Source organism: Nonomuraea marmarensis, from assembly GCF_043197025.1.
Lineage (GTDB): Bacteria > Actinomycetota > Actinomycetes > Streptosporangiales > Streptosporangiaceae > Nonomuraea > Nonomuraea marmarensis.
In genome coordinates, this window is record NZ_JBICRM010000005.1 from 339,260 (window position 1) to 395,544 (window position 56,285).

55 protein-coding genes (2 of these 55 running past the window's edge) are annotated in these 56,285 nt (G+C 70.0%); 32 read left to right on the forward strand and 23 right to left on the reverse strand.

Annotated elements, in window-relative coordinates; genetic code table 11:
• The 3 genes in view from ACFLIM_RS10865 to ACFLIM_RS10875 are tightly spaced (at most 52 nt apart) and all read right to left on the reverse strand, a layout consistent with a single transcriptional unit that may run on beyond the window.
• A protein-coding gene (locus ACFLIM_RS10865) for an ATP-binding protein (protein WP_393164354.1) crosses the window boundary here: on the reverse strand, positions 1 to 1,304 show its 5' portion. Its footprint begins 175 nt before the window's first position; only the first 1,304 of its 1,479 coding nucleotides appear in the window; its start codon is at positions 1,302 to 1,304; its stop codon lies beyond the left edge, outside the window.
• 52 nt (positions 1,305 to 1,356) lie between these two features.
• Entirely contained in the window at positions 1,357 to 2,004 is a 648-nt protein-coding gene (locus tag ACFLIM_RS10870) for a response regulator transcription factor (protein WP_393164356.1), read from the reverse strand.
• Complete coding sequence (locus ACFLIM_RS10875) at positions 2,001 to 3,107, reverse strand: sensor histidine kinase (protein WP_393164358.1); 1,107 nt, start codon at positions 3,105 to 3,107, stop codon at positions 2,001 to 2,003. Before ACFLIM_RS10875 ends, ACFLIM_RS10870 begins: the two co-directional genes overlap by 4 nt.
• A 95-nt stretch (positions 3,108 to 3,202) precedes the next feature.
• Between ACFLIM_RS10875 and ACFLIM_RS10880 the strand changes: the two genes are divergently transcribed.
• Positions 3,203 to 4,930, forward strand: coding sequence for a gamma-glutamyltransferase family protein (locus tag ACFLIM_RS10880; RefSeq protein WP_393164359.1), 1,728 nt, complete (start codon positions 3,203 to 3,205; stop codon positions 4,928 to 4,930).
• On the opposite strand, the gene ACFLIM_RS10885 is transcribed toward ACFLIM_RS10880, so the two are convergent.
• Both ACFLIM_RS10885 and ACFLIM_RS10890 read right to left on the reverse strand, forming a co-directional pair.
• Positions 4,920 to 6,365: a flavin-containing monooxygenase gene (locus tag ACFLIM_RS10885; RefSeq protein ID WP_393164361.1), complete on the reverse strand. Its 1,446-nt coding sequence runs from the start codon at positions 6,363 to 6,365 to the stop codon at positions 4,920 to 4,922. The two genes, ACFLIM_RS10880 and ACFLIM_RS10885, sit on opposite strands and share 11 nt — an antisense overlap.
• A gap of 137 nt (positions 6,366 to 6,502) precedes the next feature.
• Positions 6,503 to 6,676, reverse strand: a complete 174-nt coding sequence (locus tag ACFLIM_RS10890) for a hypothetical protein (RefSeq protein ID WP_393164363.1) — start codon at positions 6,674 to 6,676, stop codon at positions 6,503 to 6,505.
• A 105-nt stretch (positions 6,677 to 6,781) separates the two neighbouring features.
• On the opposite strand from ACFLIM_RS10890, the gene ACFLIM_RS10895 reads away from it, so the two are divergent.
• Both ACFLIM_RS10895 and ACFLIM_RS10900 read left to right on the forward strand, forming a co-directional pair.
• Positions 6,782 to 7,564 (forward strand): SURF1 family protein, encoded by a 783-nt coding sequence (locus ACFLIM_RS10895; protein WP_393164364.1) that lies wholly within the window; start codon positions 6,782 to 6,784, stop codon positions 7,562 to 7,564.
• A 3-nt stretch (positions 7,565 to 7,567) separates the two neighbouring features.
• Positions 7,568 to 7,879, forward strand: coding sequence for a DUF3817 domain-containing protein (locus tag ACFLIM_RS10900; protein ID WP_393164365.1), 312 nt, complete (start codon positions 7,568 to 7,570; stop codon positions 7,877 to 7,879).
• A 23-nt stretch (positions 7,880 to 7,902) separates the two neighbouring features.
• Here ACFLIM_RS10900 and ACFLIM_RS10905 read toward each other — a convergent pair whose 3' ends face one another.
• The 7 genes from ACFLIM_RS10905 to ACFLIM_RS10935 form a co-directional block, all read right to left on the reverse strand.
• On the reverse strand, positions 7,903 to 8,097 hold the full coding sequence (locus ACFLIM_RS10905) for a hypothetical protein (protein WP_393164366.1): 195 nt from the start codon (positions 8,095 to 8,097) through the stop codon (positions 7,903 to 7,905).
• A 491-nt stretch (positions 8,098 to 8,588) separates the two neighbouring features.
• A complete protein-coding gene (locus ACFLIM_RS10910) occupies positions 8,589 to 8,975 on the reverse strand; it encodes a hypothetical protein (protein ID WP_393164367.1) in 387 nt (128 codons plus the stop codon).
• Positions 8,976 to 9,085: 110 nt separating this feature from the next.
• Complete coding sequence (locus ACFLIM_RS10915; protein ID WP_393164368.1) at positions 9,086 to 9,934, reverse strand: helix-turn-helix domain-containing protein; 849 nt, start codon at positions 9,932 to 9,934, stop codon at positions 9,086 to 9,088.
• A 9-nt stretch (positions 9,935 to 9,943) separates the two neighbouring features.
• Positions 9,944 to 10,459 carry a DUF6879 family protein gene (locus ACFLIM_RS10920; RefSeq protein WP_393164369.1) on the reverse strand — a complete coding sequence of 172 codons (516 nt, stop codon included), beginning with the start codon at positions 10,457 to 10,459 and terminating at the stop codon, positions 9,944 to 9,946.
• Positions 10,459 to 10,836 (reverse strand): hypothetical protein, encoded by a 378-nt coding sequence (locus ACFLIM_RS10925; protein ID WP_393164370.1) that lies wholly within the window; start codon positions 10,834 to 10,836, stop codon positions 10,459 to 10,461. Before ACFLIM_RS10925 ends, ACFLIM_RS10920 begins: the two co-directional genes overlap by 1 nt.
• 148 nt (positions 10,837 to 10,984) lie before the next feature.
• Entirely contained in the window at positions 10,985 to 12,082 is a 1,098-nt protein-coding gene (locus ACFLIM_RS10930; protein ID WP_393164371.1) for a protein kinase domain-containing protein, read from the reverse strand.
• Positions 12,083 to 12,091: 9 nt separating this feature from the next.
• A complete protein-coding gene (locus ACFLIM_RS10935) occupies positions 12,092 to 12,946 on the reverse strand; it encodes an arylamine N-acetyltransferase family protein (RefSeq protein WP_393164372.1) in 855 nt (284 codons plus the stop codon).
• 72 nt (positions 12,947 to 13,018) lie between these two features.
• Between ACFLIM_RS10935 and ACFLIM_RS10940 the strand changes: the two genes are divergently transcribed.
• From ACFLIM_RS10940 to ACFLIM_RS10965, 6 genes are read left to right on the forward strand one after another with little or no spacing between them, the layout of a single operon-like run.
• Positions 13,019 to 13,702 carry a response regulator transcription factor gene (locus tag ACFLIM_RS10940; protein ID WP_393164373.1) on the forward strand — a complete coding sequence of 228 codons (684 nt, stop codon included), beginning with the start codon at positions 13,019 to 13,021 and terminating at the stop codon, positions 13,700 to 13,702.
• Positions 13,699 to 16,950, forward strand: a complete 3,252-nt coding sequence (locus ACFLIM_RS10945; RefSeq protein ID WP_393164374.1) for a DUF4153 domain-containing protein — start codon at positions 13,699 to 13,701, stop codon at positions 16,948 to 16,950. The genes ACFLIM_RS10940 and ACFLIM_RS10945 overlap by 4 nt, the downstream gene beginning before the upstream one ends.
• A gap of 8 nt (positions 16,951 to 16,958) precedes the next feature.
• On the forward strand, positions 16,959 to 18,500 hold the full coding sequence (locus ACFLIM_RS10950) for an N-acyl-D-amino-acid deacylase family protein (protein WP_393164375.1): 1,542 nt from the start codon (positions 16,959 to 16,961) through the stop codon (positions 18,498 to 18,500).
• Positions 18,501 to 18,546: 46 nt separating this feature from the next.
• Positions 18,547 to 19,623, forward strand: coding sequence for an alanine racemase (locus ACFLIM_RS10955; RefSeq protein WP_393164376.1), 1,077 nt, complete (start codon positions 18,547 to 18,549; stop codon positions 19,621 to 19,623).
• A gap of 9 nt (positions 19,624 to 19,632) precedes the next feature.
• Positions 19,633 to 20,013, forward strand: coding sequence for a RidA family protein (locus tag ACFLIM_RS10960; protein ID WP_393164377.1), 381 nt, complete (start codon positions 19,633 to 19,635; stop codon positions 20,011 to 20,013).
• Positions 20,014 to 20,022: 9 nt separating this feature from the next.
• Complete coding sequence (locus tag ACFLIM_RS10965; RefSeq protein WP_393164378.1) at positions 20,023 to 21,219, forward strand: hypothetical protein; 1,197 nt, start codon at positions 20,023 to 20,025, stop codon at positions 21,217 to 21,219.
• A gap of 4 nt (positions 21,220 to 21,223) precedes the next feature.
• On the opposite strand, the gene ACFLIM_RS10970 is transcribed toward ACFLIM_RS10965, so the two are convergent.
• Together ACFLIM_RS10970 and ACFLIM_RS10975 are read right to left on the reverse strand one after the other, a co-directional pair.
• Positions 21,224 to 21,763 carry a TetR/AcrR family transcriptional regulator gene (locus ACFLIM_RS10970; RefSeq protein WP_393164379.1) on the reverse strand — a complete coding sequence of 180 codons (540 nt, stop codon included), beginning with the start codon at positions 21,761 to 21,763 and terminating at the stop codon, positions 21,224 to 21,226.
• 5 nt (positions 21,764 to 21,768) lie between these two features.
• Complete coding sequence (locus ACFLIM_RS10975) at positions 21,769 to 22,383, reverse strand: LysE family translocator (RefSeq protein WP_393164380.1); 615 nt, start codon at positions 22,381 to 22,383, stop codon at positions 21,769 to 21,771.
• 102 nt (positions 22,384 to 22,485) lie between these two features.
• Here ACFLIM_RS10975 and ACFLIM_RS10980 point away from each other — a divergent pair, with 102 nt between their 5' ends.
• A complete protein-coding gene (locus tag ACFLIM_RS10980; RefSeq protein WP_393164381.1) occupies positions 22,486 to 25,242 on the forward strand; it encodes a helix-turn-helix transcriptional regulator in 2,757 nt (918 codons plus the stop codon).
• A gap of 68 nt (positions 25,243 to 25,310) precedes the next feature.
• On the forward strand, positions 25,311 to 25,484 hold the full coding sequence (locus ACFLIM_RS10985; protein ID WP_393164432.1) for a helix-turn-helix domain-containing protein: 174 nt from the start codon (positions 25,311 to 25,313) through the stop codon (positions 25,482 to 25,484).
• Here ACFLIM_RS10985 and ACFLIM_RS10990 read toward each other — a convergent pair.
• Positions 25,481 to 26,548: a hypothetical protein gene (locus tag ACFLIM_RS10990; protein WP_393164382.1), complete on the reverse strand. Its 1,068-nt coding sequence runs from the start codon at positions 26,546 to 26,548 to the stop codon at positions 25,481 to 25,483. The genes ACFLIM_RS10985 and ACFLIM_RS10990 overlap by 4 nt on opposite strands.
• A gap of 75 nt (positions 26,549 to 26,623) precedes the next feature.
• Positions 26,624 to 27,556 (reverse strand): AraC family transcriptional regulator, encoded by a 933-nt coding sequence (locus ACFLIM_RS10995; RefSeq protein WP_393164383.1) that lies wholly within the window; start codon positions 27,554 to 27,556, stop codon positions 26,624 to 26,626.
• A gap of 121 nt (positions 27,557 to 27,677) precedes the next feature.
• Here ACFLIM_RS10995 and ACFLIM_RS11000 point away from each other — a divergent pair, with 121 nt between their 5' ends.
• Positions 27,678 to 28,238 carry an NADPH-dependent FMN reductase gene (locus tag ACFLIM_RS11000; RefSeq protein WP_393164384.1) on the forward strand — a complete coding sequence of 187 codons (561 nt, stop codon included), beginning with the start codon at positions 27,678 to 27,680 and terminating at the stop codon, positions 28,236 to 28,238.
• A 9-nt stretch (positions 28,239 to 28,247) separates the two neighbouring features.
• Here ACFLIM_RS11000 and ACFLIM_RS11005 read toward each other — a convergent pair whose 3' ends face one another.
• Positions 28,248 to 29,057, reverse strand: a complete 810-nt coding sequence (locus ACFLIM_RS11005; RefSeq protein ID WP_393164385.1) for an MIP/aquaporin family protein — start codon at positions 29,055 to 29,057, stop codon at positions 28,248 to 28,250.
• 66 nt (positions 29,058 to 29,123) lie between these two features.
• Here ACFLIM_RS11005 and ACFLIM_RS11010 point away from each other — a divergent pair, with 66 nt between their 5' ends.
• The 12 genes from ACFLIM_RS11010 (at position 29,124) to ACFLIM_RS11065 (ending at position 41,695) form a co-directional block, all read left to right on the forward strand.
• Positions 29,124 to 29,315 carry a hypothetical protein gene (locus tag ACFLIM_RS11010; RefSeq protein ID WP_393164386.1) on the forward strand — a complete coding sequence of 64 codons (192 nt, stop codon included), beginning with the start codon at positions 29,124 to 29,126 and terminating at the stop codon, positions 29,313 to 29,315.
• Positions 29,316 to 29,418: 103 nt separating this feature from the next.
• A complete protein-coding gene (locus ACFLIM_RS11015) occupies positions 29,419 to 30,459 on the forward strand; it encodes an endo-1,4-beta-xylanase (protein ID WP_393164387.1) in 1,041 nt (346 codons plus the stop codon).
• 88 nt (positions 30,460 to 30,547) lie between these two features.
• Positions 30,548 to 32,158, forward strand: coding sequence for an ABC transporter substrate-binding protein (locus tag ACFLIM_RS11020; protein ID WP_393164388.1), 1,611 nt, complete (start codon positions 30,548 to 30,550; stop codon positions 32,156 to 32,158).
• Positions 32,155 to 33,060: an ABC transporter permease gene (locus ACFLIM_RS11025; RefSeq protein ID WP_393164389.1), complete on the forward strand. Its 906-nt coding sequence runs from the start codon at positions 32,155 to 32,157 to the stop codon at positions 33,058 to 33,060. The genes ACFLIM_RS11020 and ACFLIM_RS11025 overlap by 4 nt, the downstream gene beginning before the upstream one ends.
• Position 33,061: 1 nt before the next feature.
• Positions 33,062 to 33,865, forward strand: a complete 804-nt coding sequence (locus ACFLIM_RS11030; RefSeq protein ID WP_393164390.1) for an ABC transporter permease — start codon at positions 33,062 to 33,064, stop codon at positions 33,863 to 33,865.
• On the forward strand, positions 33,862 to 35,481 hold the full coding sequence (locus tag ACFLIM_RS11035) for a dipeptide ABC transporter ATP-binding protein (protein WP_393164391.1): 1,620 nt from the start codon (positions 33,862 to 33,864) through the stop codon (positions 35,479 to 35,481). The genes ACFLIM_RS11030 and ACFLIM_RS11035 overlap by 4 nt, the downstream gene beginning before the upstream one ends.
• A 46-nt stretch (positions 35,482 to 35,527) precedes the next feature.
• On the forward strand, positions 35,528 to 36,850 hold the full coding sequence (locus ACFLIM_RS11040) for an NtaA/DmoA family FMN-dependent monooxygenase (protein ID WP_393164392.1): 1,323 nt from the start codon (positions 35,528 to 35,530) through the stop codon (positions 36,848 to 36,850).
• Positions 36,847 to 38,007, forward strand: a complete 1,161-nt coding sequence (locus tag ACFLIM_RS11045) for an LLM class flavin-dependent oxidoreductase (protein WP_393164393.1) — start codon at positions 36,847 to 36,849, stop codon at positions 38,005 to 38,007. Before ACFLIM_RS11040 ends, ACFLIM_RS11045 begins: the two co-directional genes overlap by 4 nt.
• Positions 38,004 to 39,038 (forward strand): LLM class flavin-dependent oxidoreductase, encoded by a 1,035-nt coding sequence (locus ACFLIM_RS11050; protein WP_393164394.1) that lies wholly within the window; start codon positions 38,004 to 38,006, stop codon positions 39,036 to 39,038. The genes ACFLIM_RS11045 and ACFLIM_RS11050 overlap by 4 nt, the downstream gene beginning before the upstream one ends.
• On the forward strand, positions 39,035 to 40,198 hold the full coding sequence (locus tag ACFLIM_RS11055; RefSeq protein WP_393164395.1) for an MsnO8 family LLM class oxidoreductase: 1,164 nt from the start codon (positions 39,035 to 39,037) through the stop codon (positions 40,196 to 40,198). Before ACFLIM_RS11050 ends, ACFLIM_RS11055 begins: the two co-directional genes overlap by 4 nt.
• Before the next feature lie 102 nt (positions 40,199 to 40,300).
• Complete coding sequence (locus tag ACFLIM_RS11060) at positions 40,301 to 41,239, forward strand: sulfite exporter TauE/SafE family protein (RefSeq protein WP_393164396.1); 939 nt, start codon at positions 40,301 to 40,303, stop codon at positions 41,237 to 41,239.
• Between the two features lie 63 nt (positions 41,240 to 41,302).
• Complete coding sequence (locus ACFLIM_RS11065) at positions 41,303 to 41,695, forward strand: RrF2 family transcriptional regulator (protein WP_393164397.1); 393 nt, start codon at positions 41,303 to 41,305, stop codon at positions 41,693 to 41,695.
• A 151-nt stretch (positions 41,696 to 41,846) separates the two neighbouring features.
• On the opposite strand, the gene ACFLIM_RS11070 is transcribed toward ACFLIM_RS11065, so the two are convergent.
• Entirely contained in the window at positions 41,847 to 42,692 is an 846-nt protein-coding gene (locus ACFLIM_RS11070; protein WP_393164398.1) for a class I SAM-dependent methyltransferase, read from the reverse strand.
• Positions 42,693 to 42,840: 148 nt separating this feature from the next.
• On the opposite strand from ACFLIM_RS11070, the gene ACFLIM_RS11075 reads away from it, so the two are divergent.
• Both ACFLIM_RS11075 and ACFLIM_RS11080 read left to right on the forward strand, forming a co-directional pair.
• On the forward strand, positions 42,841 to 43,146 hold the full coding sequence (locus ACFLIM_RS11075; protein WP_393164399.1) for a hypothetical protein: 306 nt from the start codon (positions 42,841 to 42,843) through the stop codon (positions 43,144 to 43,146).
• A gap of 78 nt (positions 43,147 to 43,224) precedes the next feature.
• Complete coding sequence (locus tag ACFLIM_RS11080; RefSeq protein WP_393164400.1) at positions 43,225 to 44,805, forward strand: ABC transporter permease; 1,581 nt, start codon at positions 43,225 to 43,227, stop codon at positions 44,803 to 44,805.
• Between the two features lie 186 nt (positions 44,806 to 44,991).
• On the opposite strand, the gene ACFLIM_RS11085 is transcribed toward ACFLIM_RS11080, so the two are convergent.
• Entirely contained in the window at positions 44,992 to 45,432 is a 441-nt protein-coding gene (locus tag ACFLIM_RS11085; protein WP_393164401.1) for a MarR family winged helix-turn-helix transcriptional regulator, read from the reverse strand.
• A gap of 84 nt (positions 45,433 to 45,516) precedes the next feature.
• Between ACFLIM_RS11085 and ACFLIM_RS11090 the strand changes: the two genes are divergently transcribed.
• Positions 45,517 to 46,380, forward strand: coding sequence for an NmrA/HSCARG family protein (locus ACFLIM_RS11090; protein ID WP_393164402.1), 864 nt, complete (start codon positions 45,517 to 45,519; stop codon positions 46,378 to 46,380).
• Here ACFLIM_RS11090 and ACFLIM_RS11095 read toward each other — a convergent pair whose 3' ends face one another.
• Both ACFLIM_RS11095 and ACFLIM_RS11100 read right to left on the reverse strand, forming a co-directional pair.
• Positions 46,381 to 47,190 (reverse strand): cytochrome b/b6 domain-containing protein, encoded by an 810-nt coding sequence (locus ACFLIM_RS11095; RefSeq protein ID WP_393164403.1) that lies wholly within the window; start codon positions 47,188 to 47,190, stop codon positions 46,381 to 46,383.
• On the reverse strand, positions 47,174 to 47,602 hold the full coding sequence (locus ACFLIM_RS11100) for a hypothetical protein (protein WP_393164404.1): 429 nt from the start codon (positions 47,600 to 47,602) through the stop codon (positions 47,174 to 47,176). The genes ACFLIM_RS11095 and ACFLIM_RS11100 overlap by 17 nt, the downstream gene beginning before the upstream one ends.
• Before the next feature lie 112 nt (positions 47,603 to 47,714).
• Between ACFLIM_RS11100 and ACFLIM_RS11105 the strand changes: the two genes are divergently transcribed.
• The 4 genes from ACFLIM_RS11105 to ACFLIM_RS11120 all read left to right on the forward strand — a co-directional run bounded on the left by ACFLIM_RS11105 (position 47,715) and on the right by ACFLIM_RS11120 (position 52,981).
• Positions 47,715 to 48,218: an RNA polymerase sigma factor gene (locus ACFLIM_RS11105; protein ID WP_393164405.1), complete on the forward strand. Its 504-nt coding sequence runs from the start codon at positions 47,715 to 47,717 to the stop codon at positions 48,216 to 48,218.
• Positions 48,211 to 48,882, forward strand: coding sequence for an anti-sigma factor family protein (locus ACFLIM_RS11110; protein WP_393164406.1), 672 nt, complete (start codon positions 48,211 to 48,213; stop codon positions 48,880 to 48,882). The genes ACFLIM_RS11105 and ACFLIM_RS11110 overlap by 8 nt, the downstream gene beginning before the upstream one ends.
• A gap of 247 nt (positions 48,883 to 49,129) precedes the next feature.
• Positions 49,130 to 50,584, forward strand: coding sequence for an acyltransferase family protein (locus tag ACFLIM_RS11115; protein ID WP_393164407.1), 1,455 nt, complete (start codon positions 49,130 to 49,132; stop codon positions 50,582 to 50,584).
• Between the two features lie 1,518 nt (positions 50,585 to 52,102).
• Complete coding sequence (locus ACFLIM_RS11120) at positions 52,103 to 52,981, forward strand: isocitrate lyase/PEP mutase family protein (protein WP_393164408.1); 879 nt, start codon at positions 52,103 to 52,105, stop codon at positions 52,979 to 52,981.
• Positions 52,982 to 52,986: 5 nt separating this feature from the next.
• On the opposite strand, the gene ACFLIM_RS11125 is transcribed toward ACFLIM_RS11120, so the two are convergent.
• Together ACFLIM_RS11125 and ACFLIM_RS11130 are read right to left on the reverse strand one after the other, a co-directional pair.
• Positions 52,987 to 53,142, reverse strand: coding sequence for a hypothetical protein (locus tag ACFLIM_RS11125; protein ID WP_393164409.1), 156 nt, complete (start codon positions 53,140 to 53,142; stop codon positions 52,987 to 52,989).
• Between the two features lie 9 nt (positions 53,143 to 53,151).
• Entirely contained in the window at positions 53,152 to 55,464 is a 2,313-nt protein-coding gene (locus tag ACFLIM_RS11130) for a sensor histidine kinase (RefSeq protein ID WP_393164410.1), read from the reverse strand.
• Between the two features lie 370 nt (positions 55,465 to 55,834).
• Between ACFLIM_RS11130 and ACFLIM_RS11135 the strand changes: the two genes are divergently transcribed.
• Positions 55,835 to 56,285: the 5' end (the start) of an ABC transporter substrate-binding protein gene (locus tag ACFLIM_RS11135; RefSeq protein ID WP_393164411.1), read on the forward strand. 530 nt of this gene lie beyond the right edge of the window; only the first 451 of its 981 coding nucleotides appear in the window; it begins with the start codon at positions 55,835 to 55,837; its stop codon lies off the right edge, out of view.

Below are 56,285 nucleotides of genomic sequence, written 5' to 3' on the forward strand. Positions count from 1 at the left end.
GCTATCGTACGGGCCTTGTTGGTGCACTTCGCCTCGCCCAGAAGGGTGATCCGCGCGCCCTTCGACCGGGCCAGCGCAGTTCGGCTGATGGCGATGATGTCCACCTCGTGACCACGGTGTTCGCGGCAGGCGACTTCGGTCGTGCCGACCTGGCCGATGTCGTCGAGCCCGGCCTCCGCGCCGTACCAGCGCACCCAGGTACGGGCGGCCTCTTCGAAGTGTGGCCCGAGGATCTTGTCGGAGAACGTCTTGCGCGAACGGTCCCACACCACGCGAGCCTGACGCATTTCCAGGGCGCTGACGTTCGGCTGGACGATCAGGTTGTGGAATCGGACGGCGGGGTCGGCGATGGTGATCGTGGGGCGGCGCTGCCGTAGGAGATCTTGTTCGGTGCGGATGAAGCCGCCGTCTCTCATGACGTTCAGGTGATAGGTGAGGGCCTTGGCATCCATGCCGACCAAGCCGCCGATCTGGGTGGGGGAAGTCGCGCCCATGGCGACCGCCCACCAGATCGCGTTGTAGATGGCACGGTCGCGGATGCGTGGGTCCTCCGCGAGGAGGTAGTCGGGTTCGGTGAACAGAATGTGCGAGGGGTTGAGGATGCTCCGTTCCAGCCAGTGGAACAACCCGTCCGCACCAGGTTCCGGCGCGTCGCCCACGACGTCGCGATAGCCGGGGGCACCGCCCAGCACCGAGTCGATGAGGAAGGCGGTCTGCGGTTCCGCGTCCCAGTAATTCGCCGCGTCGCGGAAGCGGAACTGCCCGATGCGCAGGTCGAGGACCGCGCGTCCGCGTAGCGCCTGATCCCCGGCGAGGAGGGTGGACATGACGGAGATCGCCGAGCCGCACAGGATGAGCTTGAAAGGCGGATGACCTTTACGCGGCCCGCGTTGGTCGTAGAGCGCCTGGATGGCCGAGGGCAACTCGGGGGAGTGATCCGCCAGATAGGGGAACTCGTCCAGGACCAGCAGCGGGGGATGAGCGCCCGGCCGACGTGACAGCGCGTCCACCGCGGTGTCGAGCGCGACCACCCAGTTGGGAAAGTTGCCGAGTTGGTAGCCCAGGGACTGTGACAGGGAATCGGAGAATCGCGCCAGTGCCATGGTTCTGCTCTGCCTGAGAGCCACGGTGTAAACCCCGTTCACCGCTTCACACAGGTGCTCCAGCAGGAAGGACTTGCCATGCCGACGTCTCCCACGAACGACGCCGATGCGCAGGCCAGGGGCGGGGTCGCCGGTGAACTGGACGAGGTCGTCCCACTCGTGAGCTCGGTCGAACACCCCATCGGGCTTGATGACGTCCACGTCAGACATGCTAGCCAAAATCCAGTTAGCCTAACTGGATTTTGGCTAAGCGTCAGAGCCAGCCCGGCTTGACCAACCCCGACTCGTACGCGATGACGACGAGTTGGGCGCGGTCCCGGGCGTGCAGTTTCATCATCGCCCGGCTCACATGGGTCTTGGCCGTGGCGGGGGACATGAACAGCTTGGCCGCGATCTCGTCGTTGGTCATCCCGGTCCCGACCAGGGCGAGCACCTCGCGTTCGCGTTCGGTGAGCTGGTCGAGGCCGTCGGCGGCGATCGGCTCCTTGGCGCGGGAGGCGTACTCGGCGATCAGACGGCGGGTCACGCTGGGCGACAGCAGCGCCTCGCCCGCCGCCACCACCCGCACCGCCTGGATCAGCTCGGCCGGCTCGGTGTCCTTGACCAGGAAGCCGCTGGCCCCGCCGCGCAGCGCCTCGAAGACGTATTCGTCCAGCTCGAACGTCGTCAGGATGATGATGTGCGGCCCCGGCGGCATCTGGCGGGTGGCGGTCAGGCCGTCGGTGCCCGGCATGCGGATGTCCATCAGCACCACGTCCGGCTGGTGCCGGCCCGCCAGCCGGACCGCCTCCGCGCCGTCGGACGCCTCGGCCACCACGGTCATGTCCGGCTGGGCGTCGAGCAGGGCCTTGAACCCCGCCCGGACCAGCGCCTGGTCGTCGGCCAGCAGCACCTTGATCATGAGGTCTCCTCGGGTAGTGGCAGCCGGGCCTCGACCTGGAAACCCGTGCCTGACGGCCCTGCGACGAGGGTGCCGCCCAGCGCGGAGGCCCGCTCGCGCATGCCGGGGATGCCGTTGCCGCTGCCCGCCTCGGACAGTACCGGAGCCGTGGTCGCGCCGGTGTCGCTCACCTGGATGACCAGCTCCTCCTCGCCGTACTCCAGGCGCACGCTCACAGCGGAGCCGGGTGCGTGGCGGGCGGCGTTGGTGAGCGACTCCTGCACGATCCGGTACGCGGCCCGCTCGACCTGGGGCGGCAGCGGCCGCGAGCCGACGTGTTTGAGCGACACCTTCAGCCCGGAGCGTTCGACGAGCTCGTCGAGGCGGTCGAGCCCGGCGGTGGGGGAGCGGGGGGCGCCCTCGCGAAGGACGTTCAGAACTGAGCGCATCTCACCGAGAACCTCCTTGGACGCCGTCTTGATGGTGGACAGAGCGGTTCTGGCCTGCTCGGGGTTGGCGTCGATGAGGTGCAGTGCGGTCGACGCCTGGACGTGGATGAGCGAGATGTTGTGCGCGAGCACGTCGTGCAACTCCTGCGCCATGGTCAGGCGCTCCTCGCTGGCCTGCCGCCTGCCCTCCTCCTCGGCGATGCGCTCGCGCTCGGCCCTGCGCTCCTTGACGATCCTGACCAGCTCGGCCACGACCATGAACAGCGTGATGAAGGTGATGATCCACACGCCGTGGAAGAGGTCGCTGTTGCCGACCAGCCAGGCGTAGATGAGGAAGGACGCGAGCGTCGCCCCGGCCATGATCCAGGCGATCAGCCTCTTGCCGCGCGTGACCAGCAGGAACAGCACGGCTCCCAGGCTGATGAAGCTCGGGCCGTAGGCGTACCCACGGAGTAGGAAGAGGTCGGACGCGGCGAGCGCGGCGATGGCCGTGAGCAGCGGGAAGCGGCGGTGCAGCAGGATCGCCAGCGGCCCGACCAGCAGCAACGCGTAGGCATAGGGGTCGAGCGGCTCCCTGAAGGTCTGCTGCCCCCAGGAGGCGCCCTTGCCGATCACCATCTGGGCGGCGGCCACTATCAGGGCGAGATAGGGGTCGAATCCGTACTTCCTGCGCACGCCTCTACGCTAGATCAGCCCTACTGACCAGCGCATCATCCGAGCGTGTGAGGGGGCCCTACCGCGGCTGGGGTAGGTGGGTCATTGTGGAGACCATGCGCCGAGTGATCGTTCCCGCAGCAGCAGTCCTCCTCTCGCTCGTGTCGGCACCTCCCGCACTGGCGGAGCCGCAACAGAAAGTACCGGTCGCCGAGGGGTACGGCGGCGCCGTCGCCACCGTCGACCTCGACGCCAGCAAGGCCGCCATCGCCGTGCTCAGGAAGGGCGGCAACGCCGTGGACGCCGCCGTCGCCGCGGGCGCGGTGCTCGGCGTCACGGAGCCGTACTCGTCGGGCCTGACCGGCGGCGGCTTCATGGTCTACTACGACGCCAAGCAGCGTAAGGTCTTCACGATCGACGGCCGCGAGGCCGCTCCGAAGGCCATGGGCCCGACCACGTTCGAGGGCATCCCGTTCGACGAGGGCGTCACCAGCGGCCTGTCGGCCGGAGTGCCCGGCACTACTGCCAACTGGGACCTAGCACTTCGCAAATTCGGCACGATCTCGCTCAAACAGGCACTCCAGCCCGCGATCGAGGTGGCCTCCAAGGGCTTCGTCGTGGACCAGACCTTCTTCGACCAGACCGCCGCCAACGCCGCCCGCTTCAAGGACTTCACCTCCACGGCCAAGCTCTACCTCCCGAACGGCGCGCCGCCGCCCGTCGGCTCGACCTTCAAGAACCCCGAGCTCGCCGCCACCTACCGCGAGCTGGGCAAACGCGGTCCAGACTGGTTGTACGGCGGGCAGCTCGGCAAGGAGATCGTGGCCACCGTCAAGCAGCCGCCGGTCACCCCGGGCAGCACCCGCAACGTCCGGCCCGGCCTGATGGAGCTGTCCGACCTGCGCGCCTACCGCGCCCTCCTCCGAGAGCCCACCAAGGTCACCTACAACGGCCTGGACGTGTACGGCATGGCGCCCCCGTCCTCCGGCGGATCGACGGTCGGGGAAGCGCTCAACATCCTCGAAGCCCTGCCCGACGTGGGCCTGCACGAATACCTGGAGGCGTCCAGGCTGGCCTTCGCCGACCGCGGCGCGTACGTCGGCGACATCCCCGGCGTGCCGCTGAAGGAGTTGCTGTCCGACGGTTTCGCCAAGGAGCGGGCCTGCCAGATCGGCGACAGGGCGATGGCCCACCCGGCCGCGCCCGGCAGCCCGGACGGCACGTACGGGCCCTGCGCCCAGCCCACGGGCAGCGCCACCCCGATCGCGGACGAAGGCCCCGAGACCACCCATCTGGTCGTCGCCGACCGCTGGGGCAACGTGATCGCCTACAACCTGACCATCGAGTCCACCGGCGGCAACGGCATCGTGGTGCCCGGCCGCGGCGTGCTGCTCAACAACGAGCTGACCGACTTCACGTTCGGCCCGGCGCCCGGCGACCCGAACCTGCCAGGGCCTGCGAAGCGGCCGCGCTCGTCGATGGCGCCGACGTTGGTGTTCGACCACGGCAAGCCGGTGCTGGCGGCCGGCTCGCCCGGCGGCTCGACCATCATCACGACCGTGCTGCAGATCCTGGTCAACCGGTACGAGTTCGGCATGAGCCTGCCGGACGCGCTCGCCGCGCCGCGCGCCACCCAGCGCAACACCGCGCAAACGCAGGCCGAGCCGGCGTTCCTGGCCAAGTATCAGGCCGAACTCGAAGCCCGCGGGCACAGCTTCGCGCCGAACCCGGAGATCGGGGCCGCCACGGCGCTCGAGTTCCTCGGGCGGGGCCGCGTACAGTCCGTGGCCGAGCCGGTCCGTCGCGGCGGCGGCAGCGCCTTGGTGGTGACGCCTAGTAGATGAGCTCGTACGCGCCGGGTTTCACCTTTCTGGTACGCGCCCAGTACTCGAAGGTGAAGCCCGGCCAGATCGTCCGGTTCACTCCGTGCTCGTCCAGATACCAGGACTTGCAGCCGCCGGCGTTCCACACCAGGGGGTCGAGCCGCTCGTGCAGCCGCCGGTTGAACGCCCGCTGTGCCCCCGGCCGGACGTCGATGGCCCTGGCCTGGGTCCTGGAGAGCAGGCGAAGGCAGTCCATGACGTAGCGGACCTGCGATTCGATCATGAACACGACCGAGTTGTGCCCGAGGCCCGTGTTGGGGCCGAGCAGGAAGAACAGGTTCGGGAAGCCCGCGGTGGTGATCCCGTAGTAGGCTTCTATGCCGTCCTGCCAGGCGTCCTGGATCTTCAGGCCGCCCCTGCCGACGATGCGCTGGTCGGCGAGCGCGTCCACCACCTTGAAGCCGGTGCCGTAGACGATCACGTCGACCTCGTGCTCGACGCCGGCGGCGTCCACGATCGAGTGCTCTCTGATCTCGGCGATGCCGTCGGTGACCAGCGAGACATTTTCCCTGGTCAGAGCCGGGTAGTAGTCGCTGGAGATGAGCAGGCGCTTGCAGCCGATCACGTAGTCCGGGGTGAGCTCGCGGCGCAGGGCCGGGTCGGGGACCTGGGCTTCGAGGTGCCGGAGCGCCAGCAGCTCGTGGACCTTCATCAGGCGCGGGTCCACGACGAAGCCGAGCGCTCTCGACTCCAGGGCCCAGTAGATGCCGCCGCGCATGGTCCTGGCCATCCCCGGCAGGCGCAGGATCTTGCGCATGCCTGCGGAGAAGGCGAAGTCCGGTTTGGGGTGGATCCACGGAGGTGTGCGCTGGAAAACGGTCAGCTCGCTGACGATGGGGGCGAGCTGGGGGACGAACTGGACGGCGGAGGCGCCGGTGCCGATGACGGCGACGCGCTTGCCGGTCAGGTCGACCGAGTGGTCCCATTCGGCGGAGTGGAAGGCGGGGCCGCGGAAGGCCTCGCGTCCCGAAATTTCGGGAAATTTCGGGATATGGAGGGCGCCGATGGCCGAGACGACCGCATTCGTGCGTATCGTCGCCCCGTCGTCCGTGGTGACCGACCAGTCCCGCTTGGCGTCGTCGTACTCGAGGGCGACGACCTGCTTGCCGTACCGGATGTGGGGGGTGATGCCGTATTTGTCGGCGCACGAGCGCATGTAGTCCCAGATCTCCTCTTGCGGGGAGAACATCCGGGACCAGTCGGGGTTCAGCTCGTAGGAGTACGAGTACATGTGCGACGGCACGTCGCAGGCGCAGCCGGGATAGGTGTTGTCGCGCCAGGTACCGCCCAGTTCGCCGGCCTTCTCCAGGATGACGAAGTCGTGGTATCCGGCTTCCTTGAGCTTGATGGCCATGCCGATCCCGGCGAAACCGGAGCCGATGATCACTAAACTCACTGGACCTCCCGGCGCTTATTGGATCTCATGTCCAATGTAATGAGCGCTTCCCGGGCGGGTCCAGAGTGAGACATGTCACATCCGGCAACGACGAGAACCCGCCACGGCCTCCGCGGCGGGGTCGTCCTCTCTGGCGGCTACTGGAGGAGGAGGAAGGCGGCGACGCCGATGATCGCGATCACGACGACGACCGCGATGATGGGCACGAGAGGCGACTTCTTGGGCTTGGCAGCGGCTTCCTGCTCGCGAGCGTTCGCGAATGCGCGGAACTGCTGGGTGTTGCCCGCCGGGTCGATATGCTGGTCAGACATGGCCAGCAGCCTAGCGTGAGCGCTTGCGCCTTTTGCGGCGTTTGGCGGGATCTGCAGGGATGGGCTGATTAGGGGACCGCCCCACCTGGCGGATAGCTTTGAAGCATGCTCAGGACCCTGCTCTCCCCTCGCGTCATGGGGTTGCACTTGTTGACGCTCGGGGTCCTGGTCGCGTTCATCCTGCTGGGGCGCTGGCAGCTCGGCGTCTTCCAAGATTCGGGAAAGCCGCGCGCCTCCACGGATCCCGGGCCTGTCGCGGTCGCCACGCTCGCCCAGACCGGGTCACAACTGACCGGCGAGTCGGTGGGCCGCAGGGTCACGGCGGAGGGCGTCTACGACGCCGGTCGCCAGCTCCTGGTCGCCGACCGGCGCGCCGACGTCGACGCGCCAGGCGGCAACGTCTCGCGGGACGACGGCTACTGGGTGCTAACCCCGCTCAGACTCAACGACGGCACGCTGGTGCCGGTGGTGCGGGGCTGGACGGCCAGGGCCGACGACCCCGCGGTGGCGGCCGTGCCGCAGGGCAGGGTCACGGTGGCCGGGCGGCTGCGGCCGCAGCAGGGCACCGACAGCGTGCAGCGGCGCGCCGAGGGCCTGCCCACCGGCCAGGTGCAGACGGTGTCCACGGGCGAGCTGGTCAACCTGTGGAGCGGGCAGAAGGTGCGCACCGGCTATGTCGTGGCACAACCGCCGTCCGGCTCGCTGACCCAGGTCGCGGTCGATCCGCCGGCCGTGGGTGGCACGCTGACCTGGCGTAACCTGGCTTATGCCGCGAACTGGTGGATTTTTGCGGGGTTCGCGGTTTTCATGTGGTTCCACTTCGTACGCGATGCCGTACGGACTGATCGGGACCGTGGCAAGTCCCCTGAGATGGTTCTGGAAGGTTAATCGGTGGAATCGGCTCTGAAGCCCTTCCGGGTGCTCGCGTACGTGGTGGGCGTCATGCTGCTCGTGCTCTGCACCGCCATGGTGCTGCGTTACGGCTTCGGCAACCCGGCGATGTCGAAGGTCGTCGCTCCCATTCACGGCGGGCTCTACATGATCTATCTGATCGCCGTCATGAACCTGGGCATGAAGGCACGCTGGAACTGGCCGTACATGCTCGGCGTCATGCTCGGGGGCACGGTGCCGTTCCTGTCGTTCTACGTCGAGCGCAGGGTGACCCAGCGCGTGCACACCGCGCTGGCCGCGGCGGAGGCCTGAATTCCGGCCCCCGCCGCCGGGGCTCAGCTGCCGATGCCGCGTCTGCGGGCTCTCTTGAGCCGCTCGCGCTGCGACGGGTCGAGCATCAGGTAACCGACCACCGGGGCGGCGACCACGCCGAGGATTACCAGCAGGGTGATCCATCCGGCCCCGAAGAAGATCAGCGAGAGCAAAACCGCGGCGCCTGCGCCAATGGCGTACTTCTGGACTGGCGACATCCTCAACTTCCTCCGAACGCGGAGCGCACGCCCCGCCTCTCCCACATTCTGCGTCCCCTGTCCAACGAGTGGAGCCACGCTAGGGTTCCGTTCGCGATGTATCGCAATCGTTGCCCGATCACCGACAGGACGCAGCCCTGTCGTGCGAGCCGAGAAGGCAGCAGGATCAGGGACGCCATCAGCACATCCGAGGGCGCTGTGTTCGGTGGCGCAGGACAGGCCCGCGGCTTGCGGGTCGGGGCCTGTCTCATTCCCACGTCACCGCCACCGGCCCGCGCGGTCACGACGGCGGCCCCCGCCACATACGGTCTGCGGCGGGGGCCGGTCCCCTGGCGTCGGCGGCAGGGCCGTTATCCAGAAACGGCATCACCAGGGACAGGTACGACCAGCCCGGTTGACCCTGCGGGGAAGGTGGACGGCTGGCCGCATGCGGTCTGTGGGACGTGAGGGGGCGGCAGCGCAATCAGAACGACTGTGCGTCTCCAGCAACCTCATACGAGGCTCTCAGCGGACTGCCATGTGCCGCGACTGAGCCCGATCTCGACAGGGGGCAACTTGTCGAAATGGCCCTTGCTCACCGCGTAGGTGAAGAGCTGCCAGTTGACCAGTGTCGTGATGATCGGCTTCGGGTGCGGCTCAATGGTGAAGATCACGAGGTTGCCGTAGGTGGCGGGCTGGTAGTCGTTGTCCTTCACCCTGTCGAGAAACCTTGCCCACACCAGGCCGGACACCTCGGTGACCTGGTCGGGGTTGGCCAGTTCGCACACGTGCACGTTCTCGCTGCGGGCGAGCCGGCGGGCGGCGACGGCGTTACCTGGATCAAGGGTGTTGATCCACGGGCCGGTCTCACGAACCTCTGACGTTGTGGTGTGAACCATGAGCGTGCCTCCCTTGCCGGGCTGCGGTCGTGTGTTCTGTCCTGCGGGCATGTCTCGACGGTAGGAGCCACTGATCCGCCGCATCAAGGGTGTTGCACAGTGTTGCAAAACTATTCGGCCGCGTCCTCCAAGAGTGCAAGGGCATTAGTGATCAATGTGCGCGCTGCACGCCCATAGATAGCAGACTTCTCAAGTTGCTCAAATGCCTTCGCGTATACGGCGATCTCTTTCGGCTGAGTGAGCTTGACTTCCGCTGAGAAGGTTTCGATCAATACTTCTCGAGTGTCGAGAATCCAGAACCCGTGCAGCGGCAAATAGCCGTGATCGGCCCGAGTCGGGATTATTCCCATATGTACACGGGGCAGCACCGACATCCCCAACAGCCGATCCAACTGACCCGCCAGGACATCGGGTTCCACCACTCCGAGTAGTAGCACCTGCTCCGAGAAGATCAGATGAAACCTGCGATCGCCGCGATAGAGGATCTGTTGCCGCTCCATGCGCGCTGCTACGCCCGCTTCCACGTCGTCGGGGATGTCGTGGAAGTCCGTCCACTGCCGCAACATGGCTTCGGCGTACGCGGCGGTCTGGAGCAGTCCAGGGACCATGCAAGACTCGAAGCTACGGAAAAGATGCGTTTCTGCTTCGAAGCGCACGCTTTCCTTCTGGCGCTGCCTGGTTCCCGATCGAAGTTGCCGGCGCCACTCGACGAACATGGTGTCGATCGAACGTACTGTGGCGATCAGCTCGGCGACCTGATCTGCCGCGTTACAAAATCGGCACCAGGCGCGAACATCTTCTTCAGACGCCTTCAAGACGCCATGCTCAAGCTTGGATACCTTGGTGTAGTGCCACCCGGCCAGGGCCGCTAGAGCCCTGCCCGTCAGGCCGGAGTCAGTCCGAATTTCTCGCAGTCGTAGGCCGAATGCTTCGCGAGCCTGGCGGGCAGGAGTAGACACAGGTAGAGCTTATTCGGTCGTGTAGAACTCGTATGGAGTGGCTCGTGACCAGGTAAGATCCCGGACCCTTCGGTACTGATCGACCAACGCCGGGTCGCCCTCCACGGCGAACCCACCAGAGCGGCCGTCCGGCTTGAACAGGCTGAGTACCAGTCGGTCATCGTCGAACAGCCAGCAGTCCTCTGCGGGGAGTGGGATGTCGGCCACTGCTTGCCGCGTGAGGTATCGGATTTCTTCGCCTGCTTCGATATTGCGCGGGCTGAGGCTTGCTTCCCATCGAATGTAATCTGTGTGTGGCTCCGTAACTATGCGAAGCCGTTCGATCTTGACGCCTTCCCGCGTCATTTCGCGTATGTGGTCCAGCCACTCCTGAAACCACTTGAAGTCGTCGTGCTCTCCCTTCAGCCATTTCGCGAAAGGGAGGTCTTCCGCTTCGACCCGGTAGACATCTCTCATTTCTAGATGCCAGGCGCGGTGGCTCGACGCGAACATGGTCTTGAACTGTTCGTAACTGATCGGCTCCATCAGTTTCCTTCGACCAGAGCCAGCACGTGCGCCTTGGTAATCTCCAGGCAGGTCTCGTGATCGGGGATACGCATTTGAGAGAGCGCTTCGGCGTCGTGTACTCGCGTTCCCTGAACTATGTAGTTGCCGTTCTCCGTGGCGTGGACGATCGGCGGTGCCTGACCGGCCAATCTTCCCTTGACGCCGTCTTGTTCGAGGTACTTGAAAAGGCGGGCGGGTACTTCTACGCAGGTCTCTTCATCGGTCATGCTGAGTGTCGCGAGAATCTCGGGATCGGTGACGATCCAGCCCTGCACGACGTAGCTGTCGCGGTCGGTGGAGTAGAGCGTGGGACTCTGGCCGCCGCCTGAGGTCGTTCCGAGGAATCTTAGGTTCATCCTTCGGCCTCCTGTGTGCTGGTTGCCTACTGTTGCACTACGCCACGATCCTCAGCCGCTTCCGCTGCAACGTCAACTCTCCGCGTAGGAAGGCCCTGGTGCACCTGGCAGGCGTGCGGACGATGTGTTGACCGATCACCGCGTACGGTCAGACGCGTTCGCTGGTGATCGTGAGGAGTTCGCGGCGGAGTTCGTCCGGGGTGGGACGTTCCAAGGGGTTGCCGGACAGGAGGCGGAACAGGACGGGGGCCAGGGCGCCTGCTCTCGTCAGTGATGCCCCCGGGGCCGGGGGTGAGCCCTCGATGGCGGTGAAGAGGGTGGCGCCCAGGGACCATAGGTCGGCGGTCAGGGTGTGGGCGGCTTCCGGGGCCGTGTAGGCCGGGAGCGTTCCCGTTCTGAGGAGCGGGATCAGCGTTGCCTGGCCGGCTGGGGAGATCAGGATGTTGCCCGGTTGCACGCCGCCGTGGAACTCGCCCCCGGCCTGGAGGCGGTCGAGTACGGCCAGGCCGAGCGCGGCCACGTCGGCGGGTGGCAGCGGGCCTGATGCTTCGATGACCGTGTCGAGTGGCCGGTCCACGGCCAGTCGTTCGAGGGTCTCGTGTACCACTTCGAGCGGCGGTGGGCCGGAAGGGTGCAGCATCGCTCTGACCAGCGATCTGAGTGGGTCGGGGCCCTCGGCGGGGACCTGGCCGGGTGGGCGGCCCTCGATGGCGAAGTGCAGTGTGGCGGCCAATGACCAGAGGTCGGCGGAGGGCAACATGCTGAGGCTCGGGAAGCCGAACCCCGTGAGCACGGCCCGGCCCGTCGGGGTGAGCAGGACGTTGCCCGGATCGACCCGCCCGTGCACGATTCCCGCCTCGTGCGCGGCCGTCAGCGCGGACAGGAGGCAGACGCCCACCCTGGCCGCCTGCGCGACGGGGAGCGGGTGGCGCGAGCGTACGGTCTGCTCCAGCGACGCCCCCGAGACGAACTCCATGACCAGCCACGGCGTCCCGTCCTCGACCACCACGTCGAGCACCCGCACGATCAGGGGATGCCGCAGCCTGCCGGCCCTGCGCGCCTCGTCCAGCGCGGCGTCGCGCAACTCGGCGGGGACCCGCAACTGCCTGACCGCGACGTCACGGTGCCCCGCCTCGTCGAAGGCCAGGCGTACGGATCCCGCGCCCAGGGGGTTCAGCAGCCGGTAGCGCCCGGCGAGTTTCCCGGTCTCACCCATGTCGAGGGGCACGATAGCGTCCGTCCGCACGCAAGGCCATCACGCCGGGTCGCCGACCAGCCAGGCCTCGTGGGCGTCGTGCAGTTTGCGCCACAACTTGTCCTTCTCCTCGGCGCTCACGTCGTCCAGCGGCAGCAGGAACACGTCCGCCAGCGCCGCGTAGTAGTCCCGCGCGGTGTCCAGGGTGACCGAGCGGGCGCCGTTCCCGATGCGGGAGAGTACGAGCCCCCGCAGGACGTCCACACCGGTCGCGTCGCGCCGCTGGACCGTGGCCGTGCGGACGAACCCGGACGTCGGTGCCGTCGTCAAATGCTCGTGCATATTGATAAATGCGGACATGTTGGTGGGGGTCAGGCCGAAGTCCATGCCCTTGAACGAACCACTCGGATCGTGGTCGAATCGCCAGCCGCCCGGCGCGATCTCCGACGGGCGCAGGACGTACTGGAAAGGTCCTTGCTGGTACGTGCCCGCGACCAGCGGGAGCGGCTCGTGCAGGGCGTCGCCGAGTCCGAGGTCGACCAGCCACTCGCCCCCAGGGTTGGACTCAGAGGGAAGGCCGCGGGCGGTGAGGACCAGGTGGTTGGCGGTGATGCCGGGTTCGCCGCCTCTGTTCTGGACGCCGCCGACGTGCCTGGTCACGTCGTAGCCGAGTGCCCTGACCAGCTCGGAGAACGCGCCGTTGAGGTGGTAGCAGTAGCCGCCGCGGCCCCGGATGATGCGCTCGGCCGACTCGACGGGATCGACGGTGGTCGGGCGGCCCAGCCAGATCTCCAGCGCCTCGTACGAGACCTTCTCGACGTGGGCGACGTGGAGCGCCCGCAGGCTCTCCGCGCTGGTGGGGGCGTTGAGCAGGTGGGGGAGGCCGAGGCGGCGGAGGTATCCGGCTGTGTTCACCCGCCAAGTCTGCACCGTATATGCACAACTTTAGGAGTGTCGTCTGCACAGTGCGCTTCTAGGCTTTCGTACGTGGCAGAGCAGCGACGCATCCTCGTGGTCGAGGACGATGTGACGATCGCGCTGGCCGTACGGAACAGGCTGGCCGCCGAGGGCTTCGACGTCAGGGTGGCGGGCGACGGGCAGGACGCCCTCATCCAGTACGGCAGGGCGGAGCCCGACCTGGTGATCCTCGACCGGCTGCTGCCGGGGCTCGACGGGTTAGAGGTGTGCCGCCGGATGCAGGCGGCCAGGCCGGTGCCGGTGCTCATGCTGACCGCGCTCGGCGAGGAGACCGACGTGCTGGTCGGGCTGGGGGTCGGGGCGGACGACTACCTGGCCAAGCCGTTCAGCATGCGCGAGCTGGTGGCCAGGATCCACGCGCTGCTGCGCCGGGTCGAGCGGGCGGCCCAGCTCGCGGTCGAGGACACGGTGATCAGGGTGGGCGAGGTGGAGATCGACACCGCGGCCCGCAGGGTGTTCGTGCGCGGCGTCGAGGCGCAGCTCACCAGGACCGAGTTCGACCTGCTGCGCCGCCTGGCCGAGCGGCCCGGGCAGGTCTTCGAGCGCGATCGGCTGCTGTCCGACGTGTGGGGCTTCTCGGAGGCCGCCGCGACCAGGACCGTGGACAGCCACGTACGGGCGCTGCGCCGCAAGCTGGGCTCCGACGTGGTACGCACGGTGCACGGCGTCGGCTACGCCCTGGTACGCCGATGAGGCCGCTCGACTTCCTCGGCCGGATCAAGGTCAAGCTCGGCATCGTGATCGTGCTGGCCGTGGGGACGGCGTTCGTGGTGAACGAGGTCGGCATCAACTCCGGCCTCTCCCGCGAGGTGCGCATCGCGGTCGCCGTGATCCTGGCGTTGATCATGGTGCAGGTGCTGGCCATGGGCATGACCAAGCCGCTGCGCCAGATGGCCAGCGCCGCACAGACGATCGCCAAGGGCAGCTACACGTTGCGCGTCAGCGCCACCTCAAGGGACGAGGTGGGGGAGTTGGCCAGGGCGTTCAACGCGATGGCGGCCGACCTCGGCGAGGTGGACCGGCAGCGGCGCGAGCTCGTCGCGAACGTCAGCCACGAGCTCCGCACCCCCATCACCGGCCTGCGCGCCGTCCTGGAGAACGTCGTCGACGGCGTCTCCGCGCCCGACCCCGTCACCATGCGGACCGCGCTCGCCCAGACCGAGCGCCTCGGCCGCCTCGTGGCGCAACTCCTCGACCTGTCGCGGCTGGACTCCGGCGTGCGCCTGATCGAGCCGGAGGCGATCGAGCTGGCGCCGCTGATCGAGCAGGCGGTGCGCGAGGTGGGGCTGGCCCGCGAGGACGTCACGATCCGCCCGTCGGTCCCCGGCGACCTCGTGGTGCGCGCCGACCCCGACCTGCTCGCGCAGGTCCTGGCCAACCTCCTCGACAACGCGGTACGGCACAGTCCCCCGGACGGAGTGGTGACCGTCGCGGGCGAGGCGGAAGGGGCCGAGGTGCGCGTGGTCGTCGCCGACCAGGGACCCGGGATCCCGGCGTCGGCCAGGGGGCGCGTGTTCGAGCGCTTCTCCCGGCTGGACGCCGGCCGGGCGGCCGACTCCGGGGGCGCCGGGCTGGGGCTGGCCATCGTGAAGGAGATCGTCGAGTTGCACGGGGGTTCCATTCGCATCGACGACTGCGCGGGATGCCGCATGGTCGTCGATCTACCAGGGAGGACGACGATGTCGGACGCGCCGTTGGAGGGTGAGCGGAGCAGGGGGGACGAGCGGGTGCCGGAGCTGGTGGCTCCGCTTCGCGCGGTGGATGACGCGATGCCGGTGGTGAGGGACGCGGCGGCTGAGGCCGATCCGGCGGGAGCCGGTCGCGGCGCCCCGGCCGAGCCGGCGGCCGAGGGCGGTCGGAGTGCCGGGGGCGAGTTGGTGGCCGGAGCGGTGGCGTCCGGCGGGAATGCGGCGGGGCTCGCGACTGAGGGGCGTCAGGGTGCCGGGGGCGATTCGGCGAGTGGGGGAGTTCAGGGTGTTGGAGCCGAGGTCGCAGGCGGAGCGGGTGCGGGCGTCGTGACGTCGCCCGCGTTCGCGCCCGTAGGGAAGCTCGCGCCCGCTGGGGTGCCCGGGTACGGGCCGCCCGCTGGTGGGGGGCTGGCCAGGATGGTCGGTGGTGGGGTCATCGGGGTGCTGGTCGGGTTCCTGGTCGGGTTGTTCGCCGCCGTGTTCGTCAGCGTGACCGTCGGCGATGGGATGGCCCTCGTCACCCTCGTCCTGTGCACGGCGGCCCTGGGCGCGGTCGGAGCGGCGCTGGGCGCGGGCTCAGGGCGCCGGGCGGCGGCGGTCTACCATGCGGCGGCCCAGGGGTCAGCGTATGCGGCGGGCCAGGGGGCGGCCCCTGTGGCGGCTCAGGGGACAGCTCATGCGGCGGGCCAGGCGACGGCCCATGTGGCAGCCCAGGGGATGGCCGAGGGGGCGGCGCAGGGGACGGCGGCGTATCGGGGTCAGGCTGGGCCGCCGCCCCCGTACGTGCCGCCGCCGCTCTTCCCCAGGCCCGAGCTGCCCGAGCCGCCCCGCTGGCTGTTGCCCGCTGCGGCGGGGGCCGGGGTGTTCGCCGCCGTGGCGCTGCCGGAGGCGCAGGTCGGCCTGGGGATTGTGCTGGTCGCCATGGTGCTGGGCGCGGCGGCGCTGCCCGCGGTGGTGCGGCGGATGACGCCGTGGACGGTGGCGTTCGGGGTGACGGCGTACCTGCTGATCTCCATGGCGGCGGTGCGTGACGCCGACTGGCTGGTGGCGATCCTGCTCGTGGCGGGGGCCGGGCTGGGCGCGCTGGCGGTGTCCGGGGCCGGGGCCGGTTGGCTCGGCGTGATCAGGGGCGGCGTGTCCGTGCTGCTCGCGCTGGGACCCGTGCCGTGGTTGCTGGCCAAGCCGCTGAAGCGGCTGACGGCCAAGCGGCGGATCATGCCGATGCTGGCCGCGCTGACCATCACGGCGGTGCTGCTGGTGGTGTTCGGGCTGCTGTTCGCCTCGGCGGACGCGGTGTTCGCCTCCTACCTGGAGCGGCTGACCACCGCGCCGGCCTGGGCGGACTCGGCGCCGGTGCGGATCTTCCTGTTCGTGCTGGTCGCGGTGCTGCTGGCCGCCGTGGTGCTGGTCGCGCTCAGGCCCGTGGTCGATCCCGTGGGGCCCGAGGCCAAGTTCAGAGTGAGCACGAGCGTCTGGTTCGTGCCGTTGACGGCGGTGAACCTGCTGTTCGCGTCGTTCGTGGCGGTGCAGATCACGGCGCTGTTCGGCGGCAACACCTGGGTGCTGAAGACGGCGGGGCTGACCTACGCCGAATACGCCAGGCAGGGCTTCTTCCAGCTCGTGGTGGTCAGCGTGTTCGTGCTGGGGATCGTGGCGGTGGCCGGCGGGCTGCTCAAGGTCGAGCGCCGCGAACGCTGGCTGCTGGCCGTCCTGCTCGGCGTGTTGTGCGGGCTGACCATAGTGGTGCTGGCCTCCGCCCTGCACCGGATGAACCTCTACACCGACGCCTACGGCCTGTCCAGGTTGCGCCTGTCCGTGCAGGCCACGGTCTGGTGGCTGGGCGCGGTGTTCGCGCTGGTGCTGCTCGCGGGGGCGGTACGGCTCGCCGGTCGCGGCTCCGGCTGGCTGCCTCGTACGATCGTGCTGGTCACCGGGCTCGGCCTGGGCGCGTTCGCGATCGTGAACCCCGACCTCCGGGTCGCGTACACGCAGGTGGAGGTGCGCGGCGTCACCAAGATGGACTCCGACTACCTCGGCGACCTCGGGGCGGAGGCGGTCCCGGCCCTCGACCGGCTGCCGGAGCCGCAGCGTAGTTGCGTGCTCGCCGACGTGGTCGCGGCCAACGGCCTGGACCGCCCCGACCCCTGGAACGGCTGGAACCTGGCCCGCTCCCAGGCCCGCGACCTGCTGGCCGAGCGGCCCATCGACAAGTCGGCGCAGTGCGGCGGGGTGTCCTTCCGCGGCTCTGATTGAATCCTGGGGTGAGGTTCGACGTAGTCATCAGCGGCGGCCGGGTGCTCGACGGGACGGGCGCCCCGCCGTACCGGGCGGACGTGGCGATCGGCGGCGACCGGATCGCGGCGGTCGGGAGGCTGGACGGCGCGCAGGCCGAGACCGTGATCGACGCGACGGGGCGGTTCGTCGCGCCCGGCTTCGTGGACTGCCACGCCCATGGCGATTCGGCCGTCTTCGAGCCGGCCGTGCAGCGGGCGGCGCTTCGGCAGGGGGTGACCACGTTCGTGCTTGGGCAGGATGGTCTGTCCTACGCGCCCGGTTCCGCCGCGACCGTCGCCTATGCCGCTCGTTACTTCGCGGCCGTCAACGGGCCTCTGCCGGGAAACCCGCCGTCCGGAGGGGCGCTGACCGTGGGCGAGTTGCTCGGTGGTTATGACCGCGCGGTGGCGTTGAACACGGCCTACTTGCTGCCCCACGGCACCATCCGCTACGACGTCATGGGGCCGTCGCCCGATCCTGCCTCGCGTGACGACCTGGCGAAGATGGTGCGGCACGTCGAGCGGGGATTGGCGGAGGGCGCGGCCGGGTTGTCGAGCGGGCTCGAATACCTGCCGGGCCGCTACGCCTCGGCCGAGGAGCTGGCCGCGCTGTGCGAGCCGCTCGGCGGGCTCCCGTACGTCACCCATATGCGGGCCTACGGTGCCAGGGCGGCGACGGGGATGGCGGAGGTCGTGGAGATCGCCGAGCGTTCCGGCGCCGCCGTACACGTCTCGCACCTGCACGGGCCCGCCCCCGTGCTGCTGCCGCTGGTCGAGGAGGCGCTCGGCAAGGGCGTGGACCTGACCTTCGACACCTATCCTTACCTGCGGGGCAACACGATCCTGGCGATGGTCGTGCTGCCGCCGTCCGTGCCCGGCGCCGAGCCCGGCCGCGCCCTGGAGATGATCGCCTCGCGGGAGCTGGACGACTGGTGGCCGACGCTCGTGGACACCTGGCCCCGCCTGACCGTCTCGCACGCGCCCGGGCTGGAGTGGGCCGAGGGCCTGACCATGGTGGCGGCGGCCGAGCGGGCCGGGGTGGAGTCCGCGGAGTTCTGCCGCCGCCTCCTGACAGAGACGCGGCTGGAGGCCGGGGTCGTGACCGCCCGTCCCGACGAGGGTCCCGAGGGCGAGCAGTCCGTACGCACGATGCTGCGCCACCCGTCGCACACCGGCGGCTCCGACGGGATATACGTGGGCGGTCATCCGCATCCGCGGGGCTTCGGGGCGTTCGCCAGGTTCCTCGGCCGGCATGTCAGGGAGCTGGCGGACTGGACCTGGGAGCAGGCCGTGGTGCACCTGGCCTCGCATCCGGCCCGCCGCTTCGGGCTGGCGGACCGGGGGCTGGTCAGGGGCGGGTTCGTGGCCGACGTGGTGGTCTTCGACCTGGACACGGTGGCCGACCGGGCGACATACGCGGCTCCGCGCACGCTCGCGACCGGCGTCGACGACGTGGTCGTGTCCGGCGTGCGCGTGCTGGCCGGGGGAGAGCTGACGGGGGCCACGCCGGGGCGCGCGCTCCGATCTTGACCCTGGTGCGTTGGGATAGGGTCGGACGCGGATGAAAGAGGATGTTGTGCAGGCAGTTCTCGGGCAGTCGGTCTTCGGCGGGGCGCTCGGCTTTCCCCTGATGGTGGTGCATCGGGACGCGTTGGAGCACAACGTCGCCACGATGGCGGCCTTCGCGCGCGACCACGGGATGGAGCTGGCGCCGCACGCCAAGACGCACATGTCCGCTGAGATCGCCGCCCTTCAGCTCGAAGCGGGCGCCTGGGGGCTCACCGTCGCGACGCCCCGGCAGGCCGAGGTGGTCCGGGGGTTCGGGGTCGGCAAGCTCATGGTGGCCAACCAGGTCGTCGACCCCGCCGGGCTCGCCTGGGGGGCCGGTGAGCTGGAGCGGGATCCCGGGTTCGAGTTGCTGAGCTTCGTCGACTCCGAGGCCGGGGTGGACATTCTCGCTCGATCCGCCGGGTCCCGGCCGTTCCGGGTGCTGGTGGAGCTGGGGCACGAAGGCGGGCGGGCCGGTTGCCGGAGCCTGGACGAGCTGCTGAAGCTCGCGTCCTACGTGCAGGCGGTGCCGGGTGTCGAGCTGGCCGGGGTGGCCGGGTACGAAGGCGGGCTGAAAACCGGCGAAGAAGTCCGGAAATATCTGGACTCGCTGCAGGAGGCCGTCGAGTACATCCGCGTCCGGAACCCGATCCTGAGCGTGGGCGGCAGCCAGTGGTTCGACGTGATCGGGCGGAAGCTCGTCACCACCCAGGCCAGGATCCTGCTGCGCAGCGGCGCCTACGTCACCCACGACGACGGCTACTACCGGGAGCGCACCCCGTTCAACCGCATCGAGGGGGAGTTGCACCCGGCGCTGGAGGTGTGGGCGCACGTGTTGTCCACACCCGAGCCGGGGCTGGCGATCGTGGGCATGGGCAAGCGGGACGCGCCGTACGACGAGGGTCTGCCCGTGCCGCGGCGCGGCGGCGTGACCATCACGAAGATGCAGGACCAGCACACCGTCGTGCGGGCCGACGGGCTCAGGCCCGGTGACCTGCTGGCTTTCGGCATCTCCCATCCGTGCACGGCGTTCGACAAGTGGCGGGTGCTGCCCTTGGTGGACCGGGACTACCGTGTCGTTGGCACGATAACCACCAATTTCTAGGGAGAAGTCGTGAAAAAGGAGCTGAAAACCACCGAAGGCGCTGCCCCGATCGGCGCCTACTCGCAGGGTCTCGTGGTGGGCGACTTCGTCTACACCTCCGGCATGGGGCCGCTCGACCCGCACACCGGCGAGATCGTCGGCGACGACGTGGCCACCCAGACGCACCAGGTCATGCGCAACCTCGGCGCCATCCTCGCCGCCCACGGGCTCGGCTTCGACGACGTGGTCAAGGCCACGGTCCACCTGCAGCACCTCAAGCGCGACTTCGCCGCGTACAACGAGGTGTACAAGTCGTACTTCAGCCAGCCGTACCCCGTGCGCACGACCGTGGGGTCCGAGCTGCTGGACATCCTGGTGGAGATCGACTTCGTCGCGTACAAGAGCGCTTAAGGTCTGGTTGTGGATAGTTCGGTGTACGTCTTCGTCGAGGACCTGCGCGGCGAGGGCGTCGAGCGGGTGCTCGACAGGATCAGCGGCTACGGCGTGGCCGGCGTCACCGTCGGCGCCGTGCACCACGCCTCCCGCGACGTCACCCCGCACGGACTGTCCAGGCTCACCATCCGGCACGACGGCGCCCACTTCAGCCCGCCACCCGAACTGTTCTCCGGGCTCCGGCTCTCTCCCGTTCCCGGCTACCTGAACGCTTTCGACGGGCTTCGCGAGGCCTGTGCGAAGCGGTCCATGAAGCTCCACGGGTGGACGGTCTTCCTGCGCAACGCCACGATCGGCACGGAGCATCCGGATGTGACCGTACGCGACTGCTTCGGCGACCGCGGCTCGCTCACTGACCTCTGCCCCGCCCATCCCGACGTGCGCGAATACGCGGTCGCGCTGGCCAGGGCGGTGGCCAGGCTCGGGGTCGACAGCGTGGTGGCCGAGTCGCTGCACTTCAGGCCGCTCAAGCCGCAACGCTCGTTCGTGCCGCTCGGGCCGATGGACGCGTACCTGTTCGGGCTCTGCTTCTGCGACTACTGCATGCGGCGGGCCACCGACCTGGGCGTGAACGCCGAGGTGGCACGCGACGAGTGCGCCAGGATCGTGGGCGGGGTGTTCGACGGCGACCCGGCCGCGCAGGGGGAGGTCACCAGGGCGGCGCTGACCGCCTATGCGGGGCCCGACGTGGTGGCCTATGCCCGGGCCCGGTCCGAGACCGTGACCACGCTGGTGTCCGAGGTGGCCTCGGCGGTGGCCGAGGAGGGGTCCAGGCTGGTGTTCATCGACTCGACCGGGGGGGTCAAGGGGTACGCCGACGGGCTGCCCACGCCCGGCCTGGCGGCGCACGACGCCTGGCAGCTCGGGGTCGATCTGGTGGCGCTGGGGGACCTCGTCCCGGCCTTCGGCGTGCTCGGCTATGCGCGGGACGCCGCTCGGGTTGCCGACGACGTGGGGGCCTATCTGCGGTCCGTGGGCAAGGATCGGGAGGTCCGCGCCGTGTTGCGGCCCGGCTACCCCGACAGCGACTCCGCCGACCGGCTGGTGGCCAAGGCCCGGGGGGCCAAGGCGGCAGGGGCGCTCGCGGTGGACTTCTACGCCTATGGGCTGGTGCCGCATCCGGTGCTCGACCGCATCCCGGCCGCGCTGGCCGAGGCGCTGTAGACGGTTAGATCCCGTCGAGGAGGGCGGCGACCGCCTCCACGGGGAAGTCGTCCGTGACGGGCAGGCCCCTGAAGACCGTCCTCATCCATACGGCCCCGGCCAGCAGGTCGACGATCAGCATCGGGTCGACCGACTGCTTCAGCTCGCCGCGGCGTACCGCACGGTCGAAGATCTCCCGTTCGCGGGCGAACCGGTCGGAGAAGAAGCGGCGGGCGTCCAGCTCCGGGTGGCGGACGGCGGCGCCGAGCGCGGCCACGGCGATGTCGCTGCCCGGAGGCTCCGTGAGGAGCCGCCTGATGCCCTCGACCAGGGCGACCAGGTCGCCGCGCAGGCTGCCGGTGTCCGGCGCCTCGAAGCCCAGCACGTCGGACTCGACCAGGGCCGCCCCGAGCAGCGCGGCCTTCGAGGGCCACCAGCGGTAGATCGTCGTCTTGTTGACGCCGGAACGTTCGGCGACCCCCTCGACGGTCAGCCCGTCGTAGCCCTTCTCCGCGACCAGCCGCAACGTCGCATCGAAGATCTCCTGCTGCTTCCTCGGCGCCATGGACCTCATTTTCTCCCGGCGAACGCGGTGGCCACTCCCAGGCCGAGGTAGACGACGCCGCTGACGTACCGGAGGGTTCTGGTCTTGTTGTTGAGGCGGGTGCCGAGGGCGCCGGCGGTGAAGGCGTATACCATGTCCGAGATCAGCCCCAGGAGCAGCAGCGTCAGGCCGAACAGCACCACCTGCAGCGCGGGCGAGCCCGCGCCGGGGTCCACGAACTGCGGCAGGAACGCCAGGAAGAACAGCGCCACCTTGGGGTTGAGCACGTTGACAAGCACGCCTTCGAGGAACACCTTGCCCAGCGGTTGCGGGGCCGGCGCGCTGCCCTGCTCCTGCTTGCCGGTGAAGGCGCGGATGCCCAGGTAGACGAGGTACGCCACGCCTGCCCACTTGACGACGGCGAAGAGCGTCGCGGACCGCGAGATCAGGTACGACAGGCCCGCGGCGGCGGCCGCGATGTGCACGAGCGTGCCGGTCTCCACGCCGAACGCGCTGGCCAGGCCCGCCGCCCGGCCCTGGGCGAGCCCTCTGGCGGTGATATAGAGGTGGTTCGGGCCCGGAATGAGCACCAGGGCCAGGGAGGCCGTCACGAAGAAGGCGAAAGTCGTGGGAGGAATCACGAAATAGCAGCGTAAAGTGGTCTTGGTATGTCGAATAAGGCCAATATCTGGTCAGTTTTCTGGACCAATCGGATGTCAGTAGGGCGTGGCATAGTTTCTGGCGTGACTTCTGGCGTAAGCGGTCTTCTCGTTGGGCGCTCTGCTGAGCTGGCCAGACTCGTGCGGGTGCTCCAGTTCGCCGCCGAGGGCACGGCCGGAGTGGCGCTCGTCGGCGGGGACGCGGGCATCGGCAAGACCCGGCTGATCACCGAGCTGGTCGGGCAGGCGCGCGAGTGCGGGTTCAACGTGCTGGTCGGGCAGTGTGCCGAGCTCGGTGACACGTTGCCGTACCTGCCGCTGGCCGACGCGTTGCGCGGCGCGGAGCCGGGCGTGCGCGAGGCCGCCGCCGCCCATCCCATGCTTGGTCAGCTGCTGCCGGGCATGGAGAGCGCGCCTTCGACCGGGCTGACCCAGCAGCGGTTGTTCGGGTCGCTGCTCGGACTGCTCGCGGATGTGCAGCCGGTGCTGTTCGTGATCGAGGACCTGCACTGGGCCGATCGCTCCACCCGTGACCTGCTGGTCTTCCTCAGCCGGATGGTGCAGACCGAGCGGGTCTGCGTGGTCGGCACCTATCGCACCGACGACCTCCACCGGCGCCATCCGCTGCGTTCCGTGCTGGCCGAGCTGAAGCGGCTGCCCACGGTGATGAATGTCGAGCTGGGGCCGCTGAAGTCTGGTGACATGTCCGACTATGTCACCACATTGGGTGAGGTTGATGCTCAGGAGCTCGGGCTCATCGTGTCGCGCGCCGACGGCAACCCGTTCTACGCGGAGGAGCTGTTCGCGGCCGTGGCCGAGGGCGACAGCCTGCCCGACGGGCTGGCCAGCCTGCTGATGTCCAGGGTCGAGGTCCTGTCGGAGCCGGGGCAGCGGGTGCTGCGGGCCGCCGCCGTGGCGGGGCGGCGGGTGGAGGACGAGTTGTTGCGGGAGGTGTCGGGGCTGCCGCTGGCCGAGTTCGAGGAGGCGGTCAGGGAGATCGTCTCGCGCGGGCTGCTCAGGGTCGACGGCTACGGATACACCTTCCGCCACGCCTTGCTGCAGGAGGCGGTTTACACCGATCTGCTGCCCGGCGAGCGCACCCGGCTGCATGCCGCCTTCGCCCGGCTGCTCACCGCCCCGGCCGAGCTGGCGCACCACTACCTCGCGGGGCACGATCTGGCCGGGGCGTTGGCCGCCTCCGCCGAGGCGGGGCGGCTGGCCGAGCGCCTCGGCGCGCCCGCCGAGGCGCACAGCCACTACGACCAGGCGCTGGGCCTGTGGGAGCGGGTGGACGGCGCGGCCGAGCTGGCCGGGGAGAGCCGGGCCGAGCTGGCCTTCCGCAGCGCGGTCATGGCGGCCGACAGCGGCGACAACCACCGGGCGATCGTCCAGCTCCGGGCCCTGCCGCCGACGTCCGAGGTCAACGAGCGGCTCGCCTACTACCTCTACGAGACCGACGACCAGTCCCGGGCGATCGCGGCCGCGGAGCGGGCCGTCGAGGGGGCGGAGGACCAGGGCGCGCTCGCGCGGGCCCTGGCCACCTACGCCCGCACGCTGCTGTGGAGCCCCCGTCACCGGGAGGTGGAGGCGCTCACGACGCGGGCGCTGGAGACCGCCCGCGCGGCCGGAGCCAGGGACGCCGAGGTGGGCGCGCTGCTCACGCTGGCCACCTACGTCGAGCACCAGGGCGACGTGGCCAGGGCCCACGAGCTGGTCGAGACCGCCTCCGCCGAGGGCACCGGCGACCTGGCCATGGACCTGCGCGCCCGCTTCCACCACGCCCGCATCCACTACGAGCAGGGGGTGCTCGGGCAGGCGGCCGAGGTGGCCGACGACGGCATCCGGGTGGCGTTCGACACCGGGCTCAGGTGGAGCACCTACGGCACCGACCTGCGGTTCCTCCGGTTCCTGATCCACTACGTGGCCGGTGAATGGGATCAGGCCGAGGCGGTCGCGGGTAGCTTCCCGGCGCGGGTGGGGACGTTGCCGGAGGCGATCCTGTCGTCGTTCGCGCTGTTCGTCGAGGTGGCGCGGGATCTGCCCGCCGTCGAGAGCCGGCTCAGCTGGTTGCGGCCGTTCTGGTCCGACGAGCTGGCCGCGTACATGTCCAGGGGGCTGGCGGCCGAGCACGCGTTGTGGCACGGCGATCCCGCGGCGGCGCTCGACCACGTGCGGGCGGTGATGGCGCCGATGATCGAGGGAGACCCGGGCACCCTGCGGCTGGCCGCGATCGGGTTGTGGGCGCTGGCCGAGCTGGGCACCACCGAAGGGGCCGACGATTTGTTGTCCCGTGCCCGCTTCGCCGTCGAGCGCGGTCCCACCGGCGAGGGCGGGCACCTGGGGCCCGAAGGGCGGGCCTGGGCGGTCCGGGTCGAGGCCGAGTGGCATCGCGTGCACGGGCGGCTCGATGTCTCGTTGTGGCGGAAGGTGGTGGCGGCGTTCGACTTCGGGTTCGTCTACGAGACGGCGCGCGCCCGGTGGCGGCTGGCCGAGGCGCTGCTGGCGGCCGGCGACCGGGAGGGGGCGCAGGCGGAGTGGGAGCTGGCCAGGGAGACGGCGGGCAAGTTGCGGGCGGTGCCGCTGGAGAACGCGCTGCTGGAGTTCGGGCGGCGGGCGCGGTTCGGCGGGGGTGGCGGTCAGGGTGATGGGGGGCTGACGGCTCGGGAGGTCGAGGTGTTGCGGCTGGTCGCGGAAGGGCTGACCAATCGGGAGATCGCGGGGCGGTTGTTCATCGCGCAGAAGACGGTGAGTGTGCACGTGTCCAACATCCTGGGGAAGCTGGAGGTGTCCACCCGCACCCAGGCCGCCGCGGCGGGGCGGCAGCGGGGATTGCTGGCCTAGCCACCGGGCCCGTCAGTATGCATAACGGCACAGACACGCTGAGATGCGGTCGCACATAGCGGCGCAGGCTGGAGCGCTGCCGCCGCGACCTGTTCGACCCCGCCCTGTCAGAACGTCCGGTACGCGCGACGGGCGCCCGATGGGGTTTCCCCGACGCCGCGCAGTTCAACCGCACGTTCCGCACCGCGTACGGGCTGCCGCCCGCGGAGTTCCGCAGGTCGTCGGGCGTGGCGGGCGGTTAGCTGGTGATGGTCAGGTCGCGCAGCAGGAAGTAGCTCGCGTGGTCGCTCTGCAAATAGGAGTGGTAGTACGTGGCCAGCGACTTGGCCGTCTTGTCCGCGGTGAGGACCGTGACGACGACGTACTTCTTGGACGCGCTCGAACGGATCTTGCCGTAGGCGTACTTGCTGTGCGCCTTGTCCTTCTTCCAGTTCACGGCCTCGGAGGTCAGCTTCGCCAGCCGCGTGGCCGTCGTCTTGGCGGCCTGCTCGGTGGGGAAGGACATCATGACCTGGACGGCCTTGATGTGCCCGCCGTATGCGGAGTATGCGAGCTGGATGGCGCGTTCGCAGTCGTACTTGGCCAGCACGCCCTGACCGTCCACCGGGTCGCAGCTGTCGTACGTCCAGCCGCCTACCTTCCTGGCCTCGAGCTTCACCTTTCCCAGCTTGAAGTTCCAGTCGTCGAACTCCGTGTCCTTGAGCGGCGATCCGGGGTCGGGGCGTCTCGTCGTCGGCTCCGGTTCGGTGGGGGTGGTGCTGGGCTCGGACGAGGGCGGGTCGGACGGCGGGTCGGACGGTGGCGGGGTGGTTGTGGTGGGGAAGGGGTCGGTGGTGGGCATGGCGATGGTGGGCATGGGGTCGGGGGTGCGGAGGAAGATGAACGCGCCTGCCGCGCCGCCGCCCAGGACGACCACGGTCAAGCCGATGACCATGCCGATGATCAGGACGCTGACGCGGTTTCCCGAGGCTTGGCGGGCGTACTGGACCGGTGGTGGCCCGTACTGTCCGCCGCCCTGACCGGGCTGCGGCCCGTAGCCCGGCTGCTGGGGGAAACCCTGTCCGGGCGGTTGGCCGTAGCCCGGTTGCGTGGCGCCCTGCCCGGGTGGCTGGCCGTAGGCGGGTTGTGTGGCGCCCTGGCCGTAGCCGGGTTGCGGAGGCCCCTGGCCGGGTGGCGGGCCGTAACCGGGCTGGTGAGCGCCTTGGCCTGGCGGGCCGCCGTAACCCTGCGGCGCTCCCTGTCCCTGCGCGCCCCAAGGATCCTGCGGTTGGGGCTGAGGTTGCGGAGGCTGCGGAGGGTATGCCATCCCTCCATTGTGGGGTAATTAGTTACCTTCTGCCCCAACTACCTCACGAAAACCAACAAGAGGCTGTCAAGGAGGTCAGGAGTCGCAGACCTGGCGGCGGTATTTGCCCGGGGCCAGGCCGTACTCCCGCTTGAACGCGTTGCCGAAGGCGAACTCGGAGCCGTACCCGACCCGGGTGGCCACCTCCGCCACCGAGGCGTCGGACTCGCGCAGCAGGAGGGCCGCCGACGCCAGGCGCCACCAGGTGAGGTAGGCCAGCGGCGGCTGGCCGACGAGGCTGGTGAAGCGACGGGCGAAGCCGGCGCGCGAGAGCCCGGCATAGGCGCCCAGCGACTCGACCGTCCAGCGCTGGGCGGGGGCGCGGTGGATGGCGTCGAGCGCGCGGCTGATGGCCGGATCGGCCAGGGCGGCGGCCCAGCCGGTGTGCGCGCACGCCTCGCCCTCGCGGTCGAACCAGGCGCGCAGGATGTACAGCTGGAGCATGTCGAGCAGGGACGTGACGACGGTGTCGGCGCCCAGGCGGGGGTTGTCGATCTCGCCGGCCAGCAGCTCCACGGCGGCCCTGAGCTCCGGATGGCGGCCCAGCGTCGTGGGCAGGTGGATGACGTCGGGCAGCGCGCCCAGCACCGGATGGGTCCTGCCGGGGTCGAGCTGGTAGCCGCAGCACAGGGTGACCGTCTCGGCCCCGGTGCCGCCGAAGTCGGCCGAGGCGAACAACCCGGTGTCCTGGTACGGGTCGCAGGCGGGAGCGGCGGCGAGCGGCCTGGCGGGGTCGTCGGTCAGGCCGTAGCCGTCGCCGTGCGGGAGGAACACCACGTCGCCCACGCTCAGCGGCACGGGACCGCCGCCGGGCGGGATGAGCCAGCACGATCCGCGCAGGATCATCTGGAAACCCGCGGACCCGGGCACCGGCGGGAAGGCCTGGCCCCAGGGGGCGCGCCAGGAGATGCGGGCGGAGGTCGGGCGGCCGGTGCGCATGAGGGCCACGACGTCACTCAGGACATCCATGCAGCGGAGTCTATACGTGGAGACTCTCACGTATGAATAGTAGACATTGACGCATTGGTTATCTCAGGTGAGGCTTCTACGGTTGTTCACGGAACACCGATCCACTGAGGAAGGCATCGAGATGACCAAGGTCGGCATCATCCTGGGGACCACCCGTCCGGGACGCAACGGGGAAGCCGTGGCCAGGTGGGTACACGAGTTGGCGGCCAAACGCGGCGACGCCGAGTACGAGCTGGTCGACCTGAAGGACTTCGCCCTGGGCCACCTGGACGAGCCGAACGTCCCGGCCATGGGCGACTACCAGCACGAGCACACCAAGCGCTGGTCGGCGAAGATCGACTCCTTCGACGCGTTCGTCTTCGTGACACCCGAGTACAACCACTCGATCACGGGCGCGCTCAAGGACGCCATCGACTTCCTGTACGCCGAATGGAACAACAAGGCGGCCGGTTTCGTCGGCTACGGCGTGGACGGCGCGGTGCGGGCGGTCGAGCACCTGCGTCACATCCTCGCGATGGTCGGCGTGGCCACCGTGGTGCAGCAGGTGACGCTCTCGATCTACACCGACTTCGAGAACGCCGCCGAGTTCAAGCCCGCCGCCGCGCACGAGGACAAGCTGGGCCTCGTGCTCGACCAGGTGCTCGCCTGGGGCGGCGCCCTGCGCCCGCTGCGGGTGCCATAAAGCGTCGGGTCAGTCGCCCGAGGGCTTCACGGAGTCGCGGTCCTCGCCCGGCGGCAGGAAGCGGGCGATGCACGCCTGGTACAGGCCGGCTCCGATGATCCCGCCGATGACCGGGCCGACGATGGGCACCCAGAAGTACAGGTCGCCGTACTGGTCTCGCCAGGCGCCGCCGTACCCGGTGAGGAAGCTCGCCAGGCGCGGGCCGAAGTCGCGCGCCGGGTTGATCGCGTAGCCGGCGTCGGCGCCGTAGGCCATGCCGATGCCGACGATGAGCAGGCCGATGACGACCGGGCCCAGGTTCGCGCTCGGCGCCATGTTCCGGGTGTCGGACAGGGCGAAGATGACGAAGAGCAGGATGGCGGTGCCGATGATCTGGTCCCGCAGCCCGCCCCACAGGCCCACCGGCAGGGTGCCGTTGCCCGGCAGGGTCGAGAAGACGATCTGGGTCTTGACCGTGTGCCCGGGGTCCGCCATGGCCAGCAACTCGGTGTAGTTCCAGCGCACGATGAGCGCCGCGACGAAGGCCCCCGCGGTCTGCGCCAGCGCGAACGGCACGACCTTGCGCCACGCGAAGCCGCGGAAGGCCGCGAACCCCAGCGTGACCGCCGGGTTGAGATGCGCGCCCGTGGTCCGGCCCGCGACGTAGACGCCGAGCGCGACCCCGATCCCCCACGCCCACGCGATGCTGTCGTGGTCGCCGAGGCCGCCCGCGACCACCTGGGCGACCACCCCCGCGCCGAACAGGATGAGCACCATCGTCCCGGCGAACTCGGCGATCAGTTCCCCGGCCAGCCCCAGCGGGCCGAGACGTCCGGCCACAGCCACCCCCTTGCCTCTGTGTGCCATTCCCTATTCCCGGGAATGCATACGATCTGTGCGTAACTCGTGACGGAAAGTGAGGGATGTGCCATGGGGCTGACCGGCGTGCTCGACGCCACGCTCGCCCGGCTCATGGCGGACGTGCTCGGCTGGGACGACGCCAGGGTGGCGGAGGAGGTCGCGCGCTGCCGGCGCCTGGTGGCGGCGGAACGGGCCACGCTCGCCGAGGCGAAGACGCTCCACCTGACGGCGGGTTGACCAAAAGGCCGCGACCGCTTACGTTTCCGGCGACCCGTGAAATTATCGACACAATTCCGAAACTTTCGGAGGCGTGTCGCCCCCCAGGCCTCGGAGGTCACCGGTGAAGCCCCTCATCATCGCCCTGGCGCTCGTACTCGCCGCTCCACTTCCCGCGCAAGCCCACCCGCGCACCCCGCGTGACCTGCGGGAGCTGGCTCAGCAGCAGGGCATCAGGATCGGCACCGCCGTCGACATCGCCGCCCTGCGCGGCGAGGCCGACTACCGCAAGGTGCTCAACCGCGAGTTCACCCAGGTCACCGCCGAGAACGCGATGAAGTGGGAGTCCGTCGAGCCGGCGCGGGGCGGGTTCACCTGGGCCGACGCCGACGCCCTCGTCGAGAACGCCAAGCGCGACAAGCAAAGCGTCCGCGGCCACACCCTGGTCTGGCACAACCAGCTCCCCGCCTGGCTGACCACGGGCGTCGCCGACGGCACGATCGGCGACGACGAGCTCAGGACGATCCTGCGCGACCACATCACCACCCAGGTCCGCCGCTACAAGGGCAAGATCAGGGCCTGGGACGTGGTCAACGAGGTGGTGGAGGAGGACGGCACGATGCGGCAGAGCCTCTGGCTCACCCACCTCGGCCCCGGCTACATCGCCGACGCCTTCCGCTGGGCGCACCGCGCCGACCCGCACGCCAAGCTGTTCATCAACGACTACAACCTCGAATGGAACACCCCCAAGATCGAGACCACACTCTCCCTGGTCAAGGACCTCCAGGCGCGCGGGGTGCCGATCGACGGCATCGGCTTCCAAGGTCACCTCGGCATCCAGTACGACTACCCGGGCGACTGGGCGAACGTCATGCGCCGCTTCGCCGACCTGGGCCTGGAGGTCGCGATCACCGAGCTGGACGCGCGCATGGAGCTGCCGGTGACCGAGGAGAAGCTGGCCAAGCAGGCCGACTACTACCGGCGGGCGCTCACCGACTGCCTCAGCGTCGAGGCCTGCCGCGAGCTCACCGTCTGGGGCTTCACCGACCGGCACTCGTGGGTGCCCGGCTGGTTCGCGGGCCAGGGCGCGGCCTGCCTGCTCGACGAGAACCTGGCGCCGAAGCCCGCGTACCGGGCGCTGCTGGCGGTGAAGGCCCCTCGCTAGAGACCGGGGCGCCTGCCGTAGATCTAGCCGTTGACAGCCATTCATGCATTACCTACCTTTTGAATAGGTAATATGCAAAGGATGGCCCGTGAAGCGAATCAAGGGCATGGCGCCCCTCCTCCTCGTCGTCACGCTGACCGCCTGCGGGTCCGCGCAACCCGCCCAGCAGGCCCAGGCCAGTTCGCTGACCTGGGCGATCGAGACCCAGCCGATCACTCTGAACCCGCAGCAGTGGGCGCAGAACAAGGTCAGGCTGCTGGTGTTCAACCAGTTCGACGCGTTGCTCGCCAAGACCGCGGACGGGTCGTTCCAGCCGTGGCTGGCCAAGTCGTGGAAGGTGTCGGATGACGGGCTGACGTACACGCTGGAGTTACGCGACGACGTGACCTTCCACGACGGCACCACGTTCGACGCCGCCGCGGTCAAGGCCAACCTCGAACAGTTTCGCAAGCCGGGCTACAACCCAGCCGTCGCCGCGATCCAGCTCAGCGCGTTCGATCAGGCGGAGGTCCTGTCGCCGACCAGCTTGAAGATCACGCTGAAGCAGCCCGACGGGCTCTTCCTCGACTTCCTCGCCTCGCCCTACGCCGGGCAGGTCTCGCCGAAGTCGCTGAGCTCCGCCAAGGATCTCAAGTTCGGCGGGCCCGACCTGGTCGGCACCGGGCCGTTCATCCTCGACCGGTTCGTCCAGGGTCAGGAGATCCACTACAAGCGCAACCCCAACTACAAGTGGCCGCCCGCCGGGGCCGGGCACCAGGGGCCCGCGTACCTCTCCGAGCTCACCTACCGGTTCCTGCCCGAGGCCGCGGTCCGCGTCGGTGCGCTCACCTCGGGTCAGGTGCAGGTCATCGAGGGTGTCCCGGCCACCGAGGCCAACCTGATCAAGAGCGATCCTGACCTGACGTACCAGACCGCGCTCAACTCGGGCACCTCCTTCTCCTACTACTTCAACACCTCCCGCGCCCCCTTCTCCGACCAGCGGGTACGCCAGGCGTTCCGCGAGGCCGCGGATGTGGACACGGTGCTCAAGGCCGTCTATCAGGGCACCGCCACGAGGGCGTGGAGCGTGGTCGGGAAGGCCAGCCCGTTCTACGACGCCTCGCTGGAGGGCACCTACGGCGGCGCCGCGGCCAAGGCCAACGCCCTGCTCGACGCGGCCGGGTGGAAGCAGCGCGACGCCGACGGGTTCCGGGTCAAGGACGGCAAGCGGCTCACCGTGCGCACCGTCGCCTCGGCCCCGTTCGTACGGGACCGCCGCGACGTCCTCGCCCAGGCCATCCAGGCGCAGGTCAAGCAGAGCGCCGGGATCGACTTCCAGGTCAAGATCGTGGACCAGGGGACGGCGCAGAAGGCCCTGGACGACAACGAGTACGAGATCTTCGAGAACTCCCGCGGCGACTCCGACGCGGGCGCGGCGCTCAACCTCATCCTGCCGCGCAAGGGCGCGATCAACCGGACCCGCTTCTCGGACCCGAAGGTGGAGAAGTGGCTCGCGGACGCCTCGGCCATCTCCGATCAGGCCCGGCGCAAGGAGCTCTACGCGAACGTCCAGCGGGCGGTGGTGACCGACACGGCGATCGTGTTCCCGATCTACGTGCCCGCGGACCAGATCGCCGCGCGGAAGACCGTGCAGGGGCTCGGCTTCGACCCGGGCTCGGGCACGCCGCGCAACGCCTACGACGTCCGGATCGGCACGTGATCCGCCGGTTGCTCACCGGGATCGCGGTGTTGTGGGCCGCGGCCACCACCGCGTACGTCGCGCTGCTGCTCGCTCCCGGTGACACCATCGACATCCTGATCGGCGACGGCGCGGACACGCCGGAGATCCGGGCCCGGATCGTCGCCGAATGGGGCCTCGACCGGCCAGAGGTGATCCAGTACCTGTCCTACCTGTGGCGGCTGCTGCACGGCGACCTCGGCCGCTCGTACCAGCTGCAGCTCGGCGTCGGCGACATCCTGGCCACCCAGGTGGGACCCACCGCGCAGCTCACGCTGGCCGCCGCCGCGGTCGGGGTGACGCTGGCCGGGGTGATCGCCGTGGCGACCGCGGGCAGGGGACGGTGGCTGCGCGGCACGGCCTCGGCCGCCGAGCTGGTGTCGGTGTCGGTGCCGCCGTTCCTCATCGGGCTCGTGTTGCTGTCGGTGTTCTCGTTCACGCTGGGCTGGTTTCCCGTGTCCGGCGCCTCGGGGGCGCAGGCGCTCGTGCTGCCCGCGCTGGCGCTGGGGTTGCCGATCGCGGGCGTGCTCGGACAGGTGCTGCGCGGGGGGCTCGAACGGGCGCTGGAGCAGCCGTTCGCGGTCACCGCGCGGGCGCGCGGGCTGACGGAGCGGATGCTGGTGGCCAGGCACGCGCTCAGGCACGCGCTGATCCCGGCCGTCACGCTGGCGGGCTGGTTCACCGGCACGCTCCTGGGCGGGGCGGTGATCACCGAGATACTGTTCGGCCGCCCGGGGCTCGGGCAGGTCGCGATGCAGGCCGTCACGGGGCGGGACATGCCGGTGGTGATGGCCGTGGTGTTGATGTCCGCGATCGTGTACGTGGTCATCAGCACGCTGCTCGACCTGGCCTACCGCGCCATCGACCCCCGCATTGGGGGCTGACATGCGGTTGGTCGGGGGAATCGTCCCGCTGGTGTTCCTCGCCGTCCTGGCGGTGGCCGTCGCCGTGCCCGGCCTGCTCACCGGGATGGATCCGCTGGCCGCCGACCCGCTCAGCGCGCTCGCCCCGCCCGGCGGCACGCACTGGTTCGGCAGCGACCACCTCGGCCGCGACGTGTTGTCCAGGGTCGTGTACGGCGCCCGCCACTCGCTCAGCATCGGCGTGACGGCGACCGGGCTGGCGGTGGCCGCGGGCGTGCTGCTCGGCCTGACCGCCGGGCTGTCGCCGAGATGGCTGGACGAGGCGCTGGCCCGCGCATTCGACGTGTTGTCCACGCTGCCCGAACTCCTGCTGGCGCTGCTCGTCATCGCGATCACCGGCCCCGGCACCGGGAACGTCATCTTCGCCATCGCCGTCGCGCAGATTCCGAACTACGCCCGCGTGATCCGCGCCCAGACCTTCGTGGTGCGACATGCCGGATATGTCGAGCAGGCCGTCACCTTCGGGCGTTCCGGCGCCTCGATCGTCGCCGGTCACGTGTTGCCCAACGTGCTCGGGCCGATCCCCGTCCTGGCCACGATCGGGCTCGGCCAGGCCGTCATCGCCGCCTCCGGGCTCAGCTTCCTCGGCATGGGGCCGCAACCCCCGGCCGCCGAGTGGGGCGCGATGCTCTCCGAGGCCCGCAACTACCTGCGGGTCGCCTGGTGGGAGGCGCTGTTCCCGGGGGTCGCCGTCACGCTGACCGTCGTCTGCCTGACCGTCGTCGGACGCCGCCTGCAACGCCGCTTCGAAGGAAGAACACCATGACCACGTACGCCGCCCCGCCCGCCGTCTCGACGCTGGTGGCCGTGCAGGACCTGCGGGTGGGCTTCGGCGCGAACGAGGTCGTGCGCGGCCTGTCGTTGTCCGTCGCGCCGGGGGAGTGCGTGGCGATCGTCGGGGAGTCCGGATCGGGCAAGAGCGTCACGGCGCGGTCGCTGCTCGGTCTCGCCGGGCCGGGCGCCACGGTGCGGGCGGCGCGGTTCAGCGTGGGCGGGCGGGACGTGCTCGGGTTCGGGCCGGCGGACTGGCGGCGGTTGCGCGGCAGGTTCGCCGGGCTGGTGTCCCAGGACGCGCTGGTCTCGCTCGATCCGCTGCGCACCGTGGCCGCCGAGATCGGGGAGGTGCTGGCCGTGCACGACGTCGTGCCGCGCGCCCGGCGGGCGGCACGGGTGCTGGAACTGCTCGACTCGGTCGGCGTTCCGGAGCCCGCCGTCCGCGCCCGGCAGCACCTGCACCAGCTCTCCGGCGGGTTGCGGCAGCGGGTGCTGATCGCCTCGGCCATCGCGGCGGAGCCGGACCTGATCATCGCCGACGAGCCGACCACCGCGCTCGACGTCACCGTCCAGGCCCAGATCCTGCGATTGCTCGCCGAGCGCAAGGCGGCGGGCAGCGCGTTGTTGCTGATCAGCCACGATCTCGCCGTCGTGGCCTCGATGGCGGACCGCATCCTGGTCATGAAGGATGGCCGCGTCGTCGAGGAAGGACCGGTCGGCCAGGTGCTGGCGGCGCCGGCGCACGACTACACGCGCTCACTGCTGGCCGCCGTCCCCTCCGCCGCCTCGCGCGGCACCCGCCTCTCCGGCGGCGCCTCGCCGTTGCCACCTCGCGCGCCGAACCCGTCGGCGCAGGTCCTCGCCGGCACCGCCCTGACGAAGTCGTACGGACCGCGCCGCGTGGTCGACGACGTCTCCTTCACCCTGCACGAAGGCGAGACCCTGGGCGTCGTCGGCGAGTCGGGCTCCGGCAAGACCACGCTCGCCCGGCTGGCCCTGGCCCTGCTCGACCCCGACGACGGCCGCGTGAGCCTGCACCAGCGGCAGTGGAGCGGCGTCCCGGAACGCCGGCGCCGCCCCCTCCGCCCCAGGATCCAGCTCATCTCCCAGAACCCGACCGATTCCTTTGACCCCCGCCACACCGTCGGCCGCCTGGTCGCCGAGCCCCTCGGCCTGCCCCGGCGCGAGCGCCGCGCCCGCGTGCTCGACCTGCTGGCCCGCGTCGGGCTGCCGCCCGAGGTGGCCGACCGCCATCCCAGGGAGCTCTCCGGCGGTCAGCGCCAGCGCGTCGCCATCGCCAGAGCCCTCGGCCCCCGCCCCGACGTGCTCGTCTGCGACGAGCCCGTCTCCGCGCTCGACGTCTCCATCCAGGCCCAGGTCCTCGACCTGCTCGCCGAGATCCAGGCGGAGTACGGCACCGCCATGTTGTTCATCAGCCACGACCTCGGCGTCGTGCACCATCTGAGCGACCGCGTCCTGGTCATGAAGGACGGCCGGGTGGTGGAGGAGGGCGACGTCGAGGAGGTCTTCTCCCGGCCCCGGCACCCCTACACCCAGGCGCTGGTCGAAGCCGTTCCCCGACTGCCCGATCTTGACACTCATGTCTAGTTTTCCTACTTTTAAAGTAGGCTTTTATTTGTTTGAGGAGCCCTCAATGAAGCAGGTGCATCTGGCCGCCCACTTTCCGGGTGTGAACAACACCACGGTCTGGGCCGACCCACGCTCCCGCAGCCAGATCGACTTCGCCTCGTTCCAGCACCTGGCCCGCACCGCGGAACGCGGCAAGTTCGACTTCTTCTTCCTCGCCGAGGGGTTGCGGCTGCGTGAGCTGAAGGGCCGCATCCACGACCTCGACGTGGTCGGCCGCCCGGAGGCGCTCACCGTGCTGGCCGCGCTCGCCGCCGTCACCGAGCGGCTGGGCCTCGCCGCCACGGTCAACGCGACCTTCAACGAGCCGTACGAGCTGGCCAGGCGCCTGGCCACGCTCGACCACCTCAGCCAGGGCCGGGCCGCCTGGAACGTGGTCACCACCTCCGACGCCTTCACCGGCGAGAACTTCCGTCGCGGCGGCTACCTGGACCGTTCCGAGCGCTACACCCGGGCCGAGGAGTTCGTCCGGCTGTCGCGCGCCCTCTGGGACTCCTGGCGGCCCGACGCGGTGCTCGCCGACCAGGAGAGCGGCCGGTTCCTACGGGACGGCGCCATCAGGCCGGTACGCCACCGGGGCCGCCACTTCACCGTCGAGGGGCGGTTCAACGTTCCGCGCGGCCCGCAGGGGCATCCCGTGATCATCCAGGCGGGCGACTCCGACGAGGGCAGGGAGTTCGCCGCCGCCACCGCCGACGTCATCTTCAGCCGCCACGGCACCCTGGAGGAGGGCCGGGCCTTCTACGCCGACGTCAAACGCCGGCTGCCCCAGTACGGGCGGGCGTCGTACCAGCTCAAGATCATGCCCGCGGCGACGTTCGCGCTCGGGGACACCGACGCGGAGGCGGCCGAGCAGGCCGCCGAGATCCGCCGCCTCCAGGTGGGGCCGCAGACCGCGCTGGCCTTCCTGGAGCAGATCTGGGGTCGTGACATGTCGGCTTATGACCCCGACGGTCCGCTGCCGGAGGTGGAGCCCGTGGTGGAGCAGGACGTGTCCCAAGGGCGGGTGCAGGTGGCCGACCGGCTCGCGGTGGCCGCCAAGTGGCGGGCCATCGCCCAGGAGAAGGGGCTTTCCATTCGTGAGTTGGTGATCGAGTTGACCGGGCGCCAGTCGTTCGTGGGCTCGCCCACGACCGTGGCCCGGCAGATCGAGGAGTTCGTGCAGGCGGACGCGGCTGACGGGTTCATCCTCGTGCCGCATCTCACGCCGGGCGGGCTCGACGACTTCGTGGCCAAAGTGGTGCCGCTGTTGCAGGAACGCGGCGCCTTCCGTACCGACTACGAGGGCGCGACGTTGCGCGAGCACCTCGGGCTGGGAGCAGCCGCATGACTCACCTGCATCTGGCCGTCGCGCTCGACGGCGCGGGGTGGCATCCGGCGGCCTGGCGGGACCCGGCCGTCAGGGCGCGCGAGCTGTTCGGCCTGCGCCACTGGGCCGGGCTGGTGGCCGAGGCCGAGCGCGGGTTGCTCGACTTCGTCACCATGGAGGACGCCCTGGGGCTGCAGTCCACCCCGCTCGACGGCCCTGACGAGCGCACCGACCAGGTACACGGGCGGTTCGACGCCGTGCTGCTGGCGGCCTCCCTCGCGCCGCTCACCACGAACCTCGGCCTGGTGCCGACGGCCACGACGACGCACACCGAGCCGTTCCACGTGGCGATCGGCATCGCGAGCCTGGACCACGTCAGCCTGGGGCGCGCGGGCTGGCGGGTCCAGGTCTCGGGCCGCGGCACGGAGGCCGCCCACTTCGGCCGCAGGGAGATTCCGGCGCTCGACCACCAGCTCATCGAGGAGCTGTTCGGGGAGGCGGCCGACGCCGTGGAGGTGGCGCGGCGGCTCTGGGACAGCTGGGAGGACGACGCCGAGATCCGGGACGTGGCCACGGGGCGGTTCATCGATCGGGACAAGCTGCACTACATCGACTTCGCCGGGGCCCGGTTCTCCGTCAAGGGCCCGTCGATCACGCCGCGGCCGCCGCAGGGGCAGCCGGTGGTCGCGGTGCTCGATCATGGCGGATCGCGGGTGCCGTACGAGCTGCCTGCCCGCGCGGCCGACGTCGTCTTCGTGACCCCGCACAGTCCGGATGGGGCGGCGGCCATCGTCGAGCAGGTCAGGAGCGTTCAGCAGCGGCCGCTCAAGGTCTTCGCCGACCTGCTGGTCTTCGTCGGCGACGACGCCGAGGCCCGCAAAGCCCGGCTCGACGAGCTGGCCGGTGCGGAGCTCGCCTCGGACGCGTACGTGTTCGCCGGCACCGCCGACGAGCTGGCCGACCTGCTCCTGGACTGGCGGGAGGCCGGCATCCAGGGCTACCGGCTGCGGCCGGGGGCCATCCCACGCGACCTCGAGGCGATCACCCGGCAGCTCGTCCCGGCGCTCCAGGCGCGCGACGCCTTCAGAAGCCGGTACGAGGCCGGCACCCTGCGCGGACACCTCGGCTTGCCGCAGCCGGTCAACCGTTACGCCCTCCAGAAAGCTGACATTGCGTGAAATTTCTGGCTATCACCTTGATTGTTCATGACGGTCGTAAGCCCACCAACGAGCGGTTCCGTGAGGTCGTCGACAACGCGATCCTGGCCGAGGAGCTGGGCTTCGACGGCTTCGGCGTGGGAGAGCGGCACGAGCGGCCGTTCATCTCCTCCTCGCCGCCCGTGGTGCTCAGCCACATCGCCGCCAAGACCTCGCACATCCGGCTGTTCACCGCCGTCACCACGCTCAGCCTGCTGGACCCGGTCCGGGCGTACGAGGACTACGCCACCCTCGACCACCTCTCCGGCGGCCGCCTCGAACTGATCATCGGCAAGGGCAACGGCGCCGCCCAGGCCCAGCTCTTCCACGTCACCGCCGACGACCAGTGGGACCGCAACCGCGAGGGATACGAGCTGTTCCGCCGGCTCTGGCGCGAGGACAAGGTCACCTGGGAGGGGCGGTTCAGGCCGTCGCTGACGGACGCGGAGACCTGGCCGCGGCCGCTGCAGCAGCCGATCCGGGTCTGGCACGGCAGCGCCACCAGCAAGGAGTCGGTGGACCTGGCCGCCCTCTACGGCGACCCCCTCTTCTCCGCGAACGTCACCAACCCCATCGAACCCTACGCCGAGCTGGTCGCCTACTACCGGGAACGGTGGGCTCACTACGGCCACGACCCCGCCGCCGCCCTGGTCGGGGCCGGCAGCGCCGGCTACTACGCCACCAGGAACTCCCAGGAGGCGATCGAGACGTACCGGCCGATCTTCAACGCCCGCCTGGAAACCTTCAAGAAGTACGGAGTGCCGCCGGTCTTCCACACCCTGGAGGACGCCATCGAGCGCAGCTCCATCCTGGTCGGCAGCCCGCAGCAGATCATCGACAAGGTCCACCGGTATCACGACCGGCTCGGCCACGAGGTGATGCACCTGCACGCGGACGCCGACGGGCTGACGGACAAGCAGCACAGGGAAGCGCTGGAGTTGTTCCAGGCCGAGATCGCACCCGTGTTGCGCAAGGAGATTCCCAGCAGGCCGTTCCCCGGAGGGCAGTCATGACGGTTCCCCTGTCCATCCTCGACCTGGCGCCGATCCCGTCGGGCGGCGGGGCCGGTGACGCGCTGCGCAACACGCTGGACCTCGCCCAGCGCGCGGACTCGCTGGGCTACCGGCGCTACTGGCTCGCCGAGCACCACTTCGCGGCCGGGGTGGCCAGCTCGGCTCCGGCCGTCCTCATCGCCCTGGTCGCCGCGGCCACCCGGCGGATCCGGGTGGGGTCGGGGGCCGTGCAACTCGGGCACCAGACGCCGCTGGCGGTGGTGGAGCAGTTCGGCCTCATCGACGCCCTGCACCCGGGCCGCATCGACCTGGGCCTCGGCCGCTCAGGCCAACGCCGAGCCGAACTGACCGGCCGGCCCCCGGCCGGCGGCGCCATCGGACCCGCACCGGCTGGTGGCGCGTCGAGCGGTCCTGTGGCGGCGCGGGTGGTCGACGGGTTGCTCATTCCGCCGCCGTTCGATTACTCCGTGCTCATCAAGTCCCCGCACCTGGCCTTCCAGGCGTCGTTGCTGCAGCAGCCCGGCGCGCGGACGCCCGACTTCGCCGAGCAGGTGGACGAAATCATCGCCTTCCTGGGCGGCACCTACACCTCCCCCGACGGCCTGGCCGCGCACGCCGTGCCCGGCGAGGGCGCCGACGTCGAGTTGTGGATCCTGGGCAGCAGCGGCGGCCAGAGCGCCCAGGTGGCGGGCGAGCGGGGGCTGCCGTTCGCCGCGAACTACCACGTCAGCCCGGCCTCCGTGCTGGAGGCCGTCGAGGCGTACCGGGAGGCGTTCAAGCCATCCGCGGTGCTGGAGGAGCCGTACGTCATCGTCTCCGCGGACGCCGTCGTGGCCGCGGACGACGCGACGGCGGCCGAGCTGGCCAAGCCGTACGGGCTCTGGGTACGCAGCATCCGCACGGGCCAGGGCGCGATCCCGTACCCGAGCATCGAGGAGGCCGACGCGCACGTGTGGAGCGAGGCGGACCGGGCGCTGGTCGCGGACCGGGTGGACACCCAGTTCGTCGGCACGCCGGCGGCCGTGGCAGAGCGACTGCGGGTGCTCCAGCGCGTCACGGGCGCGGACGAGTTGCTGGTCACCACCATCACCCACACCCACGCCGACCGCGTCCGCTCCTTCGAGCTGCTGGCCAGGGAGTGGCAAGGCAGCTCCGCATGACGACCCGGGTGAAAAGTGATCGCCCGACGGCTTGACTCGATCTTGAAATGGATGAATGCTATTCCTACTTCTATAGTAGGAATGATAGGAAAGGGGAGGCCGGTGCGAGCATTAATTCTGCTCGGGCTAGTCGGCTTCGCGGCCCAACTCGTCGATGGCAGCCTGGGCATGGCCTATGGCGTCACCTCGACCACGCTTCTGCTCGCCATCGGCACCAACGCGGCGGCCGCCTCCGCCACGGTGCACCTGGCCGAGATCGGCACCACGCTCGCCTCGGGCATCTCCCACTGGCGCTTCGGCAACGTCGACTGGAAGGTCGTCGCCAAGATCGGCATCCCGGGGGCGGTCGGCGCCTTCGCCGGAGCGACGTTCCTGTCCAGCCTGTCGACCGACGTCGCCGCCCCGGTCATGTCGATCATCCTGCTGGTCCTGGGCGCGTACATCCTGGTCCGGTTCACCGCCTTCGGGCTGCCGCGCGGCAACCTGGGCAAGCCGCTGCGCAGGCGGTTCCTGGCGCCGCTCGGCCTGCTGGCCGGCTTCGTGGACGCGACCGGCGGTGGCGGCTGGGGACCGGTGGGCACGCCCGCCATCCTGGCCAGCGGCCGGATGGCGCCGCGCAAGGTGATCGGCTCCATCGACGCCAGCGAGTTCCTGGTCGCGATCGCCGCCAGCATCGGCTTCTTCGTCGGCATCGGCTCCGAGAACATCAACTTCGCCTGGGTCGGCGTCCTGCTGCTCGGCGGGGTCATCGCCGCGCCGATCGCCGCCTGGCTGGTACGGCACATCCCGCCGCGCATCCTGGGCTCGGCCGTGGGCGGCGTGATCGTGCTGACCAACGTGCGTACCCTGCTGCGCAGCGACTGGATCGACGCCTCGGGTGGCGTGCAGACGATCGCGTACATCGTCATCGCCGTCATCTGGGCGGCCGCGATCGCGTACTCGGTGCGCGAATACCGCCGAGACAAGGCCAACGAGTCGGTCGAAGCGGTGGAGACGGAGCTGCAGCGCCGGACCGCAGAGGAGGAGACGGCCTCCGCCTGAGGCCCGCGCTGCCCGGCCCGGCTCTCTCCCAGCGAGAGCCGGGCCCGCCGCGCTGACACGCCTATGAGAATCTCTGCCCGCACCCAGTACGCCCTTGGCGCCATGCTCGCCCTAGCCGAAGCCGACGGTCCCGTGCACGCGGAATGGATCGCCGACACCCAGGAGATTCCCCGCCGGTTCTGCGACAACATCCTGCTCCAGCTCCGCAGGGCCGGCCTCATCCGCAGCCAGCGCGGCCCCGACGGCGGCTACTGGCTCGCCCGCCCGGCCAAGGAGATCGCGCTGGCCGACGTGATCCGCGTCACCGAAGGGGTCGAGCAGGCCACCAGACCCTTCCCGAAGGCCGCCGCTCCGCTGGCCGAGATCTGGGCCCAGCTGCGCAGCAACGAGGACGCCCTGCTGAGCGAGATCACCCTCGCCGACATCGTGGACTCCGCCGAGCTCGAAACGCCGTAGGCGGGCCCACGTCTGTCTGTTCGGCGCCGGCATCATCACGTTCTCCCCAGTGAAAGCGGTCGTGACGGGCGGGATCGGCCTCTGCGTCGTGGCGTTCGCGGCCTCCGACGTGGTCAACACCGAGATGAGCCCGGTCCGCGTGGGAGGCGGGTCAGGCACCTGGTACGACGGCGCGGGTCAGGCGGCACAGGTCGGCGGGGCGCAGGGCGTCGGAGCGGCGCCACAACGAGGGGTCGATGTCGGCCTGCCGCACGTGTTCGGCCACCGCCAGACCGTGCTTTTCGAGCAGGGCCGACAGGCCCTCGGGAGTGAAGCAGGTCAGCCAGGGCTCACCGCGGTCCGCGGCGGCGGGCAGGGCGAAGGCCGCGTACTCGTGGCCCCGCTCGTCGCGCAGCTCGGGCGGCAGGGCGTACTCCATGACCAGCTCCGAGCCGGGGGCGAGCCGGCTCAGGGTCGCGAACGTGGCGGCGACCGCGTCCCGCGTGAGGTACATGGCCACGCCGAGCCAGCTCACCAGGGCCGGCCTGGACTCGTCGAATCCCGCGCCGCGCAGGGCGGTCATCAGGTCGTCCGACTCGAAGTCCACGGGCGCGAAGGCCAGGTCGGCGGTGGGCGTGAGGCCGGCCGCCGCGAGCAGGCCGCGCTTCCACTCCTGCGTGGCCGGATGGTCCACCTCGAAGGCGCGGACCCCGGTCATGCCGGTGCGGTAGGCGAAGGTGTCGAGGCCCGCGCCCAGCAGCACGTACTGTGCCGGCCCGGCGCCGGTCAGGCGGTGCTCGGTGTAGTGGCTGCGGGCCGCCACCTGGGCGCGGGTGCCCGCCAGGACCACGTGATCGCCGTGCTCGCGGTGGTAGCCGATGAGCTCGCCGGCGAGGTCTCCGAGGAGGGGCGCGGCCAGGGTGTCACGGAAGATGAAGGGGGGCTGGTCCACTTCGAGATGGGCGGCGCGTGCGGCCGCCGCCATGATCGCGGTCTGGCTGGGCTGCTCTTCCTGCATAAGCCGTCGTTCCCTTCTTTGTGCCGGGAACGACGATGCTAAAGGCGAAATTTGGATTTATCATCCCATCATAGCAGCGGGAAATAAATTCTCCGTCTCTGTGCGATAAATAGGCTATTAATGTTCTCATTCTGGATAGGCGGCCACCGTGGATGGTGACCGCCTGCACGGCATCGACGGCCTGGCCTTCGACGTGCCGGCGCCCGCCCCGGTGGGCATCGCGGTGACCAGCGGTCCCGATCATCGGGTGCTCTATATGAACCGGATGTGCCGCTCGCTGTTCGGGGAGCGGCCGGTGAGAGCGCCGTTCAGGGACGCGTTTTCCGAGAGGGATTACTTCCCGCTCTTCGACCGGGTATTCGCGACCGGTGAGCCGGTCGTGCTCACCCGTGTCGGGAGCCGACGACGTGGCCATGATCGCGCTACGCCTTCCCTGAGCCGTGCCTGGACGTAGCGCTATACGATGGTATAGCCTGCTGTTCATAGATATAGCCCGTTATACGGCTGAATAGTCCCGCTCAGGAGTGGCCCCATGAACACCCTGATCCGCCTCGCGCTGCGTCGCGAACGGAACATTGCCCCCTGGTGGATCCTGCTCATCGTGACCATGGCCCTGGTGATGGTGTCCTACATCAACCGGAACATGGCCACCTACGAGCTGAAGGTCACCTACACCGGCATCGTCCGCCACAACGCCTTCTTCCAGGCGCTCGGCGGCGGCTTCGTCGAACCGCGGCTGGAGGTGCTCGCCACGTGGCGCAGCGGCGGGTTCCTCTATGTGGCGAGCGCGTTCGCGGCCGTCATGTCCGTCGTCCGGCACACCCGCAGGGAGGAGGACTCCGGCCGGGCCGAGCTGGTCCGCTCGGGTGTGGTGAGCCGCCACGCCCAGCTGACCGCCGCGCTGCTGGTGGCGGCGGGGGTCAGCCTGATCGGCGGGTTGCTCACCACCGCCGTGCTGATCGGGGTCGGGCTCGAACCGGTCGGATCGGCCGCCTACGGCGCCGCGACCACGGTGGCGGGCTGGGTGTTCGCCGGCATCGCCGCGGTCGCCGCCCAGCTCGCGCGCAATGCGCGTACGGCCACCGTGATCGGCCTGTCCGCGCTCGGGCTCGCCTACGTGATGCGCTACGCCGGTGACGCGACCGGGCAATACTGGCTGAAGTACCTGTCCCCGATCGGCTGGAGCCATCTCGTGGACGCGTACCAGGACGAGCGGTGGTGGATGCTGGGGGTGTCGGCCCTGGTGGGCGCGGTGCTGTGCGCGGTCGCGTACGCGCTGCTCGACCGCCGCGACCTCGGCGCCGGGATGATCCCCGAACGTCTGGGGCGCGAGTCGGCCCCTGAGCTGCGCGGCCCGATCAGCCTGGCCTGGCGGCTGCACCGCGGCCTGCTCGTGAAGTGGGCGGCCGGCGTCGCGTTCTTCGCGGCCGCGTCGGCCGGGGTCGGCACGATGGCCGACCAGATGGTCGCCCAGCCCACCGACATGGTCGAAGGCCTGCTGCGGAGCTTCGGCGGGCCGACCAGGGCGACGCTCGACGCCTTCCTGTGGTCCATGATCCTGATCTTCGCCTACGCCATCGCGCTCTATCCCGTGATCATGACGCAGCGGCTCCGGTCGGACGAGGTCTCGGGGCGCGCGGAGGCCGTACAGGCGACCACGCTGACTCGGCTCCGCTGGGCGGGCGGCCACCTGGTCGTGACCGGGCTCGGCGCGGCGGCGTTGCTGGCCGTCGCCGCGCTCGTGCACGGCACGCTCTACGGGCTCCTCGTGGGCGACCTCGCCGCCGACCTGCCCCGCATCGTGGCCGGGGCGCTGGGTCAGCTCCCCGCGGTCTGGGTCGTCGGCGCGCTCTGCGTGCTCGCGTACGGGCTGTTCCCGCGGGCCAGCGTGGCGATCTCCTGGATCGTCTGGATCCTGACCGCGGCGCTCGGCCAGGTCATGGGCCCCCTGTACGGGATGTGGGGCGGCAGCCCGCTGGAGCCGTTCCACTACATCCCCAACACCGTCGCCGGGGTGCCCTGGGACGCGAGACCGGCCCTGACCCTGCTCACGCTCACGGCGGTGCTCGTCTGCGGCGGCCTGCTCGCCCTGCGCCGCCGCGACTTCGGCTGAACCCGGATCGCTGCTGGATATTTCCAAATTAGCCTGCGTTGACACCGGAGGTGGCTCCGGGATTGTCAGTGCTTCCTGGCATCAGCCCGTCACGACCAGGACCGAGCCGCCGGGCCCGCGCCTGCTGGAGATCGTGGTCAACGGCACAGTGCGGGCGAGCGCCACCATCGACGTGCTCGCCGCGACCTAGCACTCCCGCGCGGAAGCCGTGTCGAGGAACGCGCGCAGCAGGCGGGCCAGATCGTTGCGATCCCGGGCCGGTAGCCCGCTGAAGATCTCCTCGCTGACCTGGCGTTGCAGGTCGGCGATCTGATCGATCGTCGCGAGTCCGGTGTCGGTGAGCGTGAGGCGAAAGGCCCGGCGGTCGTCCGGGTCGGCCCTTCTGGCGATGAGGCCGTCGGACTCCAGCGCGTCGACCAGCGGGGTGACCGCCCGGCCGCTGACCCCCAGCGTGTCGGCGAGATCCCGCATGCGGCTGCCCGGCCGCCGATGGAGCGTGGTCAGCAGGCGCACCCTGGCCGGCGACAACCCGTACTCCCCGAATCTGGCCCTGCCCTGCTGGGAGAACACGCGCGAAGCGGCGACCAGCAGCTCGCCCAACTCCGTCGCGCTCGGATCGCTTGACATGCGGAGCGTTCCTCCCCAAGCTAATAGTGAACTATGTAATTATCTATGTGTTCAGCATATTCATCCTAGCGTGGGAGGGATGTCATGGGCATCGCGAAGCCGCTGATCCTCGTCGCCGGCGCGACCGGCAACCAGGGTGGCGCCGTGGTGGACGCCCTGCTCGGCCGGCCCGAGCGGTGGCGGGTGCGGGCGCTCACCCGCGACCCGGCCGGGGCCGCGGCCAGGGCGCTGGCCGGCAGGGGAGTGGAGGTCGTCCCGGGTGACATGGCGGACGCGGCGTCATTGGCACGGGCGATGGCCGGCGTGCACGGGGTGTTCGGGGTGCAGAACTCCCGTACGGCCGGGCTCAAGGGCGAGGTCGAGCAGGGCGTGACCCTGGTGGACGCAGCGAAGGCGGCCGGTGTCGAGCACTTCGTCTACGCCTCGGTGGGCGGTGCGGAACGGGTGCGCGGGATCCCCCATTTCGACACCAAGTGGGAGATCGAGCAGCGGCTTTGGGCCACCGGCATGCCCGCGACGGTGCTGCGGCCGACGACGTTCACGGACGTGTTCACGTTCCGCGGTGCCGGGATCGGGCTGGGCATGATGGCGGCCGCGCTCGGGCCCGCCAAGCCGTTGCAGATGATCGCCGTGCGCGACATCGGCGTCTTCGCCCGGATGGCGTTCGAACGCCCGGAGACCTTCGCCGGGCAGGCCGTCGAACTGGCCGGCGACGAGCTGACCGTGCCGCAGATCGCCGCCGTGCTCAGGTCCGCGGGCCGGCCGGGCCGGTACCCGCGCCTGCCCAGAGTCGTGTTGCGCGCGATGGGCAAGGAGTCGCGCATGTTGTTCTGGTTCGGCGAGTCCGGCTACCGGGCCGACATTCCGGCGTTGCGGGCGCTGCACCCCGGCCTGCTGACCCTGGAAGCCTGGCTCGCCGCAGGGGGCGGCGTACGCAAGGCGGCCTGATCACGGTGACTCGGATGCTCCGGAAGCCTTCCTGAGCTGCCGGATGGTCGTTCGCATCTCGGACACCTCCGCCCGGCAGGCCGCGCAGTGCCGCAGGTGTGCTTCGATCCTGGCCGTCTCGATCGGGTCGAGCGCATTGAGCACGTATGCGCCGAGCGAGGTCGGCTCCTGCCGGGCGGCCCACCCCGGCCACAGCCGGAACGCCACCGACCTGTCCAGGCGCCCGCCCAGGTGCATGGAACGCCAGACCCCCCGATACCCGGGCAACACCCCGCACGCGACCACGATGTGACCGGCGATCAGCGCGGTGACGAGGTATGTGGTCCAGACATGCACCTTGACGAGCACCGCGAACACCGGTCCGCCGTGCAGCGTCGCCATCCCGGCCCCGCTGCCGATGAGCACGAGCAGCCCGCCGGCCAGCGCCAGGTTGATCAGCCGTTGCCCGGGATCGAAGTGCCCGTCGTGATGGGCGAAGCCGCCGGTCACCGTGGCGGCGGGCCAGCGGGCGAACCAGCGCAGGTCCGTACGGTGGAAACGTACCGACTCCGTCAGGAACGTGCGCACCGCGCGGAACCCCATCGCGAGCCCGGCGACGGCGAGCACCACGAACGTCCAGCCCACGACGGTGTGCAGGGTGGTGTCGGGCGTGCCGGTGATCCGCGCGAGCGGGCTGGGGTTGCCTTCCTGGCCGGCCAGCAACCACCAGCCGGTGCCCAGCAGCGTCAGCGTCGCGAGGTAGACGCCGGCGTGGAACCATCTGGTCCGCCGGTTGTGGCGGCGAACCCAGCGGTCAGTACCCGCCGCCATAACCCTGGTCCTGCTGCGGCGAGGGAGAGGAACTGCCGCCGGATCCGGTCACGTTCACGGTGATCTCGGCCGACGCGCCCGCCGAGGAGTGGTCGGCGTGCTGCAGGGTGACGCCCACCTTGTGCTGTCCCGCGGGCAGCCCCGTGACCTGGAACGGCGAGGCGGTGACCACGGTGTAGTCGTCGGAGTGGCCGTCGGTGAAGACGTGCACGTGGTCCTTGCCCGAGTCGGTCGCGCCGATCTCCTCGCTGGAGCTGAACTCGAGGGCGAACGACGACCCCACGTTTGCGCCGTTGGCGGGGGCCGAGATGGTGAGCGTCGGTGAGTCCGTGGAGGAGTCCGAGGAGCCGGTTGCCGCGCTGCAGCTCGCGACCAGCAGGCAGCTCGCCGCTATCAGGAAATAACGTCTCATGCCTGGTTGTACGGGCGGCGGCACGAAAACGGATTCACCATGAAGCCGAAACACTGATCGTTTCCGTAGAACGGGCATGAGGGCACTTTCCGATGAGTCGCTTCTCGTCGGCATGGCTTCGGGGGACGCGCAGGCGGCCGCCGCTCTGGTTCGTCGGTATCAGGCCAGGGTGTTCGGGCTGGCGCGGACGATCGTGCGCGAGCCGGCGCTGGCCGAGGAGGTGGCTCAGGAGGCGTTCGTCCGGGCGTGGCGGCACAGCGCGGCGTACGACTCGCGCCGCGGCGCGGTGTCGACCTGGCTGCTGACCATCACCCGCAACCTGGCCATCGACGCGTTACGCCTCAAGCGGGAGGAACCGGTCGATCCACAGGTGCTGATGACCAAACTCCTCGCCGTCGAGCCGGCCGACGAGGCGCCGCAGGATGAGGAGTTCGTCCGCCAGGCCCTGCGCGGCCTGCCGGGGGAGCAGGCCAGGGCGATCGTGCTCGCCGTGTTCTACGGGATGTCAGGCAGGAAGATCGCCGAGATCGAGGGGATACCTTTGGGTACCGCCAAGACGCGTCTGCGCAGGGGCATGGCGAAACTCCGCGTCCAACTGGAGGTGAGCGATGGCTGAGCCCTCCGGCTGCGGGCGGGCCCGCGAGGCGATCCCCGAGCTGGCCGCGGGCGCCCTGTCAGGGGAGGAACGCGCGGTGGCGCTGCAGCATCTCACCGACTGCCCGGCCTGCCGCAGGGAGCTGGAAGAGGCGACCCGCATGGTCGACGCCCTCACCTCGATCGCACCCGCCGAGGAGCCGCCTCCCGCGTTCGAGTCACGTGTCCTGGCCAGGATCGCCGAGGTCAGGAAACCCTCGCTGCTGCGCCGGCTGACCCCGTACCTGGTCACGGTCGTTGTGGTGAGCGTGCTGGCGGGCGGGATCGTGTGGCGCGCCACGGAGGCGGACCGCCGGCTGGCGGCCGGTTACCGGGCCACGCTGCAGGTGGCCGACGGCCGCTACCTGACGGCCGCCGGTCTCTACTCCGGCCGTGAGGTGGCCGGTCACGTGTTCGCCTACCAGGGCTCGCCCAGCTGGCTCGTGTTCACCATGAAGCAGGAAGGCGGGCCGTACCAGGCCGTGCTGATCGGCATCGACGGCTCGACGGTCGACCTCGGCCGGTTCACGCTCTCGGGACGGCAACGGTCGTGGAGCAACACCGTCGAGCAGCCCATCGGGCAGATCGCGGAGATCCACCTGCGACGGCCCAACTCTCCGGACATGGTCGCCAGATTCCGGCGCTGACCCCGGCTTCGCGGGTGGGCCCGACACGCGCAGGCGGTGCTGCGGGTTCGGGTTCGGGGCGGGGCTGCCCAGGCACGCGGCCGCTATCGGGTGGCCCGCCGCGCTGACCAGCTAGATCTTCGGTATGAAAATGGGGTCATACTCAGGTGGTCTTGTCCGCCGGTTCCGCCCGGTTGGGTAGGAGCCGCACATGACCACGACGTACGGGATCCGGTCTGGCGCGCGTTCCGCGTGAGGCGAGGACACCATGGGAGCCATCCGGAGAGCGGCGCGGGAGCTGCGCAGAAAGGCCGAGCAGACCCCTGCCCGCCGGGACCGCCACGTCGACCTGCTGCGTGCCGTCTCGATCGCCGCCGTCGTGATCGGGCACTGGCTGGTCATCCAGGTGACCTACGACGGCGGTCTGCACGGGGCCAGCCTGCTGGACCTCGTGCCGTGGACCCGCCCGCTGACCTGGCTCTTCCAGGTCATGCCGATCTTCTTTCTGGTCGGCGGTTTCGCCAACGCGGCCTCGCTCGCCTCCCACCGTCGTCACGGCGGCGGTGTCAGCGGCTGGACGCTGCGCCGTACCGACCGGCTGGTGCGGCCCACCACCATGTTGCTGGCCGTGCTCACCACGGTTGCCCTGGTGGCCGGGGCCGTGGGAGCCGATCCTGCGATGATCGGGATGGCGGTCTGGGTGGCCGGGATCCCGTTGTGGTTCCTGGTGGCGTATCTGGCCGTGGTGGTCCTGACGCCGCCGATGCACGTACTGCATCGCCGGTACGGCCTGGCCGTGCCGATCGTGCTCGTCCTGCTGGTCGGGGCGGGTGACGTGGCGCGGCTGGGGTTGCGGATCCCGCATGGGGGCGAGGGCAACTTCCTGTTCGCCTGGCTGGCCGTTCATCAACTCGGCTTCGCCTGGCAGGATGGGCGCCTGCCGCGCCTCGCGCTGCCGCTGGCTCTGGGCGGGCTGGTCGCTCTGGTGGCGCTCACCGTGTTCGGTCCCTATCCGGTCAGCATGGTCGGCGTGACGGGAGAGATCCAGAACACCTCGCCGCCCACCCTGGCCCTGCTGGCGCTGGCCACCGCCCAGACCGGGCTGGCGCTGCTGCTGCACGATCCGTGCGAGCGGTGGTTGCGCGGGGTGCGCCGGTGGACGGTGGTCGTCGCGGTCAACTCGGTGATCATGACCTTGTTCCTGTGGCACCTGACTGCCGCGGTGCTCGGCGTGCTGGCGTTGTATCCGACCGGGTTGCTGCCACAGCCGTCTCCGGGGTCCGTCCCGTGGTTCCTGCTGCGCCTGCCCTGGCTCGCCGTGCTGGCGCTGATCCTGTGCTTGCTGGTGGCGGTGTTCGGGCCCGTCGAGCGGCGAGCCGGGCCGAGTCCCCCGGTGCCGGGACGTGGGGCGGGTGTTCTCACCGCGATCGGCATGGCCGGGGTGCTGGCCGGGCTCCTGGGCATCGCCATGGCCGGTCCTGGACACCACGGCCCCGCCGGGATGCCGACGGGGGCGCTGGTCGCGTACTTCGCCGGGGCCGCCGTCCTGCGGTTCACCCGCTCGGGGCGAGGCGGGCCGTCCAGCGGCCGGGCAGGTCGATCCGGGGCCAGGAGCTTACGTACGCGGGTGGCGGCACGTCGGCGTGGATCACCACCAGCCGGTGGGCACGGGCGAGGGCCTGGCGGATTTGGGCAGGCGGCTGTTCGGCGAATCGTTGGGTGATCCCCTGGGAGTGGCAGCCGAGCAGGTAGCCGATCTGCACGCCCGACTCGCCGTAGATCATGCAGGGCGGGCGCACGCCCTGGCGGCGCAGCTCGTCGACGGCCTGGGACATCCGCTCCCGTCCGGCCAGGTGGATCGCGGTCATGCGGTGTGCGTAGGCGCCCTGCAACGCCAGATGCGCCACCAGCCCAACTGCCATCAACACCGCCGGCGCACGTCGTCGGGCAAGTGCGGTCATGGCGTCGGCCGTGGGTAGCGCCAGCAGCGCGTACGCGGGCATCAGGAAGCGCGGTGCGGCGTAGTCGACATAGAAGAGGTACGGCAGTGCGAGCGCCAGCCCGCAACCCGCGGCCAGCAGCGCCGGGCCCGGGCGGCGCTCGCGCCAGGCCACCCACACGCCCGCGCCGGTCATCACCGGGATCGCCAGCCACCAGATCAGCGCGACCGGCGAGATCGGGCCGCAGTCGGTGCCGAACCGGCACAGGCTCGGGCCGTCCAGCGCGCGGGCGTGCTCGGCCAGGGAGAGGGTCCAGCCGGTGGCGTTGTGCCGGCCCGCGTCCCGCAGCCGCGCGGCCATCCCGCCGAAGGCAAGGTGGGCCTCGACCAGCCACTGCCCCCATCCCACGGCGAGTCCGGCCGCGATGGCGGCGAGCGACCAGGCCCGCCGCCAGGCGGGTACGGCCAGCGCCGCGGCGCCCAGGACCACGGCGGCCACCAGCGAGTCGGAGGGCCGCATCAGCGACATGACGGCGAACGCGACAGCCAATCCCACCGGCGCCAGCCGAGACCGGCCGCCCACTGCCACGAAGCCGGTGGCGGCCACCGCCGCCAGTGCGAGGTACAGGTTCGGCATCGCCTGACCGCCGTAGAACAGCGACAACCAGCACCCGGCGAACAGCAGCGCGGCCAGCGGCACCGCACGGTGATCGCGCACCCGCAGCCAGACCGCGAAGGCGGCATAAAGGCCCAGCGCGGACAGCACGATCAGGTACAGCCGCAACACCGGCACCGAATCGGTCACCGCCACCACCGGGCCGACCAGCAACGGAACCCCACGTGCGCGCGGGGCGCTGAAGGGCGCCGGGGGCGCGTGGGCGGCGTACTGGCTGGCGTAGACCGCCTCGTCCCAGCCGATGCCCAGCCACGGGGCGGCCAGGAGCACCTGCGCCAGACCGTACCCGATGCTCACCAGGGCGAGCAGGACCCACGGGGCCGATCGCCGCGCGGACACGCGTGTGGTGACGGTCATGGTGGACTCCGAACGACGTACCGGACAAACAGCCGCGTACCCTGATCGTTTGCCCGGCTACGCCTCGCGTACGGACGCTTTACCGGCCGGTCACCGAAGCTGGACCAGCACGGGACTCGCCGACCGTATCGATCCCGCCACCGCCCAACCGCCCCTGCGAGTTCGCCCTCGTCCTCGATGTGGAGCAAGTCGCATGAACGCGTCGGTGACTGGAGCCGGACCGCGCGGGTAGGGCGGCGGCTATAGACACACAGAGCTGGGGGCAGGCGATGACGCGACGGACGACCCGGTTGAGGCGGTTGCTGAGTGCCCCGGATATTCTGGTGGCCCCCGGTGCGTACGACGGGACCGGTGCCCGGCTGGTCCAGGCGCTCGGTTTCCAGGCGGTCTACCTCAGCGGCTTCCAGACCTCGGCCAGCCTGCTGGGCCAGCCCGACGTCGGCTACCTGACGATGACGCAGATGGTGGCGCGGGTCGCCGCCTTCACCGCCGCCGTCGACCTGCCGCTGATCGCCGACGCCGACACCGGCTACGGAAATCCGCTCAACGTACGGCGCGCGGTTCGCGAATACGAGGCGGCCGGTGCGGCGGCGATGCACATCGAGGACCAGACGTTCCCCAAGCGGTGCGGGCACATGCTGGGTCGCCACGTCATCGCCAAGGAGGAGATGATCCAGAAGATCAAGGCGGCGGTCGACGCCCGATGCGATCCCGACTTCATGATCATCGCCCGTACCGACGCGCGGACCACGATGGGCCTCGACGAGGCGCTCGATCGCGGCGCGGCCTACCACGAAGCGGGTGCCGACATGTTGTTCATCGAGTCTCCCGAGAGCGAAGAGGAGATGCGGCGCATCTGTGACACGTTCCGCGACCGCGTCCCCTTGCTCAGCAACCAGATCGAGGGTGGCCGTACCCCGCTGCTGGGCGTGCGCAGGCTGCAGGAGATGGGCTATGCGCTCGCGATCTTCTCGGTCGGCGCGGCGTTCGCCGCCGCCAAGGGCATGCGGGACTACCTGGAGACACTCGCCACCCAGGGCGACACACGGTCAATGGTCGAGAACCTGCTCGGATTCGCGGAGTTCAACACGCTGATCGGCCTCGACGAGCACGCCGTGCTGGAGGAGCGATACCAGATTCCGGGTTGACGGGCTCAGATCCAGGTGACCGTCGGCTGGTCGTCGCCGGTGGCCTCGGCGATGAGAGCCGCGCTCTTGGCGGCCTCCCTGCGCTGCGCGGGCGCCAGGCCGTCAAAGGCGGTGCGGGCCAGTCCGTGCCGATGCCACCTGTAGCCCAGCGTGACGGCCACGGCGCCACCCTAACGCGGTGAGTCGAAGGGAGGTGTGTTGCCGGTGAAGATGTCGTCGCGGGCCGCTCGGAAACCCTGCTGGAAGCTGGCCAGGCGGTCGCGGGCCTGCTCGGGTGAGACGCGCGGGATGGGGGCGACGCCTTTGGGCGTCGAGGTGGTGTCGGCCGTGCCCGGCACCAGATTGGCTTTCGGTACGCGCTTGGGCAGGCCGGAGGCGGTGGCGCCGTCGTTGACCGGGGTGGCCGCGGCCTCGGCAGCGCTCCAACCGGCGTCGGCCTGCGGCGAGCTCCAGACGTCGGCCCGATCACGGTTGAACCAGGCCGACTCGACCGCGGCGAAGATCGGCAGGTAGTCGTCGGCGGACGAGGCGGGCCGGACGGCCGGGATCGGGCCGGTGGCGGCCCCGTCGGCGCTGAGGGGGTCGTATCGCGCCCAGGCGCTGGGAGCCGCCGGGGTGACGGGGGCGACCACGGCCGAATAGGGGCGCAGGAGCGAGTCGGGCAGGAGTACGATCGCGGTCAGACCGCCGCCGCCGTGCGTACGCAGCTGAACGCGGATGCCGTGGCGGTGGGCCAGCCGGGCGACCACGAACAGGCCCATCCGCCGGGAGACGGACACGTCCACCGCAGGCATCCGGATGAGCCGGTCGTTGGCCTGCTCGAGCTCGTCGTGGGTCATGCCGATGCCGGCGTCGGTGATGGACAACATGATGCCGCCGTCGATCCGGGTGGTGGAGACGGTGACGCGGGCCTCGTACGGGGAGAACGCCAGCGCGTTCTCGATGAGCTCGGCCAGCAGGTGGACGATGTCGTTGACGGCCTGTCCGGAGATGGCGACGCCGTCGGCGAGCTGGGCCACGACCCGCTCGTAGCCCTCCACCTCCGACAGCGAGGCGCGGACGACGTCGGCCAGGCCGACCGGCTCGTTCCACCGTCTGGGGGGTTCCTGACCGGCCAGGACCAGCAGGTTCTCGTTGTTGCGCCGCATGCGGGTGGCCAGGTGGTCAAGGGTGAACAAGCTGGCCAGCCGCTGCTCGTCCGGCTCGCTGCGCTCCAGCCCGTCGATGAGCTTGATCTGCCGCTGGACCAGGGTCTGGCTGCGTCTGGACAGGCTGACGAACATGGCGTTGATGTTGGCCCGCACCCTGGACTCCTCGCCGGCCAGCCGGATGGCCTCGCGGTGCACCTCGTCGAAGGCGCGGGCCACCTCGCCGATCTCGTCACGGGAGTCCACCCCGATGGGAGCGACGGCGACGGCGGACTCGTCGCCGCTCTCGCGCAGCAGGCGGACCGTCTGGGGCAGGCGGGCGCCGGCGATGTGCAGGGCTTCCGACCGCAGCCTGCGCAGGGGACGTACCAGGGACCGGGCCATGATGGCCGTGATCATCAAGACCGCGAGCAGCAGCAGCAAGCTGTGGGCGGCGGCCAGGAGAGCGTCCCGGCGGGCGGCGTCCTCCAGCGTGCGGACCTGGATGTTGATCCATTCGCCCAGCCGCTTCTGCACCGCCCAGATCCCGTCGACGGTGCCGCTGACCGCCTCGAACCAGTGCTCGGCGTCATCGTCCCGCTCCGGCTCGATGTCGATCCGGTCGCCCCCGGCGGCCTGCGTCATCGCGCGCAGCCGGATCACCTCGGCCCGGTCCACCAGCGTGCCGGTGACGGTGTCGTCGTAGACCTGGCGCTGCTCCGGCGTGGCCACGGACTTGAACACCGCGATCTCACTTTCCTGCTGGGCCCGGGCGGTGATGAAGCGGTCGAGCTCGCCGGTCTGGAAGCGACCGGCCGTGGCCGCCCCGGCGAGCAGGGCGCGCTGCTCGGAGACGGCGTTATGGGCCTTGGCCAGGGCGGACAGCGCCCGGACGCTGTTGGCCAGCGCCTCCTGGTCGCCGCCGCCCTGGCTGATCTGGTCGTGGAACTGCACGAGAACGGCGATGATCTGGGAGTACTTCGTCACCGTCGGCAGCGCCAGCAACTGGGAGCTCAGCACGATGTTGCGGGTCGCGGTGATCTCCGGCAGGCGGCTGAGCATCTGCTGGGCGAGGGTCGAGGCGCTCTCGCCGTAGTCGGGGGTGATGGCCGCGACCTGCTCGCGAAAGGCGGCGGCGGCCTCGTCGACGGGTTCGAACTGCGCGCGCAGCGGCTCCTCCCACTCAGGCGTGCGATCGGCGGCCACGTAGTAGACGGCGAGGTCCCGCTCGAGGGCGAGCTGCTGGGTCAGCTCGGTGACGGTGGCGCTGAGCTCGGCCTTGTCCAGTACGTGCTGGTACTGGCTCGCCGCGGCCCAGGAGGTGATGACCTGCTGGGCGCCGACCACGATGCTCACCCCGGTGGGGATGACGATCAGGGCGATCAGCCGCGAACGTACCTTCCAATCACGAAAACGGAATCTACGCCTGCGCGTACTGACCGTTCTCCTGTGCGGCTGGTTCCTCACTGGGCTCCCTAGATGCGCACCCCGAGACGAAGAGCAATTTGAGCACATCCGAGCCAGGTAGGCCAACCTTACAAATCATCTGACTTTCCGGAAAGGTTCATTGAAGACATATATCTCCCAGCGAAGCCGAGAAGGAACAAAATTGGACAGTTCTCGACAACAGGTAATGTTTCGCTGAGTCGGGAATCAGTAACATTTCATGGCATTACTCCTTACTTCTCCTGTACGATCATGTCCGCGTGACTGCCAAGGAGAACTCATGAAATCCGGGCCTGCTTTTCGCGCCTGTGCGGCACTTCTCGCCCTGGTCGTCCTCGCGGCTTGTGGTGGTACGGACGCCGAGCCGTCCGCCGGGCCCGGGGGCCTGGAGAAGACCACGTTGACCATCGGCGTCAGCCCCACGCCCTCCTCGGCCCCGGTGTACATCGCCGAGCGCAAGGGCTTCTTCAAGGAAGAGGGCCTGACCATCAAGACCGAGATCATCCAGGCGCCGCAGGCGGTCATGCCGAAGATCCTCAACGGCAGCATCGACGTCTTCAAAGGCAGCTACGTGTCCCTGATCAACATTCAGGGCAGCGGCGCGGCCAGAATAAAGATCCTCTACGACAGCCTGCAGGGCGCGCCCGGCATCGCCGGCGTCGTGGTCATGAAGGACTCTCCGCTACAGGGCCCGAAGGATCTCAAGGGCAAGACGATCGCCGTCAACTCCC

Coding starts and splice junctions, on each gene's coding strand:
- ACFLIM_RS10870 (WP_393164356.1), bottom strand. CDS start 2,004: ATGATCAAGGTGCTGCTGGCCGACGACCAGGCGCTGGTCCGGGCGGGG.
- ACFLIM_RS10880 (WP_393164359.1), top strand. CDS start 3,203: ATGCGCCGAGTGATCGTTCCCGCAGCAGCAGTCCTCCTCTCGCTCGTG.
- ACFLIM_RS10890 (WP_393164363.1), bottom strand. CDS start 6,676: ATGTCTGACCAGCATATCGACCCGGCGGGCAACACCCAGCAGTTCCGC.
- ACFLIM_RS10895 (WP_393164364.1), top strand. CDS start 6,782: ATGCTCAGGACCCTGCTCTCCCCTCGCGTCATGGGGTTGCACTTGTTG.
- ACFLIM_RS10905 (WP_393164366.1), bottom strand. CDS start 8,097: ATGTCGCCAGTCCAGAAGTACGCCATTGGCGCAGGCGCCGCGGTTTTG.
- ACFLIM_RS10910 (WP_393164367.1), bottom strand. CDS start 8,975: ATGGTTCACACCACAACGTCAGAGGTTCGTGAGACCGGCCCGTGGATC.
- ACFLIM_RS10920 (WP_393164369.1), bottom strand. CDS start 10,459: ATGGAGCCGATCAGTTACGAACAGTTCAAGACCATGTTCGCGTCGAGC.
- ACFLIM_RS10925 (WP_393164370.1), bottom strand. CDS start 10,836: ATGAACCTAAGATTCCTCGGAACGACCTCAGGCGGCGGCCAGAGTCCC.
- ACFLIM_RS10945 (WP_393164374.1), top strand. CDS start 13,699: ATGAGGCCGCTCGACTTCCTCGGCCGGATCAAGGTCAAGCTCGGCATC.
- ACFLIM_RS10970 (WP_393164379.1), bottom strand. CDS start 21,763: ATGGCGCCGAGGAAGCAGCAGGAGATCTTCGATGCGACGTTGCGGCTG.
- ACFLIM_RS10990 (WP_393164382.1), bottom strand. CDS start 26,548: ATGGCATACCCTCCGCAGCCTCCGCAACCTCAGCCCCAACCGCAGGAT.
- ACFLIM_RS10995 (WP_393164383.1), bottom strand. CDS start 27,556: ATGGATGTCCTGAGTGACGTCGTGGCCCTCATGCGCACCGGCCGCCCG.
- ACFLIM_RS11000 (WP_393164384.1), top strand. CDS start 27,678: ATGACCAAGGTCGGCATCATCCTGGGGACCACCCGTCCGGGACGCAAC.
- ACFLIM_RS11030 (WP_393164390.1), top strand. CDS start 33,062: ATGCGGTTGGTCGGGGGAATCGTCCCGCTGGTGTTCCTCGCCGTCCTG.
- ACFLIM_RS11035 (WP_393164391.1), top strand. CDS start 33,862: ATGACCACGTACGCCGCCCCGCCCGCCGTCTCGACGCTGGTGGCCGTG.
- ACFLIM_RS11040 (WP_393164392.1), top strand. CDS start 35,528: ATGAAGCAGGTGCATCTGGCCGCCCACTTTCCGGGTGTGAACAACACC.
- ACFLIM_RS11045 (WP_393164393.1), top strand. CDS start 36,847: ATGACTCACCTGCATCTGGCCGTCGCGCTCGACGGCGCGGGGTGGCAT.
- ACFLIM_RS11055 (WP_393164395.1), top strand. CDS start 39,035: ATGACGGTTCCCCTGTCCATCCTCGACCTGGCGCCGATCCCGTCGGGC.
- ACFLIM_RS11065 (WP_393164397.1), top strand. CDS start 41,303: ATGAGAATCTCTGCCCGCACCCAGTACGCCCTTGGCGCCATGCTCGCC.
- ACFLIM_RS11070 (WP_393164398.1), bottom strand. CDS start 42,692: ATGCAGGAAGAGCAGCCCAGCCAGACCGCGATCATGGCGGCGGCCGCA.
- ACFLIM_RS11080 (WP_393164400.1), top strand. CDS start 43,225: ATGAACACCCTGATCCGCCTCGCGCTGCGTCGCGAACGGAACATTGCC.
- ACFLIM_RS11085 (WP_393164401.1), bottom strand. CDS start 45,432: ATGTCAAGCGATCCGAGCGCGACGGAGTTGGGCGAGCTGCTGGTCGCC.
- ACFLIM_RS11090 (WP_393164402.1), top strand. CDS start 45,517: ATGGGCATCGCGAAGCCGCTGATCCTCGTCGCCGGCGCGACCGGCAAC.
- ACFLIM_RS11095 (WP_393164403.1), bottom strand. CDS start 47,190: ATGGCGGCGGGTACTGACCGCTGGGTTCGCCGCCACAACCGGCGGACC.
- ACFLIM_RS11100 (WP_393164404.1), bottom strand. CDS start 47,602: ATGAGACGTTATTTCCTGATAGCGGCGAGCTGCCTGCTGGTCGCGAGC.
- ACFLIM_RS11105 (WP_393164405.1), top strand. CDS start 47,715: ATGGCTTCGGGGGACGCGCAGGCGGCCGCCGCTCTGGTTCGTCGGTAT.
- ACFLIM_RS11110 (WP_393164406.1), top strand. CDS start 48,211: ATGGCTGAGCCCTCCGGCTGCGGGCGGGCCCGCGAGGCGATCCCCGAG.
- ACFLIM_RS11115 (WP_393164407.1), top strand. CDS start 49,130: ATGGGAGCCATCCGGAGAGCGGCGCGGGAGCTGCGCAGAAAGGCCGAG.
- ACFLIM_RS11120 (WP_393164408.1), top strand. CDS start 52,103: ATGACGCGACGGACGACCCGGTTGAGGCGGTTGCTGAGTGCCCCGGAT.